This window comes from Paraburkholderia heleia NBRC 101817, assembly GCF_000739775.1.
In the GTDB taxonomy this organism is placed as follows: domain Bacteria; phylum Pseudomonadota; class Gammaproteobacteria; order Burkholderiales; family Burkholderiaceae; genus Paraburkholderia; species Paraburkholderia heleia.
In genome coordinates, this window is record NZ_BBJH01000008.1 from 225,085 (window position 1) to 272,631 (window position 47,547).

Here is a 47,547-nt window from a genome sequence, read left to right on the forward strand (position 1 = left end):
TCGCATCGACGAGAGACGGCTTGCCGGTGAGCTGCACCATCTCGCCCATGAAATGCCCGTCATGATGCTCGGTCACTAGCGTGGCGCACCCCTGCGCGTCGCGCGAACAGATGCGCACGCGGCCGCTCAGCAGGATATGCAGCCCTTCGGCCACGCGGCCGGTTTCGAAGATCAACGCCCCGGCCTTGAACGCCTTGCGGCCGGCAAAGCGGCTCGCGCTGCGGATCTGCGCTGGGGAAAGGCAGGGAAACATCTGGTGCTGCCGATGCTCCAGCGAAGAGAACGGGTGGTCGGATTCGGGAGAGTTCGTGCTCACGGCGGTGTTCGCGGTCATATCGTCTGCGTCGATCAAATGCCGCCTTGAGGGAATGCATACAAGCGCCGGCATGGTGTTCGCTCATCGTGTCACCCTTCGCCGCGGTGCGCATTAACCAGGACTGAAACGTTCTGAACTCACGTTTGATTTTGGAGCGTGCGACGCGGATCCCGCGAAGCACGCCGTGCCTTAACCGGCTTCCTGCCCCACCCGCGCCTCGAGGAATTGCAGCAAGGCGCGCACCTTGGTCGAATGACGCCGGTTGGGCAGATACGCGGCATAAGCGACGGCGTCGCCGTTGTGCGGTGTCACGCTCCAGTCGGCGAGGCAGTGCATCAACCGGCCCGCGCGGACATGCTCGTTGACGAGCCACGCGGGCAGGAGCGCCAGCCCCTGGCCGGCCAGCGCCGCTGCCACCAGCATGTCGAGGTTGTTGGAAATGAGCCGCCCGCGCACATTCGCCTTTTCCTCCAGATCGCCGCGCGCGAACGTCCAGACCTGGTGCGCGCGGTAACTGCCGCCATACGCGATGCGCAGGCATTCGTGTTCCACGATTTCGCCGGGATGCCGGGGCATGCCCGCGCGTTCGAGATACCCGTGGCTCGCGACGACAATACGCGGGTTCCCGGCCAACTTCCTCACGATGAGATTGGGATCTGCCGACGGCAACCCGATTCTCACCGCGACGTCGATGCGCTCGACAGCAAGGTCTACGAAATGATCGGCAACCACCACGTCGAGCGCGACGCGAGGATACTCGCGCAGATACGCCGTGAGATGCGGCGCGAGCACGACGCGATTGTAAACGGATGGCACGGTGATACGCAGCGCGCCAGCCGGCGCGGCGCCGCTGTCGATCACGCTCTCGTCGGCTTCGGCGAGGTCGTCGAGGATCCTCGAGATCTGCTCCACATATGCCGTGCCCGCTTCGGTCAGACTCACGCGGCGGGTCGTACGCGTGAGCAGCGCCGTGCCGAGCGCGGCTTCGAGGGCGTCCATCAGGCGCGTGACCGACGACGTCGCCACGCCAAGACGTTGGGCGGCCCTGGCGAAGCCGCCCGCATCGGCGACTTCGAGCAGGGTGTTCAGTGCGAGTAGCTTGTCCATGACGGCGATTATGCCAGCGTGATGCGGCTGCAGTCGGTGAATGGCGCCGGCACGCCTCTCTTTTTGCCGTCCGATCATTTCTCGCGACTTTCAACGCGGATTCACGGGGGGCACGCAACAATTAACAGCCCGATTCAAGACTTTTCAGGCGCGTCGTGACACGCTTGCAGCGTCACATAGACACGCGGAGCCGCCGCGGGAGCGACTGCGGCGCGCCTGGAACCTGGGGCCTTGCGTTGCGCACGGCGCAATGGGCGGTTGCGCCGCGGGTGTATTCCGATGCCGTCGCCGAATGCCTAATCTCGACGCAACCGACATCGCCCCTTCCGTTCCGGTGTCGCGACGACGGGGACCCGCTGCGCTCGAGTATCGAATCGCCCCCGCCACAGTGACTTCATCGTTCAAGGAACCATCATGCCCACGCCCTCGAGCACGCTTGGCCACAAGACGCAGGCAATCAAGCTCACCCAGGGACTCATTGCGTTGTTCGCATTCAGTTGCGGTGCGATCGTCGCCAACCTGTACTACGCGCAGCCGATCACCGAACTGATCGGCCCGTCGCTGCACATGTCGGCCGGTTCGGCGAGCCTGATCGTGTCGCTCACGCAGATCGGCTATGCACTCGGCCTGTTCTTCATCGTGCCACTCGGCGATCTGCTCGAAAACCGCAAGCTCATGATCACAACGGCCCTCGTGTCGATTGCGAGCCTCGCGGCGGCCTCGCTCGCGCACTCTCCCGGCGGGTTCCTCGCCCTCTCGCTGCTGATCGGCTTCAGCTCCGTCGCCGTGCAGATCCTCATTCCGCTCGCGGCACACCTTGCGCCCGATCACGCGCGCGGCCGCATTGTCGGAACGATCATGAGCGGCCTGCTGCTCGGCATCCTGCTCGCGCGCCCGCTCGCAAGCGTCGTCGCCGATCATTTCGGCTGGCGCTTCGTGTTCGCCGCCGCGGCAGTGCTCATGGCGCTCGTCACGGCCATCCTCGCGCTGACCATTCCACGCCGCCAGCCCGAGCATCAGGCGTCCTATTTCGCGCTCATCGGGTCGCTGCTGGACCTCGTGCGCACCATGCCGGTGCTGCGCCACCGCGCCTTCTATCAAGGGCTGATGTTCGCCTCGTTCAGCCTGTTCTGGACCGCCGTGCCCATCGAACTCACTCGCCACTATGGCCTCTCGCAGTCCGCGATCGCAGTCTTCGCGCTGGTCGGCGCCATCGGCGCGACGTCCGCGCCGGTCGCCGGCCGCCTCGCCGATGCGGGCCACTCCGTGCGGGCCACGTTCATCGCCTTGATCGCTGCCGCGCTGGCCTGCACGCCCGCGCTGATTCATCCCGCGTTCGGCGTATACGGTCTCGTCGTCACGGGCATCGTGCTGGACTTCGCCGTACAGATGAACATGGTCCTCGGGCAGCGGGAAATCTACGCGCTTCACGCGCCGAGCCGCGGCCGTCTCAACGCGCTCTACATGACGAGCATCTTCGTCGGTGGCGCGATCGGCTCGGCGCTGGCGAGCACGCTGTATGAACACGGCGGCTGGGCGCTCGTCGCGGGCGTCGCGCTGGCTTTCCCGCTCGTCTCGTTCGTCCATTTTCTGCTCGTGGGCCGCCCGCATGCGCGCGCGAACGCGAGCACGCCTTGACCGGTCTGCCGCGCCCCTGACCCGGTGCGCGGCACGTTGCTGACCGATGCCCGGCCGTCTCATCCGCTTCAGGAATCCTGACCATGTCCTACTTGCTGAGCCACGCCGAGACATCCAGCTTCGCGCCCATGCGGCGCGCGCGAGCGGGCGCGACGACCCGGGCCGCGCATGCGGTCGCGCAGCGGGAGCCTTCATGAACCGCAGAGGACTCTGGATCGGTGCGGCGGCAATCATCGTCGCGGGCCTCGCGGCCGCCGCGGCAATCATGTACAGACCGCCCGTCGCGCCCATTACACCGCCGTCGCCGGACAGCTTCGACGCGCCGCTCAAGCGCGAGGGCGCACGCGTGGTCGCGCTCGGCGACTGTATCGTCTGCCACACGGCGAAAGGCGGCCGTCCCTTCGCGGGCGGCCTGCCGCTCGCCACGCCGTTCGGCACGATCTACGCGACCAACATCACGCCGGATCCGCAAACCGGCATCGGCACGTGGTCCGAGGCCGCCTTTGCGCGCGCCGTGCGGCATGGGATCTCGCGGGACGGGCATCTGCTCTATCCCGCGTTTCCGTACGTGCATTTCACCCGCATGTCCGACCACGACATTGCCGCCGCCTACGCCTACCTGATGAGCCGCGAACCGGTTCAGGCGAGTACGCCGGCCAACGAGCTGGTCTTCCCGCTGAATTTCAGGCCGCCGGTGGCGTTCTGGAACCTGCTGTTTCTGCGCACAGGTGCGCGCGAAGCGGACGCTTCGCAGGACGCGCAGTGGAACCGCGGCAAGCTGCTCGTCGATGGTCTCGGCCACTGTGCCTCGTGCCACTCGCCGCTGAACGCGATCGGCGGCGAGAAGGCCGGCCGCGCTTTCGACGGCGGCGTGGTGGACGGCTGGGAAGCGCCCCCGCTCAATGCGCTGGACAGCGCGGCGAAGCCGTGGACGAAGACGCAGCTCGTCGCCTACCTGCGCACCGGACGCGCCTCGGAGCACGGCGCCGCCGCAGGCCCGATGCTGCCGGTCACGCGCGATCTCGCGACCGTGCCGGTGGAAGACGTCGAGGCGATCGCCACCTACGTCCTCTCGCTCCAGAAGGGCGCGCCGGGCGAAGCCACGCCTGCCGTGCGCGTCGCGGCACGCGAAGCCACGCCCGCCGAACAGCGCGGCGCCGTCATCTTCAACGCCTCGTGCGCGCAGTGCCACGGTCCCGGCTCACCCATGCAGACGATCGGCGAGCGTCCGACGCTCGCGTTCAGCACGGCGGTCAACTCGGGCACGCCGCGCAACGCCGTGCAGATGATCCTGAACGGCATCGACTGGAACGGCGCAGACGTGATGAACTACATGCCCGCGTTCATGGGCGTCTACAACGACCAGCAAATCGCCGACCTCGTCGCCTACCTCCGCGGCGCCTACTCGACACGACCCGCGTGGCCCGACGCCGAACCCCTCGTCGCCCAGCTCAGAAAGGAGGACAGTGCGCGATGATTTCACTGAACGTAAACGGCGCGCAGCACGCGCTCGACATCGATCCATCCACGCCGCTGCTGTACGTGCTGCGCAACGATCTCAAGCTGCATGGCGCGAAGTTCGGCTGCGGACTCGGTCAATGCGGCGCGTGCACCGTCATCGTGGACGGCGAAGCGACCTTCTCCTGCCTCGTGCCAGTCAGCGCGATCGGCACGAAGCCGGTTCGCACGCTTGAAAGCCTCGGCAGCGCGGCGCACCCGGGCGCGTTGCAGCAGTCGTTCATCAAGCATCAGGCGGCGCAGTGCGGCTACTGCATCGCGGGCATGATCATGCGCGCGCAGGCGCTGCTGGATCGCAACCCGCATCCCACGGAGCAGGAGGTGCGCGTGCACATGGAGCCGAACCTGTGCCGTTGCGGCACGCACATGCGCATTCTCGCCGCCATCCGCGACGTCGCGGGCCTGAGCGCACCACAGGCGAGCCCCCCGGCCACGCATCCCATCACTGCAGCGAAGACGGCATCATGAGCCACCACGACGACGATTCCATCGACGCACCCATTGACGAACGCCGCCGGCACTTCATGATTTCTGGCGCGCTCTTCGTCGCGTTCAGCATGGTCAAGGGCGCGGACATACTCGCCCAGGAGGTCATCGCCGACGAAGGCGCGGCCGTGCACGTCGCGAAGGAGACCCAGGCGCTTGCCGGCAGCCTGAAAACCAATCCGCTGCTCGATGCGTGGATCAAGATCACGCCCGCAGGCAAGGTCACAGTCTTTACGGGCAAGGTCGAACTCGGCACGGGCGTGCGCACGGCGCTGCTTCAGGTCGCCGCCGAAGAGCTGGACATGGCGCCCTCGCTCATCAGGTTCCTCACCGCCGACACGGGCGCCTCGCCCGACGAGGGCCTCACGGCAGGCAGCCACACCATGGCGGACAGCGGCAGTGCGCTGCTCAATGCCGCGGCGCAAGTGCGCGGGCTGCTCGTCGGCGCCGCCGCGAAGCACTTCGGCGTCGATCCCGGCACGCTCAGCGCGAGCGATGCCATCATTCGCACACAGGACGGCCGCACGATGCACTACGGCGAAGCCGTCGGCCTCGTGGACCTGCATCGCAACGCAACGCCCAATTCGCCGCTCAAGGACCCGAAGACGTTCCGCGTGATCGGCACACCGTTGCCGCGGCTCGATATACCGTCGAAGGTCACGGGCGGCGCGAGCTATGTCCAGGACATGCAGCTGCCGGGCATGCTGCACGCACGCGTCGTCATGCCGCCCGTGTACGACGCGAAACTCCTCGCATTCGACGAAGCCGCCATCATGAGGATGCCCGGCGTCGTGAGGATCGTGCGCGACGGCAGCATGCTGGCCGTGGTGGCGCAAGGCGAATGGCAAGCGGTAACGGCGCAACGCGCCCTTGCGGCCAGCTGCCAATGGTCGCCGGGGCGTGCCCTGCCCGATCCGGCAACCGTGCATCGCGACCTCAAGCCGCTCTGCACGCAGCAGATCAAGATCGCGGACCATCATGTTCCCTCCGCGCCCGCCGTGAAAACGCTGGAAGCGCGCTTCATCAAGCGGTATTTGCTGCACGGCTCGATCGGGCCTTCGTGCGCCGTCGCGCATCTCGAGGGGGGCCAGCTCACCGTCTGGACCCATTCACAAGGCGTCTATCCGCTGCGCGACGCGCTGGCCGAAATGCTCTCCATGCCAAAGGAAAGCGTGCGCTGCGTCCACACCGAAGGCTCCGGCTGCTATGGCCACAACGGCGCCGACGATGCCGCCGCGCATGCCGCGCTGATCGCCGTGGCCATGCCGGGGCATCCGGTGCGCGTGCAGTGGATGCGCGAACAGGAACACACGTGGGACCACTTCACGCCGGCCATGGTGACGGAGGTAAAGGCGTCGATCGATGCGGGCGGGCGCATCGTGGACTGGCAATACGCGCTCTGGAGCAGCTCGCACAACGAGCGCATCGTCAACGCCGGGCGGCTGCTGCCCGCGCGCATGCTGGAAAAGCCCTTTGTTTCCGCGCCTTCGACGCCGATGCTGCAACCGGAAGGCGGCGGCGACCGCAACGGCATCCCGCTCTACACGCTGCCCAACATCGAGGTGGTGAACAACTTCTCGCCGACCATGCCGCTGCAGACTTCGGCGATGCGCTCGCTCGGCGCGCATACCAACGTGTTCTCCATCGAGAGCACCATGGACGATCTCGCGCACATGGCCGGCATCGATCCCGTCGAATTCCGCTTGCGCCACATGGACGACCCACGCGCGCGCGACGTGATCCAGCTTGCGGCGAAGCAGTTCGGCTGGCCGCGGCCGCCGCGCGCGCGCAATCGCGGTGTGGGTTTCGCGTTCGCGAAATACAAGAATCTGATGGCGTATGTCGCAATCGCCGTGGAAATCTCCGTCGAGCCCGAGACGGGTCTCGTGAGGCTGGAAGCGGCGCAGGCCGCCGTGGATTGCGGCCAGGTCGTGAATCCTGACGGTGCGCGCAACCAGATCGAAGGTGGCATCGTGCAATCGGCCAGCTGGACCCTGCACGAGAAACTGCGCTACGACACGAGCCGCATTCGCAGCTTCGACTGGGGAACGTACCCGATCCTGCGCTTCGACTCGGCGCCAAAGCGCATCGACGTGCACCTGATCGACCGTCCCGGCGCACCGTTCCTCGGTACGGCAGAGGCCTCGATGGGGCCTGCGGCGGGCGCACTCGCCAATGCGCTCTTCGACGCGACCGGCAAGCGGGTGCGCGAAATGCCGTTGGCGGGCGACACGCTGAGAAAACTCATCGAACTATAGGAGCCGCATGGCGGCCCACTTGCCGCCGGCCACGCCAACGCAACGCCGCAAGCCGGCGTAACGCCGGCTGATGGCCGCCTAGTTGCCGGGCGTGCGCACTGTCAGCCGGTTGACGACCTGACTCACGCCTTCCACGTCTTGCGCATGCTGCTGCGCGGCCGCGATCTGGGTGGCCTCGGGAACCGTTCCGGTGAGCGTGACCACGCCCGATTTTGCGAGCACGACGACGTTTGCCATCCGCACATCGCCCTCCTTCGTCACCGCCTTGCGCACGGTTGCCGCCAGTTTGCGGTCGGCGGCTTTCGCGGCGTGGCGAGCCGCTTTGCGCGCCGCTTTCTCCTGTGCCGCGACCGGCGCGGCGTTCGGCGCGTGCGTCACGACAGGCGGCGAATAAGACGTTGCCGCATCGGCGGCCAAGGCGTGAACGCTCGTCAATGCGAGTGCGGCCAGCAGTGGAATGAAATGGTGCTTCATGGTTTTTGTCTTCTTGAGTGGGAAAGAAAGTCCCTGTCCGGCCGAGTCCAGCGCGAGCCCAGAATGAGCCCGCAAAAATTCAGCCGGCAGTAGTCGGGATCGATGCGGGCAAGAATGTCCGCGCTCCACGTGCCGCTCGTCGTGTGCGGGCGATGGGCGACGCCTCTGCCGATCGCCCGGATCACGTCTTCGGAGAACGTGGCTTCGCGCGGATAGGCCGCGAGAATGGCCCCGCGCTCGGCGCACGTATACGCGTCGTAGTGCTCGCCGACAAGATCGGTCCACGCCGCTTGCGCCAGCAGGCGCGCAAGCGGCGAGACATGCTCCGGAATGCCCGGCGTGGTGTGCAACGCGATCGCCCGCCACACGTCTTCGGCCACGTGGGGGGAGACACCCGCAAGCAGCGCGCGCGCCGCATCGGCGCTGTCCACCTCGTAGCGCAGGTTCGAGTGCGCATAGGCTGGGCTCAGGCCCATGTTTGCGTACATCGCGCTCACGTAGAGTGTTTCCGTGTCACATGCTTGTCTCCCGCGACGGGCGTCGAGCGCAGCGAACACGAATACACGACGCGCGTGTCCGACCAGAACGGGATCGAGCGCCGCGCACGCGTTCTCGACGGCGAGAGCCGCGAGCGCGGTGCGCGGAATAATCACGCCCGCCACTTCGTCCGGTGTTGCCGCAAGTTCAGGCTTCATGACGCGCTCCGTGCTCACGCCTGTCACGCCGCGCGAGCGAAAGCCGGCAACCGGCCTTAGCCCTTCAGGAACGCCAGCAGATCCGCGTTCACCTCGGCAACATGCGTGCTGCACATACCGTGCGGTGCGCCGGGATAGACCTTGAGCGTCGCGTGCTTGACGAGCTTCGCCGACAGGCGCGCCGAATCGTCGATCGGCACGATCTGATCGTCGTCGCCGTGCAGAATGAGTGTCGGCATGTCCATCTTCTTCAGGTCCTCCGTGTAGTCGACCTCGGAGAACTGCTTGATGCACTCGTACTGGCCTTTGATCGAGCCCTGCATGCCCTGCCGCCAGAAGTCCTGCACGAGACCCTGCGAGACCTTCGCGTTCGGACGGTTAAAGCCATAGAACGGCGTAGCGAGGTCGAGGTAGAACTGCGAGCGGTTGGCTGCCACGCCGTCGCGAATGCCGTCGAACACGGACATCGGCAGGCCGCCGGGATTGGCCGCCGACTTGACCATCTGCGGCGGCACAGCGCCGATCAGCACCGCCTTTGCTACCCGCTTCGAGCCGTGCCTGCCGATGTAATGCGCCACCTCGCCGCCGCCCGTCGAGTGGCCGACGAGCATCGCGTTGCGCACATCGAGCGCATCGAGCACAGCTGCCAGATCGTCTGCGTAGGTGTCCATATCGTTTCCGGCGGACGGCTGGCCCGAGCGCCCGTGTCCCCGACGGTCGTGCGCGATCACGCGATAGCCCTGATTCACCAGAAAGAGCATTTGCGGATCCCACGCGTCCGCCGATAGCGGCCAGCCGTGCGAGAAGACCACCGGAGTGCCCGTGCCCCAGTCCTTGAAGTAGATCTCGGTGCCATCCCTGGTCTTCACATAGCTGCCGTTGCGCTGATGCTCGCTGGCGCTGTGCGCGGCCGTGCCGCCGGCAGCCGACGCCACGGCGGGCAGACCCGACATTGCGATCGCACCGGCCACCCCTGCGCTGGCCGAAAGCATTCTGCGTCGCGTCGGCGACGGCGCGTTCGCGTTTTCTTGCAAGTTCATCGTTGTTCTCCGTCGTTGCCTACCCATACGCGGGGTGGCGCGTGATGGGTCTGCGTGTGCTGTTGTCCACGATGCAAACAGGCCATGCCCCGCATCGGGAACAAAGTTTAGAGACGCAGCAATAAAAGGTCCTTTTCCGGCACTTAAATATGCTTAATGGCACATTCAGATACCGGAAAGGTGCGGTTCGACGCTAAACAACAAGACGATTCGATGTCCCGAGGCAGCGCCCCCGGTTACCGTCCAAACGGCCAGCGCGCGTTTCCTTTCTGCGCCATAATTACGAATTATTACAGGGCATTACCAATGCGTACGGATCCCACCGATGATTTCACCCCCGTCCATGCCGAATACATCAACCGGCTCGAAAGACTCACTCGGGTGCGTTTCCACCAATCTGCGCCGGAACGTGCAAGTCGAGACCGGCGACATCACGTTCTTTCGCAAGTGCATGGACAAGCCGGAGCTGGAACGCATCGCGATGCCCGGATGCGAGCGCGGCTTTCTCGTGGGCGTCTCGCTGCGAAACGGTCACCGACGCAAGATCTTCCGCGGTGCGCAAACAATCGATCGCCGCTTTGGTGACAACTCGATCTATATCCGCGACTTCTCCGAGCATTACCGGGCGGATCTATATGGCAATTTCGACTTTCTGCTGGTCGAGTTGTCTCACGCTTTCCTGAATCACCTGACCGACGAGCACAACGTGCCTGCTGTGCAGGGGCTGACCTGCGCGCACGAACAGGAAGATGCCGTGCTCGGCCATCTCGCGCGTGCGCTTGCCGCCAGCCTCGAGACATCCGGCCCGGTCAACACGCTGCTCATCGAGCAGATCGGCGTGGCGATCGGCACGCATCTCGCGCGGCAATACGGCAACCTGCGCGCCGCCGAAGAACGCGTCAAGGGGGCGCTGTCGCGCGCCTGTGCGGCCCGTGCGAAAGAGATGCTGCTCGACTGTTCCCGCAACGGCCTCTCGATTGCCGATGTCGCGCGCGAATGCAACCTGTCACGCGGCTATTTCATCCGCGCATTCGCGAAGGAAACCGGGCAAACGCCGTATCAATGGGTCCTGGAAAAGCGCACGGAGCAAGCGCGCGCGCTCATGGACGCCACGGACATGACGCTTTCGGAGATCGCGGCATCCTGCGGCTTTGCGGATCAGAGCCACTTGAGCCGCGTCTTCCTCAGGGTCGTCGGCGTCCCCCCGGGCGCATGGCGCCGCCGGGCGTGATGCCGCTTCAGGCGCGCATCATGGCGCCGGACGCAGCCGCGTCTCGCCGCCCACCGTCATAGCGGCGCGCCGCCGGTCCGATAGCTTGCGTCCGGCGCAAAACTGCTTAGCACATGAGACGGATTCTCCGTGGTCCCCATCGTCGATAACGTTGCAGACATCCCACTCCCTTTCTCATGCACGGAGATTCCCATGTCTGACGTTCTCTTTCAACCGATTCGCCTCGGCCGCCATACACTCGCCCATCGCATCGCCATGGCGCCGCTCACGCGTTCGCGCGCGGGCCAGCCGGGCAATGTGCCGACGCCCATGAACGTCGAGTATTACCGGCAACGCTCAGGCGCGGCGCTGATCGTCACCGAGGCCACGCAAATATCGCAACAGGGGCAGGGCTATGCCTGGACGCCCGGTATCCATAGCCCCGCGCAAATCGAGGGATGGCGCGCCGTGAGCGAGGCCGTCCATGCCGAAGGCGGCAAGATCTTCCTGCAGCTCTGGCACGTGGGGCGCGTCTCGCACCCGGTCTTCCAGCCCGGCGCAGGCCTGCCTGTCGCCCCAACGGCGATGCCCGTGCCGGGCAAGACGTTCATCGTCGACAGCACGGGCAACGGCGCCTGGGCCGATGTGCCGGTGCCCCAGGCATTGACGCTCGAGGGTATCGCACAGATCGTGCAGGACTTCCGCGTCGCTGCGCGCCATGCCATGCAAGCCGGTATGGACGGGGTCGAGATTCATGCCGGCAACGGCTACCTTATTGATCAGTTCATCAATAGCAACAGCAATCGCCGCACCGATGCCTATGGCGGCAGCATCGAGAACCGCACACGCCTGCTCCTCGAAGTCGTGGATGCGGTCGGCGCCGAAGTGGGAGCAGTGAACGTCGGCGTGCGGCTCACGCCGATGGGCCGCTTCATGGGCATGGGCGACGACACGCCCGAGGCCACCTTCGGGCATATCGCCGAGCACCTCGACGGGCGGAATCTGGCGTATCTGCACCTCGTCGAGCCCGCTATCGTCGGCACGGTGAAAGACGAAAAGTATGATCCCCGCTGGGACGCCATCATCAAGCTCATGCGGCGGCGATTCAACGGCGTATTGATGCTGGCAGGCGGCTACACGCTGGAAACCGCGATACAGGCGATCGAAAGCGGCCGCGCGGATCTCATCGCGTTCGGCCGTCCGTTCATTGCCAACCCGGACCTGCCCGCTCGTCTGCGCGCGGCACTCCCCCTCAACGAGGCCGACCCGGGCACGTTCTTCGGCGGCGACGCGCGGGGCTATATTGATTATCCGGCCTTCGCGTCCGCATCGGACTGAGCGCATGCAGGCGGTGGCGCCAGGCGGCCGCCTGCATGCGCAAACCGGATTCCGCCGACCTTCCTGACCTGCATGCCATACCTTCGGGATTTCAGGAGTTTTCATCCCCCGGCTCAGGACCTTTTAGCTGCCACGACTCACAATGGAGTCTCCCGCGCAGCCTGGATGCGATGTCCTTCCGCGCGACGCCCTGCAACGGTGACGTGTCCACGCGAGCGGGCCAGGGCCCGATCGCATGCATACGAAATGGAGCTGCCCAATGGAACCCTATGCAAACGACGAACCATGGAAACAGACCATCCTCTCGCTCGAACGCGCTTCGCGCTCGAGCGCGGACGTCGAGGCGGCGGAACAGGAAGGCGTGAAGCGCAAGGCAAATCGCGCATGTTCGCCGCAGAGGACGTCGCGATCGGCATCCCATACGCCATTTTCAGGCCGCATCCGCGTACTCGAGCGTCTTTCCAGCACGGTCGTCTCGCTCTGCTGGCATGACGCCACCTGCGGCCATTACGCAGATCAGATCTGGAAGCGCACCCACTCGCGCCGCAAAACGGTCTGCACCGTGACGGGCAGGACCGTGAACCGTGGCGATGCCGTCTACCGCCCTTATCGGCGGGGCACGTGGCCAGCCAATGCAGACCACTCGATTCTCGCTTGCGTACTGGAGGCTTCCGAAGCACTCGATCTTCACATGGCCGCGGGCCGCCGGCAAGGGCACTAAACGCCATTTCCCGCGCAGGGCTGGACGCCGCTCACGGCTTCACTCCCCAGCGCATCAAACCTCGCGCTTTTCCTATGGCGCCGACCGGCAGGTCTGGGCCTTCTGCAAGGATGGCTTGCAATCCGAAGTTGTGGTCACCGGAAGACTCAAGTCCAACAACTCGGACATCCTTCGCGAAGCGGCGCCGAGCGGAGCCGGTGTCGCGTTGCTGCCGGGCTGGCTCGTGGCCACGGACGTGCAAAGCGAACGCCTGACCCGCCTGTTCGAAGGCTACGAGGTCAATCCGAACAACGCCCAATGCGTAACCAGCAATTTGGCTCGCGTAACCTGACAAGGTTCGGATTTCGACGTGACATTCGTACATGCCACTCGATGAACGCCATGGCGGCACGAATAGCGTCCCAATGGACATTAGCCGCGCTCGCAGGCGTTTAAAGACATCTTTTTGTCCAGGCGCCGAGCATTTTTGTTCAAGACGCCCCTCTCTCCTTTGTTTACACTTCGCATTGCGCAAAATTGCCGTATTGAACGTTATCCGGCTGCGCTCGACCGCGTTCCAGCAAGCCCGGAACGCCCAACCGGCTTGGGAATGATGGCCTCACATCGTTTTATCGCCAACGCTCGATCAGATGCGCGCCGTCGGGATATTCACGATCCCGTCGGCCGGAGACGACCATGATTCAAATAGGATCGTTGCAGGTCAGTTTCGATCAGCGAAACATTCAGCAGAATGGCCTTCCGCAGCGAATCGGCGCGCGCGCTTTCGATATTCTCGAAGCGCTCTATCGTGCCAATGGCGCCATTCTGTCGAAAGACGACATTATGGATGCGGTCTGGCCGGGCCAGATCGTGGAAGAGAATCGCCTTCAGGTGCATATCGCGGCGTTGCGCAAGCTGCTCGGCGCCGATCGCGATCTGATCAAGACCGTGCCTGGCCGGGGCTATCTGCTGGTTGCGAGAGCCCTCCAGGCGGCCGGGTCGCGCTCCCGTGCCGAGCCCGCGCATGAACTCCCCGCGCTCCCCCCACTCGTCTCGCCGCTGATCGGGCGCGACGCCGAGATCGAGCAACTGCTCGACCAGGTCGATCGCGGACCGGTCACGACCGTCGTCGGCGCGGGCGGCATCGGCAAGACTGCGCTCGCACTCCACGCTGCGAACGCAATGCATTGCCGCAGCGGTCGATCGGTATGCTTCGTGGAGCTTGCCCGAGCCGCCTCGGGCGAGGCAGTGCTCGATATCCTCGCCGAAGCGTTCAGGTTTCCCATGGAAGACGGGCAGCGCCGGACCGACGCGCTGTATGACGCTCTCGCCCATTCCGGGTGCCTTCTCGTGCTCGACAACGCCGAGCATGTGATCGACGTGACCGCGCGGCTCGTGGAGGCGCTGGCCGTGCGCAGCTCATTGGTGCGCGTGCTCGTGACGAGCCGGGAAGCTCTGCACATCCGTGCCGAATCCGTGCTGCGCCTGGAGCCGCTCGCCGTGCCCGAGGCCGGGCTGCCAACCGAGGCGCTGCTCGCCTCGCCGGCGGTCGAGCTGTTTCTGTGCCGCGCGCGCTCGCTCGCAACGGACTGCGTCACCGACAGGCGGAGCATTGCCCTCGCCGCCGACATCTGCAGGCGCCTCGACGGCCTGCCGCTCGCCATCGAACTCGCCGCGGCGCGGGTGGCCACGCTCGGCGTGGAAGGCGTGGCTTCGCGGCTCGACCGCCAGCTCGACCTGCTCACGGGCGGCTTGCGTTCGGCATTGCCGCGCCACCAGACCTTGCGCGCGACGTTCGAGTGGAGCTACGCGTTGCTCGACACGCCGTCGCGCATTCTCTTTCGCCGCATCGGCTGCTTTACGGGCCCCTTCACGTTCGATGCGGTCTGCGCAGTCGCCACCGAGCCCGGCATGTCGATCGCAGTGGTCGTCGCGAGTCTCGGCGAACTCGCGACGAAGTCGCTCCTGAACGTGGAATTCGATGGTCCGATCACCACATATCGGCTGACCAGGAGCACGCGCGCCTATGCGCTGGAAAAACAGCGCGACGAAGGCGAACTGCACGCCATCGCGTCGCGGCACATGCGCTACATGAAAAAGCGCATCGAAGAAAGCGGCGTTGCCCACGCGGAAGGCAGCCGGCACGGCACAGACCTCAACACGCGACTTTCTCTCGACGACGCGCGCAGCGCCTACGATTGGGCGTTCTCCGAGAACGGCGATCCGGCCCAGGGCGTCGCGCTCGCGGGGGCGCTCGTCGGCACGCTGCTCGAAGCCTCGCTCGTGCACGAATGCTGCGAACGGGCACGGCATGCGCTGGAAGTGCTCGACACGTTGCCCCACGGCTCGGTCGATGTTGTCTGCGAAATGCGGCTGTGCGCCGCCTACGCCTCCACGCTCATCTCCGTGGGCGACGACGTCGAGGTCGCCATATCGATGTGGCAACGCGTCTTGCAGCTCGCACAGGCGGCGGGCGACCATGCGTTCGTGACGCGCGCCCTCTGGGGCCTCTGGAACGCCACGCTGACAATCGCCGACGTTCAGGCCTCGATCCGCTACGCCACCCGCCTCCAGCAAGCCGCGGAGCATGGCGGGTCGCGCGGCGTCGTGCTGGCCGGAGCCATGCTCGCCGTTTCGCTCCACTGCTTCGGCGAGCACGAGCAGGCCCGCGAGCGCCTCGAATCCGCCGTTGCCGCGCTCAGTGAACGGGACCCGGCGGACGCGTCCTGCGGCACGCCGGGTGTGGACCCGCTCATTTTCTGCAATGGCACGCTCGCACGCATTGCCTGGTTTCAGGGCAAGCCTGAGCAGGCGATGCAACGGGTACAAATGTCGCTGAATCCGGTACGCCGGGACAAGCTGGAGCCTTCGCTAAGCCACGTGCTCGCCACCGTGGCGGTGCCGGTCGCGCTTCAATGTGGCGACGTGCAAGCCGCGGCGCGCTATCTCGCCCTGTTGCGATCGCAGGTGGCGACGCATCGCTTCGCCGTCTGGGAAGATTTCGCGGAATGCCTCTCCGTCCAGCTAGATCTGCAGTCGGGCGACGAAGCATCGGCGCTCGCAAGGCTAGAGCCCGCGCTTCAGCGCCTCCTTGCGCGCGGGTTCCGGCGTGTCATCGCGCCGTTTATCGTGTCGAGTGCCGAGGCGCTTGCAGGCGCTCACCGTTTCGCAGAGGCCGCAGCGAGGCTCGACGACGCGATCAAGCGCAGCGAGACCCACGGCGAGCATTACTTCCTGCCCGAACTGCTGCGGGCCAGGGGCTGCGTGGCGCTTCGGCAAGCGCACGCGCTCGATGGCGCAGCGCGTGAGGCGCGCACACAGTGCGAAACACAGGCACGGCACTTCCTGAATGCCGCCATGACGCTCGCGAGCGAACACGGCGCAGTGATCTGGAAATTGCGCGCCGCGCTCGACCTCGCCACGCATCATTTCGAAAGAGACGACGCCGCTCGCGCCGTGGCGCTGTTAGCGCAATTCGACAGCCTCTTCGATATGGACTCGCCTGCGCCCGATATCCGGCGCCTTGCCCAACTCCGCGGCAAGCTGAGCGCGGCGAGTCACTGCGGCTGCCGCCATGCCCCTGGCGGCACGCCGGTCATGCGCGAAAACGTGCGCGTGAAATGGCTTTGATCCGAAAAGCCGCACCGCAACGCGATCTCCGCGATCGGCCTGTCCGTCTTCTCCAGCATCTCCTGCGCCTTTTCCATACGACGACGCATGAGCCATTGATGAGGCGCGATGCCGATCGTCATTCGAAAAGCCCGGCAGAAGTACCACGGTGAGAGTTCGCACGCCGCGGCGAGTTGCGGCATGGACAGGTTTTCGTCGAGATGAGCATCGATCATCGCTTTCACCCTGGCCACCTGCCAGGGTGCGAGGCGCCCCGGACCATGAGGTTCGCGCACGCGAGCGCCCGTGTAGCGAGCCGCCAGATGATGATGCAGGGCGACAACGAGGCCATCCACGAAGAGCCGTGGCGCACGCGCCTCGGACAGCGCCGGCAGCAACAGCTTGCCGATCGATTCGACGAACGGGTCGTGCGCCCCATGAGGCACGGCCAGTTCGCGAATGGGCGCGCGGTCTTCGGCCGCCGCCAACTGCTCGAGTGTCGCCTGCGGCAAGTAGAACTGGATACAGTCGAATGCGGTAGGAAGAAAGGCCGTGGGGCGCGCCGCGAGATCAACGACGGAGATCGCGCCGCGCCCATAGGGCGCCACCGGTTCGTGTTCGCCGTCGAGCCACAATTCGTGTCTGGGTAACGGCTGGAGTTGCAGCGACAAGACGAATGCGTTCGCGGGCGGGATCGGCTCAGTGAGGTTGACCGTGTTCTTCGTGGCCGTTAGCCGCGTGATCGTGATGTCCGCGTTGTGTAGCGACGTACTCCGCAGAATGCGCGCTTCAGGAAGATGAAAATAAGCGGCTGCATTGCCAGCGTATTCCGCATTCATGGCGTTCTCGTCCGGTGTCTGGCGAACGTGGGCCAAACATAAATCGTCTACGGCTCGTCAAGATAGCCTGTTTCCGCGGGAAGCCGCATTAAATAAATTTAATACCGGGGGACGGCGTATCGCGCGCCGAGTCTTTGGGACGGCAATCCGTTCGTGTAAAACACGACAAAAAGATGCAAGACCGTCTCGCGTACGCCTGCCTAGAATGGTCCGCACGAAATTGCGTGTGGCGCTCCATTGGCATGATCAGAATTGCAGAATACGAAATCGATCTCGACATGCGCGAGTTGCGCAGAAACGGCGCGCCGCAGCCGCTCGGGGCGCGCGCGTTCGACGTTCTCGCCACGCTGGTTCGAGCCGGTGGTGAGATCGTCACCAAGGAAGCATTGAAGCGCGGCGTGTGGCCCGCCAGGGTCGTCGAGGAAAACAACATACACGTTCAGTTATCGTCATTGCGCAAGGCGTTGGGCGACGCGCGCGCGTGTATCGTCACCGTCGACGGCCGTGGCTATCGGTTCGCCCATCCAGAGGCCGTGCGCCCCCGCCCGCCTTCGCCCCCCGCTGCCCAGGCGCGGAACGCCACGGCCCTTTGCCCTTCGTGCGAGACGCCGCTGATCGGCCGACATGCCGAGATCGACGCTGCGCTCGCCACTCTCGATGCTGCACAGACGCTCACGATCACGGGACCGGCGGGTATCGGCAAAACGGCGTTGGCGCTGGCTATCGCCCATCGGCTTGGCACCGTGGCGGCATTCGATACCTGCTTCGTCGAACTTTCGATGTTGCAGAGCCAGCAGGAACGGCTCGCTGCGATCGCAGACCGATGCGGTGCGGGAACTGACGACGGCACAGCGCCACTCGAACGCATACGCCGCGCGCTAGCCCAACGGCGCAGCCTGGTCGTGCTCGACACGGCGGACCACCTGATCGACGAGGTCGGCTCCCTCGTCGCGCGCATCGTCTCCGACAACCCGAGGCTGCGTGTGCTCGTGACGAGCCGGGAGCGGCTTTACGGCACACACGAGCGTGTGATGCGGCTCGCCCCGCTCGCGGTGCCGTCGTCCGCGGCGTCTTTTGCCGAGGCGCTCGACACGGCCGCCGTCCAGCTCTTTCTCGCGCGGGCGCCGTCCGCCGACAAGGCGATCCGCATCGAGAACAACCTGATCCACCATGTCGCCGAAATCTGCCGACGGCTGGACGGCAATCCGCTCGAAATCGAACTGGCCGCGGCGCGCGCACCGCTCTTCGGCGTGGTGGAGTTGAACCGGCGGCTCGACGAACGCATGGACCTGCTCACCTCGGGCTATCGCACGGCGTTGCCGCGCCATCGGACACTGCGGGCGAACCTCGACTGGAGTTACCGCCTGCTCAGCGCGCCGACGCGCAGGCTGTTTCGCCGCCTGGCTGTATTCAACCATGCGTTCACGCTCGACGCCGTGCGCGCGGTTGCCTGCGACAAGACGCTGAAAGACACATGCGCGATGGAAGGCATATGCGAACTCGCCGCGAAATCGATGATCACGGTTGAGTGCGAGAGCCCGCTCGTGACCTATCGCCTGGGCCAAACGCTGCGCACCTACGCGCTCGAACGCTTGCGATGCGACGACGATGCCACCCCTCTCGCGCAACGCCACGCCCGCTATCTCGCTGCGCTCGCACATGGCCCGGCGGATTCACGATCTGGATGAGCCGCGCCGACGCGCCGTAACCGGCACACCGCGCCACTTGCGCCAGCATTGTGGAGTCATGCCCGTGATATCCCGGAAGGCGCGCGAAAAATGCGCATGGCTGCTGAAACCACAGATCCGGGCAATATCGCTCAATGTCAGGTCGGGATCGGTCAGCATGTTCCTCGCGCGTTTGATTCGAATGCGAAGCAGCCATCGTTTGGGCGTCTCGCCCGTTTCGCCGTTTATCGCCCGCGCGAGGTTCTGACGCGAAATGCCCAGCGCCTGGGCGAGCCCGGAAGGCGTAAGGCCTTGCGCGGGCGAACCGGCGATCCAGCCAAGCGTACTCAGCCGCTGCGCTGTGCTGAGCCCAGGGCCGCGACGATCGAGCAGCAATGCGAGACGATCTGCACCGTCAATGCATGCGGCGCTCGCCATCAACAGGCCGTGCAGGACTCCTCGTGTGCCCGCATGCGTCGCCGCGAGCGCGTCGCGCATCAGCGCGCCGAGGCTCACGCGTTGCGGACTGCCTTGCAAGAGGTGATCGATCAGCGTATCGAAGTCACGTAGCAAGGCGTCTTCGGGCAGCCATTCGCCGCGCTCGCCGCCAACGCGCTCGAGCAACGCCAGAATGAGCCGCGCCTCATGCGATAGATTCGCGTTGTCCTTTAAGTTCTCTGGCGATCGACGAATACGGGATGACGGCACGATTTTTCCAGGCGGATTCCTGTTGATTGCGATTTCGCACTATAGGCAGCGACGTCATCAGGCGCAAGCGTGAATGGCGCGCAAAAGCAGCGACGATGCGGCATCAACGGCGTACGCGCGCTCCATTCTGGAGCAAACAGGTTGCCACAAACTTCGTTAAAAGTCCTGAATGGAGCGCTGAATTGCGGTACGTTTTTCGGCTTGCCGCGACGTCGTGCCGACCGCCGGGATCAGCATGCCAGGGCCAGCTTTACGATCAGACCCGGCGTGTTGTCCTCGAGCCGCAGCGTGCCGCCGTGCAAGGCCGCCACCCCTTTGACGAGCGCGAGTCCGAGACCGACTCCGGGCGTCCCGCGGCTCGCGTCGCCGCGATAGAACCGTTCGGTTACCCTGACTTTCTCGCCATCCGGAATACCGGGACCATCGTCAGCCACCGCAACTTCAATCGAGCCGCCGGCACGGCTCAGGCGAACATCCACGTGCGTGCCCGCAAACTTCAGCGCATTGTCGATGAGATTGCCGATAGCCTGGGCGAGCAACAGAGGATCGACCAGCGCGGGCAAGCTGTCCGGGCCACTCGGGGTGAGCACGAGGCCGCGCAGCTCCGCCAGCGGCTGATAGAATTCCACCGCCTCGCCGACGATGTGAGCGACATCGCTTTGCACGAATCCCGACTTGCGTACGCCCGCATCGATTTCCGCGAGCCGCAGCAGCGCGTTGAAAATACCGATGACGCGGTCGATGTCGCCCAACGCGCCTTCCAGCCGTTCGAGCGTATCGCCGTCGACCTTCTTCTTGAGGTCGAGGATCATCGACTCCATCCTGAAGCGGAGTTCGGTCAGCGGGGTGCGTAGATCGTGAGCGATGGCATTCGATGTATTGCGCACGCTGTTGATCATTTCGATCAATGCCTCCTGCGCGGCCTCGCGGCAGCGCACCTCTTCCTGAAGCCGTGCGTTCTGCTCTATCAAGGCTTTCTGCAGGCGTCCCAGCTTAAGATGCGTCTTGACCCGCGCGAGCAGCTCCTCCATTTGCAGCGGCTTGGTCACGTAGTCGACCGCCCCGACGTGGAAGCCGGCCGTTTTGTCTTCCGTCTGCGAAAGCGAGGTCATGAAAATGACGGGGACCGCGCGGGTGCGCGGATTCTCCTTGAGCCTGCGGCACACCTCGAAACCGTCCAGCCCAGGCATCATCACGTCGAGCAGTATCAGGTCAGGCCGCACGAGATCCGCGCGACTGAGCGCTTCTTCGCCGTCGCGGGCAATCGACACACGCAGATCATTGCCTTCGAGAAAGTCGACCACCAGGCCCAGATTCGACGCCGTATCGTCGACAACCAGAACAAGCGGCGCAATGCTGTCGAGTTTCTCTGTCATGCCGGTTCTCTTCCATTCCAATGCCGCTCGATGAACGCGAGCAGTTCTCTCGATTCGAAATTTTCGGCGAGCCGACGTACCCGTAGCACGAATGCCTGGTAACGCCCGTCGCTTTCCAGTAGCGCATTGGCGTGACGCATGACATCGCGCATCTGCCCCCGCAACGCCAGACGATGCAAAATTTCCATGTCCTCGTGCAAGGGAACGGCCAGCGGCGCGCCCGTGCCGAGGCCCACTGGAACGGACGGCAAAGGCATGGAAGTGCCAGCCGCCGGCTCGTGCGCCGCAGTGTCGATGTCCTGACTCCCCGTGCCATCCGCGCCGCACGCTGCACATACCGAATCGCCCGGTACCTGCACCGCGAGATCGAACCAGAAGCGGCTCCCTCGGCCAAGTTCGCTCTCCACATGAATCTCGCTGCCCATGAGCCATACAAGCTGTTGACTGATGGACAGGCCAAGACCCACGCCCGCGCTGCGCCGCTCGGTATCGCCCGCCTGCTCGAACGGCCTGAACACGCGCTCCAGCTGGTCGCGCGTAATGCCCACGCCGGTGTCCGATACCTCGAACCGCAGGAGGCCGGGGCTGATCTGTCTTACCGCGAATGTGACCTCGCCTTCGTCCGTGAATTTCACGGCATTCGAAAGCAGGTTGAGCAACACCTGGCGCAGGCGCTTTTCGTCGACCCGAATCACGGCCGGCAGGCAACGCGCGATCACGCGGGTCTGCGTCAGGCCTTTCTCCCTCGCCCGCACAGCGACCATGTCCGCAAGCATTTCCAGAAACGGCGCGAGCAGCACATCGGCCAGTTGCAGTTCGGTCTGGCCCGCGCCGATACGCGCAAACTCCAGCAAGTCGTTTATCAGCGTCAACAGATGTGTTCCGCTTTGCTCGATGACTGCGACGTGCGACCTGTGGCGGGGTACGAGCGTGTCGTCGTGGCGCAGGACCTGTGCATAGCCGAGGATGCCGTTCAGCGGAGTGCGCAGCTCGTGGCTGATATTGGCGAGGAATTCATCTTTGGCTTTATTTGCGGCCTCCGCCTCGTCTCGCGCCACGCGCAGCGCCTGTTCAGCGCGCTTGAGAGCGGTAATGTCGATCAACGTGCCGCTCAGGCAGACAGCCGCCCCATCGGCATGCCTGCGCGGCGCGCCGCGCGTGAGAACCCATCGGTATGAGCCGTCGCGGTGCAACAGGCGGTGCTCGATCGCCAACGCTCCGCCGCTTTCGGCCTGGTTCCTGAACGCCTCGCCAAAGCGGTTGAGGTCGTCGGGATGGACGAGTTCCATGAACCGCTCGAAGCTGGGAGCGCCGGCATGCTCGCCATAGCCAAGCCACTCGTGCGCGTTCCAGCAGCGCAGCACCCAATGGCGCTCGTCTTCGCCATCGAGTTCGAGATCCCATACGCCGACGTTGGACCCCTGCATGGCAGCGTCCAGTCGCGCGTTGGTTGCGCGCAGTATCTCCGCTTGCGCCGCGCGCCGTGTTTGCGTCACGTCGCGGATGGCGAGCACCGCGCCGACGACCTGCCCCACATCATCGACTATCGGCGTGCCTCGGGCTTCGACCGGAGCTTCGCGTCCATGCCTGCCGACCAGCCTGGTCCTGAGCGGCAAGTCGACCGGGGCCTGCCTGCCCAGAACCGCGGTGCCCCTGTCGCCCAGCGGCACGTTCGTGTCCTCGTCGATCAGCACGAGCACCTCTGCGAGCGGCCGACCAGCGGCCTCCTCGCGCGACCATCCGGTCAACGCCTCGGCCACGGGATTGATCAGCGTGATGCGCGATTCGCAGTCGGTCGCAATCACGCCGTCGCCAATACTGGCAAGCGTGACCGCATAGCGATGCTCGCTGTCGCGCAGCCGGCGCTCCGCACCATGCTTGTACAGCGCCATCTCCACGACAGTGCGCAGTTGCTGGTCTTCGAAGGGCTTCAGCACGTAGCCGAACGGTTCGGTGACGGTCGCGCGGCGGACTGTCTCCTCGTCCGCGTAGGCGGTGAGAAATACCACGGGCAGACCATGCGCCTCGCGTAGCCGCCTCGCCGTATCGATGCCGTCCAGGTTGCCTTCCAGACGCACGTCCATGAGCACGAGGTCCAGCGGCGCCTGCGCCGCCACCGCGATCGCCTCCTCGCCGCTCGCGACACTGCCCGCGATTGCATGCCCGCAGCGCACCAACTGCTGAGCGATATCGCGTGCCACCACACGATCGTCTTCCACGATGAGTATGCGCGCGGATGCCATGATGAAGCCCGTTGAGTCCTTAAAGTGTGAAGTGAATGACAAAGCGCGTCCCCGCGCCGTTGTCCCGCCGGACCGAGGCATGCAGCTGGCGGGCCAGGTCGGAAACGAGTTGCAAGCCGAGAGAATCCGCCTCCTCGACGGAAAAATCGGCGGGCAATCCAATGCCGTCGTCGGATACGCTCAGGCTGCACCGACGCTCGCCGTCCGACATCAGCTGGACGCGCAGATTTCCACGCCGCCCCTGCGGAAAGGCATGTTTGAGCGCATTCGAGACGAGTTCGTTCACGATCATGCCGCACGCCACCGCCCGGTTCATGTCGAGTTGCACGTCGTCCACCCTCACGTCGAGGGACACGTTCAGCTGGCTCAATTCATAAACGCGGGAAAGATGCGCGCATAGATTGCGGATGTGAGACGCCATGTCGATGCGCGCGAAATTCCCCGCCCGATACAGATTCTCGTGAACCATCGCCATCGAGCGCACCCGGTTTCTGCTGTCCAGGAAGCGTTCCGCCGTCGGCCTGTCTTCGGCGCGTGCCGCCTGGAGGTTGAGAAGGCTGCTGATCAACTGCAGGTTGTTTTTGACCCGGTGGTGCACCTCGTGCAACAAGGCGTCTTTTTCCTCGAGAAGCGCCTCGACCTCTTCCAGGCTTGCGTTCTCGATCGATATCGCGGCCTGCGATGCGAGCAGCCTGAGCACCGCCAGCCGGGAGAGCGTGAAAACGCCCGGTGCAAGTTCGTTCTCGAGATACAGGGCGCCGACCACCCGGTCCTGCTTGACGAGCGGCAGGGACAGCACGGAGCGTGCGGTGCGGCTGCTGAAGTATTCGTCGGCGCCGAAGGGATTCTCCATCGAGGCATCGTCTACCAGCACCGGCTCGTGCGTGCGAAGACTGTGGTGGAGCATCGCGAGCGGCACGGCATCGGACGAAGCCGCGCGCCGGCCTACGTTGACCGTGTTGCCCTCGCGCAGCGCGCTGGCGTCCGCCTCGATCCAGAGCTGCTCCGCGTGCGGCAGGATCAATAGCGCGCGCCGGGCGCCGGCGTGCTCGAGCACGATGGTCATCAGCGTGTGCATGAGCCGCTCCAGCACGCGCTCGCTGGAGATCGCCTGCGACGCCTCGACGACCGTCTCCATCGCCAGTTGATTCGCCACCGGGCCGCCCGACCCGCTCGAGGTGTCCTCCGGCACGAGGCCCGGGTGGCGCGCGTCGAGCGCCCTGACTTTCGCCATCGCCCCCCAGTTCAGGTACGCGAGCCGCGCGTTGCGCAGGTACACGACGCTGATAGCCGCGAACCCGTTGTCCGCATAGAACCGGCCGGCGGTCTCATTGGCAAGGCCCTCGACATGCAACAGACGCTGCTCGCGTGCCTGGCCGATTGCGTGCTCGTAGTGGCGCATGGCTTCAAACTCGCGTTTTTGCACGCGCGCGAGTTCGGCCTCGACCAGCGCGGCGCGCGAGGCGAAGTTCGCGGGCGAGTGCCGGGCCCAGCCGCGCAGCTTCTCCACGTGGTCCGCCAGCGCGGCCTGGTTGTCAGCCTGGTCGGCGGCCTGTTCTGCGGGTGCAAGGCTGTCATGCCACTGCAGGCGCGCCAACGCACCGAAGAAGTGATATTCCGCGAGTTCGAAGTGGCCCGAAGTGGTCCACAACAACGGCGCTGCGCGCTTTTCCGCCTCTAGCGCGCCGCCAATGTCGCCGGCGAAAAAACGCGCCTGCAACTGCCGTATCCAGTACCAGCATGCCGCGATGGCGAGTGCGGGATTGCCTTCCAGATGCCGCTCCAGAGAAGCCTCATCCGCATGGTCCGCATGGGCAGACCCGAGCCAGGGCGCCAGCCCCCGCAGTCCGCGGATCAGCGACAACTGCGCGGTCATGATGTCGACGATCAGCCCGAACCCCGCGGCGCGGACGATACGCAAACGCTCGACGCCTTCGTCCTCGACGTCTGCAAGCGGATGGCCCGCCGCAAGCAGGCTCGTGACCAGACAGCAACTGCTGAAGCCAATGTAGGTGAGGTCGCCGCTCTGCGTTGCCGCTTCGAACGCCCGCCGCAATAGCGGTAGCCCCGCGCGCATGGGCTGTGTCCATGGCATCACGTGATAGGCGAAACACATGTACACGCGCGCCCTGAACCGCCCCAGCCCCCGCTCGTCCACGAGTGCCAGTCCGAGCCTGCCGAACTCGAAACCCGCGCGGTAGTCGCCGAAAATCGGGCCGGCCACCATGCCCAGGTAGGCGAAACCCAGCGAAGACGCATCGGTATTGCCATGCCGGATGCTCAGGTTCGCCATGCGCGACAACACCAGACACACCAGGTTCTCGTCCGTGAAGAAGGCCGGCGGCAGCACGGCGGTCAGCACATTGAGCGTGGCCTCCAGCGTGTCGTCCTGGAGCAGCGGAAGGTCGATGAGGGAGGCGATCGTTCGCTGTCCGATCCGCTCGCGCAGCGCCGCGTACTCGGCAACGGCGGCCGCGCGGTCGGGATGCGCAACCCAGTCGATGCCGACCTCGCGCAGATAGCCGAGACAGATTTCGACAGCGGCCTGCATCCGATCGAGTGCCGTGTGGAGCGTCACACGAAGAAACGCGACGGCGGCCTTGTGCGGCACGTTGCTGGCGGCGGCTGCGAGCTCGCACAGACGTTCTTCGGCCAGCGCGGCGTTGCCCGTGAGGAATTCGCATTCGGCGCGCAGCAGTTCGAACGAGAATTTTTCGTGGTAGTGCGTCCGCCACGCGTCACTGCCGAGAATATCGCTTCCGAGCGTCAGATACGCGAGCGCAGAGCCATAGGCCGCAGAGCCCCTCGCGCGCCGGCCGGCGCGCAAGTTCAGACCGGCCACGCGCGCGCGCACTCCGAAGTCCTCGACGACATGAATCGCGCGGTTGTACTGGTTGACGATCTCGAAGATATTGAGCTCGACATCCTGATCGTCGTCCTCGTTGTCCAGCATGGTCCCGATGCGCAGATGCGCAGATGCGCGATCCGCCTCGGCCATCAATGCGTACGCGGCCTCCTGAATCCGGTCGTGAACGAACGCGTAGCCATCGGCCTGCCGATACACGACGCCCTGGGCGACAGCTTCCGCGAGGGCTGCATCGATCGCTTCGCCCGACTGACCGCTCACGCGCGCGAGAACCGCAGACGAAACACGGGCGCCAAGGCACGCGAAATCCACCAGCAAGCCGCGAGTCGCATCCGACAGGCGGCCAAGCTTGTCGACCATCAGATCCACGACGCTGTCGGGAAAACTTCTACGCGCAATCCAATCCGCGTTGCACACCCATTCGCGACGCACCTTGTCAAACGTGAGAAAGCCTTCGTCCGCCAGCGCCTGCAGGAACTGCACGGCGAAAAAAGGATTCCCGCCAGTCTTGTCGAACATGACCTGCGCAAGTTGCACCGTGGCTGGCTGATCGCCGTGCATCGCATCGCGCACGAGGCGGCCCACGTCTTTCACGCCGAGCGGAGCCAGCAACAGGTCATGAACGCGAACCCGCCCCGCGCGCATCGCATCGACTACCCGCGTCAGCGGGTGCGTGGGCCCGACTTCGTTGTCGCGAAACGCGCCGATGAGCAGCAGATCGCCGATGTCCTGGCCTTTACCCAATGCCTCGAGTACCGAGATCGTGCCGGCGTCCAGCCACTGGAGATCGTCCAGAAAAAGCACCAGTGGGCGCCCGGGAAAGGCGAAGGCGCCTATGAATCGCGTGAGCGCCGCGACGAACCGTGTCTGGGCATCCTGCGGCGGGAGTTCGGTAACCTGCGGCTGCGGGCCGACCAACTGTTCGAGTGCGGGAATCAGATCGACTATCAGCTGGCCGTGAGAACCCAGCGCGTCCTGTATGCGCCGCCGCCATGTGCCGATCTCCGCTTCTTCCTCGTCGAAAATCTGCTGCACGAGCGCAGCCAGGCACTGAGCCATCGTTGCGTACGGAATATCCCGCTTGTACTGGTCGAATTTTCCTGCAGCGAACTGGCTGCCCGAACCCGACATCACCTGATGGAACGCCTCGACCAGCGACGACTTGCCGATTCCCGAGTAGCCGGACACCAGAACGCATTCCGGCGAGCCGTCCCGGGCGACACGGTCGAAGGCCGCAACCAGCGCCCCCACGTCCGCTTCCCGCCCATACAGGCGCCCGGGAATAAACAAGCGGTCGTCCGAGTCGGCAGCGCCCAATGCGAACGGCTCGATGTGCGCTCCGCGCCGGCATTGCAGGGCGCAAAGCCGCAAGTCGTGCTCCAGGCCTCTCGCGGTCTGGTATCGGTCTTCAGCGGCTTTCGCGAGCAGTCGCTCGACGATGGCGGCAACGGCATCGGGCACCTCCGGCGCGTATTCCTTGAGCGAGACAGGCTTTCTCGCCGTATGGCAGTGCAGCCACTCGGCGCCCGACTGGGCCAGAAAGGGGAATCGGCCAGTGAACATCCAGTAGATAACGACCCCTAGCGAGTAGAGGTCGGAACGCGTATCGGGCCGCCGGTTGACGAGTCCGGTGCGCTCCGGCGCGACGTATGGAAGCGCGTCCGCGAACAGGAGCGGCTGCGGGACATCCCTGCCTGCGGCGTCGGCATCGGAAGACAACCCGAACCCGGTGAGCGCAACCCCGCCGGTTTTTGCGTTGACCAGCAGGTGGGTGGGCCGGATGTCGTGATGGATGAGCCCGCGCGCATGCAATGCATCGAGCGCGGCCGCCGCGTTCGACGCTATCGCAAGCAACTGGCCGTGCGACATGAGGTGCGGCTGCATGGAAGCGAGAACGCTGCCGCCCGGATCCTCGAGAAAGAGTGTGGTGCGCCGGCTCTCCCGTAACAGCGCGTGCGGCTGGGTGAAGCGCGGACTGTCGAGCCGCGTGCGCAGCCCATAGGCGTTCTCCAGCAACGACAGGACTTCCGCAGAAGGCTGGCTTGCCGACGGCCGCGCGGCGAGCCGCGTTCGCGCCGCGCCCCGCGTTTTGACGCGTGACAGGACGAGCGCACCGTCGTCACACAACGTTTGAACGACCTGGTCTTCTCGATTCATGACGCTGCCGCATGAGTTCGCGGCTTCATAGGGGGCTCGATTTCATGTGTCGGCCGAAAGCATGTACCCGGAATTTCGCACGGTGTGCAGAAGCGAACTCTCGAATCCCGCATCGATCTTTTGCCGAAGCTTGCTGACGTGCACATCAATCACGTTGGTCTGCGGATCGAAGTGATATTCCCAGATATTCTCCAGCAGCATGGTGCGCGTCACGACCTGATTGGCATGCCGCATCATGTATTCGAGCAGCTTGAATTCGCGCGGCTTCAGACTGATCGCCTTGCCCGCCCGCGTAACTCTTCGCGAAAGCAGATCGACGCAAAGGTCGCCCACCTTGAGCGTCGTTTCGAGCGCGTCGTTCTGCGAGCGGCGTATGAGCACCTCGAGCCTCGCCAGCACCTCTGCGAACGCGAAGGGCTTGACCACGTAATCGTCGCCACCCGCCTTCAGCCCGCGAATGCGCTCGTCCACGGCATCGAGCGCGCTCAGGATCAGCACCGGCACCTTGCTGCCCGTCGCCCGCAGTGCCGCGACGATGCCGAGCCCATCCACGCCGCCCGGCAGCATGCGATCCAGAATGACCGCGTCGTACGTACCCCCCATGGCGAGAAACGTGCCGTCCCGCCCGTTGTCGGCGAAGTCGACCACGTGCCCCGCCTCCTCGAGCCCCTTCCTCAGAAAACCGGCTACCTGCTGATTGTCTTCCACTAACAAGATCTTCATTCCAGCCACTCGCGGTTCCGGGCGGCCACCATACACGGCAGCGGCGCCGCGCCGCTGCTCGTGCAAAGCCCGATCTTCCTTGCTTCTGCCACCTCGCCTCCAATTATCGGTCCAGCGCCGATATTTCGATTTCCGGCGTGTCATTAAATTTGGTTAATGTGCCGTCCAGCACCTGGCGCCGGCGCTCTGCGGCGCCGCTCCCCCAATGAGTACGGGGCTTTGCGCCGCTATTGCGGAAACGGTAGATTAACAAAAGTTAATTTATGGATAACAGTGAGGAAAAGACGTGTCGCCTATCATCCACTTCGATACGGCCCGCGCGCAATCAAGCCGCTCACGATATCGGCGTGCCATAAGCCAGGCGGGTTGCCGCGCGCCCAGTCCCTTGCCAGAGCCATACCGAGCAAAAAAGACATGAATCACGCGACAGCACTCTCTCCATCGTTCGCTGCGCACGCGCCGGTCATTCAGGTCGGCGAATGCGAGCTGGATCTCGGGTTGCGGGCGCTACGCCGCGGCGGCAAGGCGGTGGAACTTGGATCCCGTGCGTTCGATGTGCTCACCACCATCGCTCTGGCGGCAGGACGCATTGTCTCCAAGGACGAACTCATGGAGGCGGTCTGGCCCGATACGATCGTCGAAGAGAACAATATCCATGTGCAGCTTTCGGCGATCCGCAAGGCGCTGGGCGCGGACCGCAAGCTGATCCTGACGGTGCCGGGGCGCGGCTACCAACTGGCGGCGGCCCCGGACGTGCGAATCATGCCGTCGGCTCGTCATGAAGCCGGACCGGCGCGTGAGCCCAATGTACTGCGTGCGGGCGAAGCATTGCTCGGGCGGGACGCCGCAATCGCCGAAATTCGCTCGATGATGTCCTCGGCGCGCATCGTGACGCTCGTCGGCGCGGGCGGCATCGGCAAGACGAGAATCGCCCGTGAAATCGCGCACCGGCTCGCCACAGAGCAGGCGATCGACGTGCGCTTCGTCGAACTGGCCGCGCACGTCACGCGCGCGGCGGTTGCCCAGGCGTTCGCGGACGTCTGCGACGCGCCATTCAACGGGAACGAGCCCGATCCGCGCATCGTGGCGAATGCGCTGGCCGGCTGGCCCGGCCTGCTCGTCATCGACAATGCCGAACACGTCGTGGAGCACGTGGCCGAAATCGTCGACCTGACGAGCCGTGCCAATCCCCGGGTTACGATTCTCGCCACCAGCCGGTTCCGCCTGCGCGTGTCCCTCGAAACGATCTATCGTGTCGGCCCGCTCGCGCTACCGGACGCAGGCGTCAGCCGCGATGCCGTGCTCCGCTCCCCCGCGATCGGTCTCTTCCTGCGGCGGCTGCACTCGAATGGCGTGAACGCCGAGATGAGCGATGACCGGCTCCGGATGGTCGAGGAAATTTGCCGCCGCCTCGAAGGCATACCGCTCGCGCTCGAACTGGCGGCCGGACGCGCTTCCGTACTTGGACTGGAAGGTATCCGCGAAGGGCTGGACGAACCCCTGCACTATCTTGCCGGCGGTTATCGCACCGCCCAGCCCCGACATCAGTCTCTGCGCGCCGCATTCGACTGGTGCTTCGACATGCTCGAGGCCGACGAGCAAACGGTGTTCAGGCGCCTGAGTGTCTTCAACCGCGCCTTCACGATGCAGGCCGCGTCTCAGATCGCCCGCGATGCCACGCTATCCAGCGAAGCCGTGATGGACTGTATCGGCGAACTGGTCGACAAATCACTGGTCGAGATTCAATTCGAAGGTGCGGATGTGAAATACCGTCTATTAGCGCCGGCTCGCGCCTACGGACTTGAAAAACTGCTTGCCGCAGGCGAAATCTGCACGATTTTCGAGCGGCATGCGCTCTTTTCCAGCGGGCACCTTCCCGCGATTTCAAGCGAATCCGGGGCATCGAATCCGTCCCGGGCGCCCCAAATAATCGAGGCGGGACGGTGGAGATAATTCCCTCCGCATTCATCGTGTGAAAGGCTTAAAAAAACGGGCTGCACGCCGATATTTACGAGCAGAACGATGCAATCTTGAATTCCGAAACGACATCGTCGAGCAGCGCAGCCTGTTCCTTGAGCGACTGGGCCGCGGCTGCAGCCTGCTCAACGAGTGCTGCATTTTGCTGAGTAGCGGTGTCCATTTGCAGGACAGCCCCACTCACCTGTTCAATGTCCTGGCTCTGTTCCTGCGTAGCCCGGTGCAACTCAGCCATCAAGCCGCTTACCGCTGCAACTGACGACACGACCTCTGTCATGATCGTGCCCGCCCTTTGCGCGAGCAGCGAACCTTCGTCGATCTTCCCGACGGTGGCGCCGATCAAATGCTTGATCTCCTTTGCCGCCTGGGCACTTCGCTGAGCAAGACTTCGGACTTCACTCGCGACGACCGCAAAACCGCGCCCGAGTTCTCCAGCCCGTGCTGCCTCGACGGCAGCATTCAGCGCCAGAATGTTGGTCTGGAAGGCGATGCTCTCAATCAGGCCCACGATTTCGGCGACCTTGCTGGAATGCACCGATATGCCTTGCATCGTCCGGACGACCTCGTGGACTACCTCGCCGCCTGCAGATGCTGTTTGTGAAGCCACCAATGCCTGTCGACTCACGGTATTGGCTGTCTCCGCGTTTTTCTTGACGGCCCGCGTCAACTGCGCCATGTTCGCGGCTGCAAGTTCAAGCGACGCTGCCTGTTGTTCGGTTCGCCGCGAAAGATCTGCGCTTCCGGAGGCAATCTCCTGTGCGCCGACATTGATGGTTTCCGTTCCGCCGCGAACGCTGCGGACAGTTCGCACCAGCGCGTCCTGCATTGTCCTGACGTCCGCCATGAGCATTCCCATCTCGTTCCGATATTCGGCGAGCACGTCACCCTGAAGATTGCCTGAGGCAATGCGCGCGAGATGTGTCTTGATTTCAGCGACAGGGCGCACAACGATTCCGACGAGGATCAGCCTCGCGATGATGCCCACGGCAAGTGCGACTATCGCCGTTCCGGCAAGCATGGCCACCATCCAATGAAAGCGCGACTGCGCCTGCGCAAAACGTTGCCGCTGCGAGTCGACGACCGCACTCTCCCGTTCCTTCATCGCGCTTTGATAAGAGGCCACCGCATCCTGTGTTGCCTTCCCCTGGAGCGCCTTGAAACGGCCGAAATCCATTTGGCCGAGCGCTTCGGCTGCCGGCAGGACTGCCTTGTCGAGCACAGACCGGCGGCGCTCTGTCAACTGCCTCACCGCTTCTGAATCCGCCCTTGGCTGCAGTGAAAGATACTTCGAGAATTCCAGTTCGGAATCCTTTAGATCCTGTCGGGCACCCGAAAGCAAGGCCGGCTCCGGGTCGCCCAGACCATATAGCGAAAGGTAACTATCGAGCGAAACGCGTGCACGCTGAAGCAACGCATCGCTGGTCTTCAGCGCGACCAGCGAACTGGTATCCACTTCATACATGGCTCGCAGCGCGTCGTTGTTCAGCTTCAGCGCCAGAATTCCCGCGGAACTCGTCGCAGCGAGGATGACAACGAACACCGAAATGACGCAAGTCAGTCCACCTTTTATGCTGAACCTCTTGAGCATATCTCCCCCGATTCACGATGTGTCAAATCGACCTCTCACCCGGGCCGTGACGACTTTTTATTAATATGGAAAGATTCCGCCCGCGGCCCGTCAACCTCGTATGCGTCGACCGCCCCATAACGTTCTGCACCCCGGTTTTCAAGCGGGGGGATCACAGTCTATGGAGAAGTCCAATATCCTTCTAATGAAAAATTGGCCTTCCTCGATACCCATTTCGGCATTGGTATAAATACCTATCATTCCCTCCTGGCATAGTCGCGCAATTTAAACGGGCGCCGGCTCGCGATGCCTGCGAAAGCTTGGCGACCGGCGTTCTGACCGCCAATTTGCTCATGCTCGCGCCAGCCACTGGTCGAGACTGAGTCGGCCGATCCGCGCGTCGCCGAGCGGGACAAGCGATTGTTCCTCGACGCGACCGCCGTAATAGAGCGCATCGCGATCCGTCACCACCGGGCGGGCATCGCCCACCGATTTCAGATAACGCGAGACGATCTCCGCGAACGGCACGCGGTCGGGGCCGGCGATGTCGATAGTGCCGTTCAGCGGCGCGGCGAGAGCGACCTGCGCGAGAGTTGCGGCGACGTCATCTGCGGCTATCGGCTGAAACAGTCCGTCGCCAACGCGCACCGTACCGCCTTCCGTGCCGTAATCGGCGATTGCGCCGATGAATTCCATGAACTGGGTCGCGCGCACGATCGTGTATGGCACGCCCGCCGCCTCGATCGCTTCCTCCTGCGCAACCTTGGCAACGAAATACGGGTTCTCCGGTGTGCGCTCGCAGCCGACGATGGACAGCGCGACGTGATGGCGTACTCCAGCGGCCACTTCCGCTTTGCCGAGGTTGCGCGCCGAGTTGCGGAAGAAGTCGAGCACCGCCTGGGGCTCCCACGAGGGCGCATTCGCCACATCCACGACGACTTCAGCGCCCGCTAGCGCATTGCTCAGGCCCTCCCCTGTCACGGCGTTCACACCGTTACGCGGCGACGCCGCAAGCGCCTCATGACCCGCGTCGCCAAGCAGTTTCACGAGACGCGACCCGATCAGGCCGGAACCACCGATTACGACAATCTTCATGACAGATTCTCCAGATGAGAGGCAGTGAACGCGCAAAAGCGCCTGGCGGGCGTCGCATCGACTGAACGATTTCGCCGCCGTCGCATCGCGTGAGGCTATTGTGGGAAGATCATGAACTATCGAAAAGTGCCAGGAATTGACGTTTCGACCAGGCCAAGTCACTTCCGCACACCTTGCCAGCAAAACAGTCATGCCCGCGCCGCCCGCCACATTCACCATCGATGTCAATCGCCGGCAGCACTCGCCGATCTACCTGCAGATCTGCGAGCGCTTCAGAACGGCGATCGCTGCCGGCCATCTGCGTCCCGGCGATCGCGTGCCCGCGCTGCGCAGCCTCGCCACTCAGCTGAACACGGCACGCGGCACGGTTGAGCTGGCCTATACGATCCTCGTCGACGAGGGTTACCTGCAGATGCGCGGTGCAGCAGGCACCTTCGTGTCGCCCTCGCTGCCGGCGTCGGTCACGCGCCCATCGCAGATCGCGAGGGATTCGAACGGCAGGCAAACCGCGAAGGAAAAGGCCGCGCCGGAAGCACAGGGAGACTTGCCCGGCGCGCTTGGGGAGCCGCGCCAGCCTGCCATTGCCGCCGCCATGAGCGGCGAGCCGCGGCCGCTGCAGCCCGGGTTGCCGGCACTCGACGCGTTTCCCGTCAAGGTATGGAATCGTCTCGTTTCGCATCGCGCGCGCAGCGGCGAGCGAGCGATGCTCGCATACCCCGATCCGGCCGGCTACCGGCCCCTACGCGAACACATCGCCACCTACCTCGGGTTGTCGCGCGGGGTGACCTGTGTGCCGGAGCAGGTGTTCGTGACCGGCGGCTATCGGGCGACGCTCGAACTCGTGCTGCGCAGTCTCGCCCGCCCGAACGATCGCGTATGGTTCGAAGATCCGGGCTATCTGCTCGCGCGCGGTTTTCTGGCCGAGACCGGCGTCCAGCTTGTAGCGGTGCCGGCGGATGACGAGGGTATCGATGTCGAACGCGGCAAACGCCTGGATGCGCAGGCGCGCTTCGCGCTGGTCACGCCCTCGCATCAGAGCCCCCTCGGGCGCACGCTGTCTCTCGCGAGACGCATGGCGCTGCTGGACTGGGCAGAACAAGCATCGAGCTGGATCGTCGAAGACGATTACGACAGCGAGTTCCGTTATCTCGGCCGGCCTTTGCCGGCGCTGAAGAGCCTCGACCGGCACGATCATGTGATCTATTGCGGCACGTTCAGCAAGGTGATGTTTCCCGGTTTGCGGCTCGCGTATACGGTGGTGCCGGAGCGGGCCGTCGAGCGCGTCGCCCGGGTGGCGTACAGCATGAATGCCGGATCGCCGACGCTGTTGCAAGCGGCGTTGGCGGATTTCATCGAGCGGGGGCATTTTGCGCGGCATCTGAAGCGCATGCGTGCGTTGTACGCCCAACGGCGCGTGCTGATCGTGCACGCACTCGAACAGGCCTTCGGCGAACGGCTGATTGTCGAATTGCCGCCGGGGGGAATCCAGTTCGCGGCGCGGTTCAGCGAAGGCCCTGATGGTCCGGTAGACGACGTCGCTGTCGCCGCCCTCGCCCGTGAAGCAGGGCTCGCCGTGCTGCCGCTTTCGGTCTGGTACGCGAATGCCCGCACGCAGCACACGCCGCGCGGCCTTGTGATGGGGTTCGCGAACGTTGCGGATGCGGGTGAGGCCATCCGGCTTGCGCGAACGTTGCGTGGGTGTCTCGAGGGGCGGCGCAGATGACGCCGCTACAATAAAGACCTTGCTGCGCTAAATCCTGGAGGCGTAAATAACGATGCCCCGACACAATCCGGCACTGCATCGCAGCCAGAAAGCACCCATGACCAAGACGAAGCGGCGCTTCCTGATCGCCGGCGTAATCGTTCTGTTGACTGCGTTTGGCTGGATGGTGGCGATCGTCGCCGCGCCCGCGTTCCAACGCACCATCGTCATGACCAGCGGCGCGGACAACGGCATCTATCGCGGCTTTGCGGATCGCTATGCGCCCATCCTGAAGCGCGCGGGCATCAAACTCGATATCCGCAGTTCTTCAGGCTCGGTGGAAAATTATGAGCGGTTGAGAGACCCGAACAGCGCCTACGAAGTCGGTTTCATCCAGTCGGGGACCACCGGCCCGAAGGAGACCGACGGTCTGCAGACGATAGCTGCCGTGTCGTATGAGCCGATCTGGGTTTTCTATCGCGGCGACACGACGGTCGACAGGCTGTCGCAACTGCGTGGCAAGAAGATTTCGACGGGCGTGCCCGGCAGCGGCCTGCTTAACGTCGCGCAGGTGTTGCTCGGCTATAGCGGCATCACGAGCCAGAACGCCACCCTCCTGCAAATGGATGCACCGGCGGCTTACCAGGGGCTCGAAAGCGGTCAGATCGATGCGGCTTTCTTCATCGGCAGGCCCGACGCCGGGATGCAGAAGACGCTGCTGAACAGCCATCTCAAACTGATGAGTTTCGCGCAGGCAGACGCGCTGGTTCAAAAATTCCCATCGCTTTCAAAGATCGTCTTGCCGCGCGCGTCGACGAGTGTCGCAGATGATCTGCCGCGCACCGACGTCACGCTGCTCGCGGCAACGGCGCTGCTGGTATCAAAGAACACGCTGCACCCGGCGCTCGTCTATTTGCTGCTCGACGCGGCTCATGCCGTTCACGGCGGCGAAGATTACTTCACCCCGCTCGGCACGTTCCCTAACCTGAAGACGGAGGAATTCCCGATCTCCGACGAAAGCGTCCGCTACTTCAAATCCGGTCAGCCGTTCCTGTACCGCTCTCTGCCGTTCTGGCTCGCGAGTGTGATCGAACGACGGCTGTTGATCCTCGTGCCATTCGCTGCGCTCCTGATTGGCTTGCTTCAGGCGTTGCCGCGCCTGCTCGAAGCGCGGATGAAGAAGCGGCTCGTGGTTTGGTACCGCGAAATCAAGGCACTCGAAGACGAAGTGTGGAGCAACCGCGAGCCGACGCGCTCGCAGATCGCGCAATGGAGCGAAGAAATCGAAAACATCGACGCGAATGCGAGCCGGATACGCATTCCATATCGCTATTTTCAGGATGTCTACGCCCTCAAGCAGGCGATCGGCGTCGTGCGGGACCGGATAACCCATGTTGCGCAGCGAACGAAGGAATAGCGGCGCGTCGGCTTCGCAGCCGACACCCCACTATTGTGCAGCTGCAGAAGACGAATAGATCGCGGGCGCGGCTGGACCCTCGACCTTGAGCACGCCCAGCGCACCCTTATTGAAGGCGCGGAAAATCGAATGGTCGACGAGCAGGAACGTACCGGGAACCTCCGTGCGGAACTGGACGACCTTCGAGCCACCCGCCGGAATCAGCGTTGTCTGCACGCTTTCTTCGTAGTGTTGATTCGATCCGTCCCAAACCCGATCGAAAATTTCGCCGATTACGTGGAAACTCGATACCAGATTCGGACCGCCATTACCCACCAACAGCCGGACCGTTTCTTCCACTTTCGCTTTCAACGCGTTATCGCCAGTCAGTGCGCCCTCCCTTCCGTTGAACAATACGTAAGTCGGCTGTTCGTCGATCGCCTTCTCCATATCGAAGGTCTGCATGCCTTGATCGTTATATTTGCCATTCGTGTAGAAGTCGCCCTGCATCACGTAGTATTCGCGATCGACTTTCGGCAAGCCTTCGTGCACGACCGGCAAACGGGCCTTCTGAACGCCTTGCTGGTTTCTCCTGCGAAGCGCGCCGAGATCGCCGCGGGCAAGATAGCCGCGGGCGCGACGCTTGCCTGGATACAAAGCGCACGCCTGCTGCCGTTCTCCCCTACAGTCGGAATCGGGCTCACGGCACCGCGCCTCGCACTCCTCATCCTCGCCATGGCGCTTGCCGCCTTCGCATTTTCCGCACTCGGTCTCGCGCCGGACTGGATCCTGCTTGCCGCCGTATTCGATCCCGCCGCCTATGGTGTCGACTTGATGCGCGGCGTGTTGACGAACCAGTTTGTAATCGCACCGGCGCGCTCGCTTGCCACGCTCGCGGCGTGTCTGTTCGTTGCGGGCTGGCTAGTCATGCGCCATATCAGCCGGCGCGACACGTAGCAACCTTGATGAATTGAAGAGAATATCCCATGGGTGAATTCAGCACTCGATCAGGATGCCGAACTGATATCAGCCACCATTGTCGATGTCAACGCAACGGAGAAAGCATGTCACACGCAGGCGCAACGATGAAACGCACCGCAAAGTGGCGGGAACGCCTCTGGCACCCTCGAGAGCGGGCAGCATGAGCCCCGTACGCGGACGCTTTCACGTACCGTGCATTTGGGAAACGCACCACGTGACGCCTCTGGTTCATCTGAGGAAGCTCAATCAGAAACCGTTGTCGTGCGGCCCGATCTCGACGCGAGGCAGCTACTACCACCTCGAAGCGATGCCGCGCACCGGCGGCAGCGCCTTCACGCCCGTTTCCGAGCGTCATTGTGCGGAAAAGCTGCTGCGGCGCCTGGGAAGAGATCCGCTGCCCGTTTTCGACCCAATCGCGCAATCGCTTGCGAGTGCCGGTGCGACTCCTGTCTCGCGATTGCGCATGACCGCACTCAACGCAGATCTGTTCGACGCGATTCACATGCTCTGCATCGTGAGAGGTGCGGTGCCGCGAAACGGCGTAATGCGCACATTGGCGGCGCCGCGATGCAACCTGGATGCACTCGTACAACGCCACGAAATCGTCCGCTTCGCGCACGCACTGGAAAACGGGGGCCACTCGCTCACGCAGGCCGTCGAGCTGCTACGCAAGTCCAATCCGCGTCTGCGGGAATTCACGTTCGAATTTCTGCGCGAGCGGATGATGCGGGAAGGGTTGCCGATCTACCCTTGATTCTGTCACGGTCTGGCCCTCCTGGAAAAATCACCCAAACAGGCGTACATCGCCGTTCGCACCCCCTAAGAAACCATGCAACTACACTAAATCACAGGATTGAAAGGTATTTATCCGTCAATCCCCTTTTTCGCGTGCCTCCCAACGCAGGCATAATTCGAAAGGAGCAGCGCAATTAAAAGGGTCGTTTTCGTATTCCTGACTATCCATGGACTACGCAAGGCGAGACGTTCGAGCGCCTCCAGTCCCACGATAGATTTTCCGGCGTCGGCATAGCGGCGTCGGGCAGGAATGGATTCATGAAACCGGCAAGGAATTCGCGGTGGTCACGCTTTGGCCGATACGTGGCGTCGGGTGTTTGCGCGGCCGCACTCGCGGCGACGGCTGGTTTTCTTTACTGGCGACATGAAGCGAATCTTGCGCGGTCCCAGCCGGCAGCGCTTACCGGTGTCGCCAGCGAAATGCGGCATGACGCGTCGCCATGGACGAAGCGCGAGAAAGATGCCTCGGAATTGCTGCGCGATATTCACGACCGCGATGTCGCCGCGATCGGCGTGAGCCGCGAAGCGATTCTCGTCTCGACGATCAAGGGCGAAAGGTACTATGTGGCCGATCACAATGGCGCGTTCGCGAACGCCCTGCTGCTCGGCGACCTGAGGCCGGGCGCGGCGCCTTCCTGGCAACTCGTCTGGTTGCCTCACGCCGATGTGCACATCGGCGCCGAGCGTTGGACAGAAGCCCTCGACCGCGTGCGCGACGCGCTTAGTCTGGTGCTGCCTGTGCTGATGCTAGGGGGCTTGCTGTGGTTCATGCGCCGGGAAATGGGGGGCGGCGCGCAATTGCTAGGCGAATCGCCGACTTTGCGCTTCGACGACGTGATCGGCGCAGGCGAAGCAAAAGCCGCGCTCGCCGACGTGCGTGCGTGGCTCACCGAGCCGGCGCAGTTCACCGGCATGGGTGTGCGAGCGCCATGCGGCGTGCTGATGACGGGCGGCCCAGGCGTGGGCAAGACGCGCCTCGCGCAGGCGCTCGCAGGCGAATGCGGCGCGAATTTCATCGCCATCACGGGCGGCTATTTCAGCGCAAAGTATTACGGCGTGGGTATTCAGAAGGTCAAGCGCCTGTTCGAACTCGCGCGCAAAAACGCGCCCACGGTCATTTTCATCGACGAGGCGGACGGTCTCGGCAAGCGCACCGATACAGGCGGTGGCCCGGTTGAAGCGGAAAGCAACCGCATCATCAACCAGCTGCTCGCGGAGATGGACGGGTTCGGCTCGAACGAAGGTGTGATCATCGTCGCCGCGACGAATCATCCGGACAATCTCGACGAAGCGCTGCGCCGCCCAGGCCGTTTCGACCGCACGGTGCAGGTGCGTTTGCCCGACCTGGAAGATCGCGCGGAAATTCTGCGGTTTTACGCCGGCAATCTGAAGACGAAAGCCGACGACCTCGATTTCAACCAGCTTGCGCGGCTGACCACGGGCCTTTCACCGGCCACGCTCTCGATGATCGTGAATCAGGCGGGTCTCGTCGCGCGCAAGGCCGGTAAGCAGGAAGTGGCCGCTGTGCATTTTCTCGAGGCGATCAAGATTGCGCGCATTGGCGACGTCAACGGCGCGGAGCGCGCGCTTTCTGACGACGAACGCACGCGCATCGCGATCCATGAAGCGGGGCATGGTCTCGTCGCCGCCCTCCTCGGCACCGGCATGCTCGAAGAAGTGACGATTTTGCCGCGCGGCGGGGCATTGGGCGTGGCGCTGATCACGAAAATGCAGGACAAGTACCTGTATCGCGAGACCGAAATGCGCAACGAGATCCAGGTGCTGCTCGGCGGGCGCAACGCGGAACTGCTCATGTTTCACGAAGCATCGAGCGGCGCAGCGCAGGATTTGCAGGAAGCCTCGCGCATCAGCCTCGACATGGTGTCGAAGCACGGCTTCAACGCGGACGGCAATCTGTTCAGCCTCGCGGCGCTGCCGCAGCAGGTCGCGGGCCTGCAGTTGAAGACCGCGATCGAGCACGCGAACGGGCTGCTGCACGAACTCAACGACGCATGTTTCGCGTTGCTGCGTGCGAACGAGCCGGTGCTGCGCGCGATCGCCGACCAGTTGCTCGAATCGGAGACAGTGCCCGGCGAGACGGTCTATCGTCTGATTCGCGAACATGCGGCGGCCGTGGCGAGCACGCAGGCGGTGACCGAAGCGGCCACCGCGTGAGCCGCCTGCACCGCCGTCATCGCTCAGCGCTTCAAGCCCGTTCGAGCGCCGCCATCGCCCTCGCAATCACGAGCAGCACGGAAAGACTCACGCCGCTCGAAGCACGCAGTTCCGTCAGCAACTGTCCATAACGCTCCAGCGCAGCCTCGTGCTGAGCGCACCATGCGTCCACGAGCGTTTGCGCGTCGGCGGCATCGGCGCCTTGTGCGAGCACGCTCGTGGTGAGCGCGCGCTTGAGGTGCGCCACCTCGGCGAGCGCCGCCGCGCGCGCCATGGTGTCCCAATGCGTCGGCGTCGGCAGCGTTGCCGCACGCTCGCCAATCCAGCTGTAGTTGAGCCGCGTTCCCAGGGCGAAGTATGCCGCCGCAACGCGCTCCAGCGGGCGGTCGCACGCCGCCGCCACATCGGCGATGTCGAGCAGCGCTACCGAAATGTCTCCGCTCGCCACGCGCAGCGCAAGCGCGTTTTCGACCCCCGCCTTCACGAGCTCGCCCTGGCGTGCCGAAAGCGCTTCGAGATCCGCTTCGGGCAACAGCGTCGGCAATTGCGGCGCGAGGCGTTGAGCGGCGTCTCGGCAACGTGCGAGCAGCGTGCTCATGCCATCGTTATCCACCACACCTGCCTGCAGATGCCGCAGGAACCAAAGCGCCGCGCGTTCGAGCAGCCGCGCGATGTCGACGAACATGCGCGCCTGCACGTCGTCGGGCACGCGGTTGTCGAGCGCGTCGATGGCGCGCCAGATATCGTTGAGGCCGAATACGTCGCGCGCCATGATGCACGCGCGCACGATTTCGCCGGGCTGTGCGTCGGTTTCCTCCATCAAACGATGCACGAATGCGCAGCCCACGCGGTTCACGAGCGCGTTCGTCAAATGGGTCGCGAGAATTTCGCGCCGCAGCGGATGCCGCTGCATGGGTTGGCTAAAGCGCTGCTGCAGCGGCTGCGGGAAGTAGTCGATCAGCAAATCCGCAACGAGCGGGTCTTCCGGCACGGATGAGTCGAGCAACGCATCGTAGAGCCACATCTTGCTGTAAGCGAGCAGCACGGCGCGCTCTGGCGACGTGAGCCCGAGTTTCGCGGCCTGGCGTTCGGCGATTTCGTCGTCGGTCGGCAGGAATTCGATATGGCGGCTCAGACGCCCTGCGCGCTCGAGCCAGTGCATGAGGCGTGATTCGGCATCGAGCAGTTCCACAGCGTAGCGGCCCGCAATCGAAAGCGCCTGCGTCTGGTAGTAGTTGTCTCTCAGCACCAGCAGTCCGACTTCGTCGGTCATCTCCGCGAGCAAGCCATTGCGCTGTTTCGTCGTCATCTCGCCGTCGGCCACCACGAGGCCGAGCAGGATCTTGATGTTCACTTCGTGATCCGAACAATCTACACCTGCTGAGTTATCGATCGCATCGGTATTGATATGGCCGCCGTGCTGCGCGAATTCGATACGCCCGAGCTGTGTGACACCGAGATTGCCGCCCTCGCCCACGACCTTGCAGCGCAGTTCGGAGCCGTTCACGCGCACCGCGTCGTTGGCTTTGTCGCCGACTTGTGCGTTGGTCTCGCGCGCGGCTTTCACATACGTGCCAATGCCGCCGTTATAGAGCAAATCGACGTTCGCAAGCAGGATCGCACGAATCAATTCGGTCGGCGAGAGCGCTGCCGCCTCGATGCCAAGCGCTGTTCGCACCGCGGCCGAAAGCGGGATCGTCTTCATGGTGCGCGCGAACACGCCACCACCTGCCGAAATCGCAGCGGGATCGTAGTCGGCCCAGCTCGAGCGTTCGAGCGCGAAGAGCCGCGTGCGTTCCGCGAGGCTCACGGCCGTATCGGGATTGGGGTCGAGGAAAATATGGCGGTGATCGAAGGCTGCGACGAGCCTGATATGTGGCGAGAGCAGCATGCCGTTGCCGAACACGTCGCCCGACATGTCGCCAATGCCGACCACGGTGAAATCGGTGCCTTGCGTATCCACGCCTATTTCGCGGAAATGCCGCTTGACCGACTCCCATGCGCCGCGCGCCGTGATCGCCATCTTCTTGTGGTCGTAGCCCACGGAGCCGCCCGAGGCGAAAGCGTCGTCGAGCCAGAAGCTGTATTCGGCGGATATCGCGTTCGCGTAGTCGGAGAACGTGGCCGTGCCCTTGTCGGCGGCCACGACGAGATACGGGTCGTCGGAGTCGTGGCGCACGACATCGGGCGGCGGCACGATCGCGTTGTTCACGAGATTGTCGGTGAGATCGAGCAGGCCGCGCAGGAAAGTCTGATAACACGCGACGCCCTCGCGCATCCATGCTTCGCGATCGCTCGCCGGCGGCGGGTTCTTCACGACAAAGCCGCCCTTCGACCCCACCGGCACGATCACGACGTTCTTCACCATCTGGGCTTTCATGAGGCCGAGCACTTCGGTGCGGAAGTCTTCGCGGCGATCCGACCAGCGCAGACCGCCGCGCGCGACGCGCCCGCCGCGCAAATGCACGCCCTCCACGCGCGGCGAATAGACCCAGATCTCAAACATCGGCTTGGGTTCGGGGAGGCCCGGCACTTTCGACGGATTGAATTTGAACGAGAGCGAGGGCCGTTCTGCGCCGTTGGCATCGCGGCGGAAATAGTTCGTGCGCACCGTCGCATTGATCACGCCGAGGAACTGCCGCAGGATACGGTCTTCGTCGAGATTGGGCACCTGGTCGAGTGCGCTTTCAATGGCCTCGAGCATGAGCGCCGTGCGCTCTTCCCGTGCCTGTGAGTCGCGCGGATCGAACCGGAGTACGAACAGTTCGACGAGTTGCCGGGCGATCGCGGGATTGCCGGTTAGCGCACGCTCGATATAGGCGTCGCTAAATGTCGAGCCCACCTGGCGAAGATACTTTGCATAGGCGCGCAGGATCGTGACTTCGCGCGCGCTCAGATAGGCCCGCAGCACGAGCCGGTTGAAATCGTCGTTTTCGATGCGGGCGTTCCAGACGCTTTCGAACGCGTCTTCGAATAGCCCCTTCACGCGTTCGATGTCGAATTCGGCGTCGTCCGCAAGTTCGAGGCCGAAATCGTGGACCCATGCAGGCGCGCAGGACGGCGCTTCGATCACATAGGGCCGCTCTTCATCCACGCGCACGCCGAGATGTTCCAGCATCGGCAGGCTGCGCGAGAGCGCGATCGCTTCGCCCGTGCAATAGACCTTGAAGCGAAACGTACGCGGCCCCGCCTCGATCGGGCGGTACAGATTCATCGCGATGTGCTGCGTCCCCTGCACCCGCTCGATCAGTTCAATGTCGCGTACCGCCGTGCGCGCCGGATAGTCGTCGCGATAACCGGGCGGAAACGAATCGGCGTAGCGATGCAACAGGCGCGTGCCCTGCTCTTCGCCGAATGCATCTAGCAGCGCGTCGGCCAGATCGTCCTGCCAGCGGCGCGTGACCTGCACGAGCCGCGCTTCCAGTTCGTTCGTGTCGACTTCGGGCATCGAGCCGGGCTCGGCGTGCACGACGAAATGGATCCGCGCGATCGCCGACTCCGAAAGCAGCGGCGTGAACTCCACGGAAATGCCGTTGAAGGCCTCCACAAGCAGGTTTGCAATCCGCCGCCGTAAGTCGGTGTTGTACTTGTCGCGCGAAACGTACACGAGGCAGGAAACGAAGCGGTTGAAGCGGTCGCGCCGCACGAATAGCCGCGTGCGCTGGTGTTCCTGCAAGCGCAGCACACCGAGCGCGATATCGAAAAGCTCGTCTTCGCTCGCCTGCAGCAGTTCATCGCGCGGATAGGTTTCCAGCACCGTCACCAGCGATTTACCGAGATGGCCTTTCGGCAGAAACCCCGCGCGCTGCACGATATTCGCGCATTTGCGCCGCACGATCGGGATTTCGGCGGTGGAAACCATATAGGCGGTCGAGGTGTAGAGGCCCACGAAGCGGCGTTCGCCGCACACTTTGCCGTCCGCGCCGACGAGTTTCACCCCAACGTAGTCGAGATAGCCGGGCCGGTGCACGGTGGCGCGCGAGTTCGCTTTTGTCAGGAAAATGGGCCACGCGCCGCTGATGATGTCTACGGCGGCGGGAGGCAACGGCGTGATGTCGGGCGCGCCCGGCGCGCGCAGCGATTCGCGCAGAATGCCGAGGCCCGAGCCTTCCACGCCGCGCAGGGCGTACCCGCCGTCATGCGAAACCAGCGCGTAATCGCGTTGGCCGAGGAAGGTGAAATGGTCAGCCACCATCCATTCGAGAAACGCGCGAGCTTCGATATCCTCTGCGCTCGTTTCGCGCGCTTTCATCGTCTTGATGGTGGTGCGCGCAGCCTCGAGCAGGTTCGGCCAATCTTCTACCGACGCCCGCACGTCGCCGAGCATCTTGGCGATGTCGCTGCGCAATTCGTCGAGCTTTGCTGCATCGCCGCAGCGGTCCACCTCGAAATGGATGAACGAGGCGAGTTGCGATTGGCCATCGCCGGCGCTGGCGCCGGCTTCATCCACCCGCTCGATTGTGCCGTCCTTGCCGCGCCAGATCCGGAATACGGGGTGCAGCGCTGAATGCAGCGCGAGCCCCAGACGGTTGACGGCCATGGAAACCGAATCGACGAGAAATGGCATGTCGTCGTTCACGATTTCGATGACTGTATGGTCCGAATGCCAACCGTGCTGCTCGACGATCGGGTTGTAGACCTGCATGCGTTCGCTGCCCGGCACGAAGCGCTGCGCAGTTCGCCAGTGCGCCATGGCGGCGCCGTAGAGGTCGGCGATGCTGCGGCTGCGCAGATCCTCGGCGTCGGCGAAATCGTAGTAGTGCCGCAGGAAAGGCTCGACGATCTGGAACGTCGGCTCGGGCAAGCGCGCCCGAGCAAATTCCATGACGTCGGAGAGCAGATGGGCGACGAATTCTTCGTTCCTCGCTAGCATGATGAACTCCTTGGCGGATAGTCATCGACTGCATCGGCGGTTCGGTCATTATGCACCGGGAAGGTGATCGAACGATGAATGCGTGCGCACGGACTGCCTCACGGTAAGGCGCTGCACTGCAATGCGGATGGTGGCGCAGAATTTGCTGCCTGCGGATGCGCGCTTCAACGCGCTTTATGGCGCCGTTTTCGATGCGGATTTGAATTGGGCGAGCAGCCAGGTGCGCAGCTTCTGGCTCGTTTCCCACCGGACGCTGGCCTGCGGAAGGACAATGTAATAGCCCAGTGACAGGGGCAACGAAAAATCGAACAGGCGTTGCAGTCTTCCAGCCGCGATATCGCGCTCGACGAGATGCTCGCTCGTGAGCGCAATGCCTTGCCCCGCAATGGCGGCATCGATGGCGAGCGACGATTGGCTGAAGTGCGGGCCTTTCAGCACGCCCAGTTCATGTGTGCAGCCCAGTGCGTTGAAAAACTCCGGCCACAGATCATGAGAATCGTGGAGCAGCACATAGTTTTCCAGGTCCGAGACCGTTCGCACCGGGCAATGGGATTTGAGCAGCTGCGGGCTGGCTACGGCGAACACCTGCAGCGGAAATAGCAGGTCGCTGACGAGACCTTTCGCGAACGGCGGCTTGCTGAGCCGAACCGCGATATCTACGCCGTCGGACCTGAAGTTGCACAGCGCAGCATCAGCAATGATCCGGACGTCGATGTCCGGGTGTTGCTCTCCAAACGCTGCAAGCCTGGGTATCAGCCATTTCGAAGCGAAGGACGGCGTGGTGCTGATTGTGAGGGACGTTGAACGCCGGTTCAGCTCCGCGGTCGCGTCGGCGACGATCGTGAGCGCCCGTTGAACGGCAGCGAAGTAAGTCTGCCCCTGCGTCGTGAGAGCGAGACCTCGCGGCCCCCTCACGAAAAGGGGCAAATTCAGGGCCTCCTCCAGCACCCGAACCTGTTGCGCCACGGCGCCTTGCGTGACGCCGAGCTCCTCGGACGCGAGGCGGAAATTGAGGTGCCGGGCGGATGCGTCGAACGCACGAAGCGCATTTAGCGGCGGCAGATGGCGTGGCTTCAATGAATGTTTCAACGGGTCTATTGGCTAGTGGAAAGCCGATAATCAGCCCGCAGTGATCCACCAACGAGCCAGTAGATATTTTATTGTCAGACTATAAGAAACATCATTCGACAATCCAATCGTAACGCCATACAGTTTCTGGACGGTTCCCATATGGCGCAGCTTTGATGCGCTGAATCCCATTCAAGGAGAGAGCACGATGGCAGTAGAAAAAGTAGCACTCGTCACGGCGGCCGGCAAGGGTATGGGCGCGGCGATTGCGCGCGAACTGGCAACCGGCGGCTACCGCCTGGCCTTGATGTCGCCCTCCGGCAGCGCGGCCGAGCTGGCAAGGGAGCTTGGCGGGTTCGGCTTTACGGGCTCGGTAACCGAGCCGGACTGTATCGACCGATTCGTCGGCGAAACGCTCGAAAAGTATGGGCGCATCGACGCTGTGGTGAACAACACGGGGCATCCGCCGAAGGGCGATCTGCTTTCCGTCGCAGACGAACAGTGGCACCTCGGACTCGATCTCATCTTGCTCAACGTCGCTCGCGTGCTGCGTCGCGTGACACCCGCGTTTCTCGAGCAAGGCGGCGGCGCGGTGGTGAATATTTCGAGCTTTGCCGCTGGTGCGCCTGAGCAGGCCATGCCTGTTTCTTCTGCGCTGCGCGCCGCGTTGAGTTCGTTCACGCGCCTTTATGCCGATCGCTACGCAAAGGACAATATTCGAATCAACTCCGTGCTACCGGGATTTATCGACAGCTGGCCCGAAACGCCCGAGATCGTCGCCCGCATTCCGGTTGGCCGCTTCGGGAAAACACAGGAAATCGCACAAACGGTGGCGTTCCTGTTGTCGGATGCTGCGGGGTACATCACGGGGCAAAACATCCGTGTGGATGGTGGCATCGTGCGCGGTCTATAACGCTGCAAATACGCCGCAAATATGAATCAGAGCGTCG

General features: G+C 63.9%; 31 protein-coding genes and 2 pseudogenes (1 of these 33 only partly in view). 17 read left to right on the plus strand and 16 right to left on the minus strand.

Features of this window, described 5'->3' with window-relative positions; translation table 11 throughout:
• Together BHE01S_RS09810 and BHE01S_RS09815 are read right to left on the minus strand one after the other, a co-directional pair.
• A protein-coding gene (locus tag BHE01S_RS09810) for an FAD-dependent oxidoreductase (RefSeq protein ID WP_042263201.1) crosses the window boundary here: on the minus strand, positions 1–334 show its 5' end (the start). 1,388 nt of this gene lie to the left of the window's left edge; 334 of the gene's 1,722 nt are visible here — the first part of the coding sequence; it begins with the start codon at positions 332–334; the stop codon falls past the left edge of the window.
• 171 nt (positions 335–505) lie between these two features.
• Entirely contained in the window at positions 506–1,423 is a 918-nt protein-coding gene (locus tag BHE01S_RS09815) for a LysR family transcriptional regulator (RefSeq protein ID WP_042263202.1), read from the minus strand.
• A 414-nt stretch (positions 1,424–1,837) separates the two neighbouring features.
• Between BHE01S_RS09815 and BHE01S_RS09820 the strand changes: the two genes are divergently transcribed.
• The 4 genes from BHE01S_RS09820 (at position 1,838) to BHE01S_RS09835 (ending at position 7,323) form a co-directional block, all read left to right on the plus strand.
• Complete coding sequence (locus BHE01S_RS09820) at positions 1,838–3,061, plus strand: MFS transporter (RefSeq protein WP_042263203.1); 1,224 nt, start codon at positions 1,838–1,840, stop codon at positions 3,059–3,061.
• A gap of 193 nt (positions 3,062–3,254) precedes the next feature.
• Positions 3,255–4,538 (plus strand): c-type cytochrome, encoded by a 1,284-nt coding sequence (locus tag BHE01S_RS09825; protein WP_042263205.1) that lies wholly within the window; start codon positions 3,255–3,257, stop codon positions 4,536–4,538.
• Positions 4,535–5,047: a (2Fe-2S)-binding protein gene (locus tag BHE01S_RS09830; RefSeq protein ID WP_042263206.1), complete on the plus strand. Its 513-nt coding sequence runs from the start codon at positions 4,535–4,537 to the stop codon at positions 5,045–5,047. Before BHE01S_RS09825 ends, BHE01S_RS09830 begins: the two co-directional genes overlap by 4 nt.
• Positions 5,044–7,323, plus strand: coding sequence for a xanthine dehydrogenase family protein molybdopterin-binding subunit (locus tag BHE01S_RS09835; protein ID WP_042263208.1), 2,280 nt, complete (start codon positions 5,044–5,046; stop codon positions 7,321–7,323). Before BHE01S_RS09830 ends, BHE01S_RS09835 begins: the two co-directional genes overlap by 4 nt.
• Before the next feature lie 78 nt (positions 7,324–7,401).
• Here the strand turns inward: BHE01S_RS09835 and BHE01S_RS09840 are convergent, their stop codons facing one another.
• From BHE01S_RS09840 to BHE01S_RS09850, 3 genes are read right to left on the minus strand one after another with little or no spacing between them, the layout of a single operon-like run.
• Positions 7,402–7,797 carry a BON domain-containing protein gene (locus BHE01S_RS09840; RefSeq protein WP_042263210.1) on the minus strand — a complete coding sequence of 132 codons (396 nt, stop codon included), beginning with the start codon at positions 7,795–7,797 and terminating at the stop codon, positions 7,402–7,404.
• A complete protein-coding gene (locus tag BHE01S_RS09845; protein ID WP_042263322.1) occupies positions 7,794–8,492 on the minus strand; it encodes an HD domain-containing protein in 699 nt (232 codons plus the stop codon). The genes BHE01S_RS09840 and BHE01S_RS09845 overlap by 4 nt, the downstream gene beginning before the upstream one ends.
• 56 nt (positions 8,493–8,548) lie before the next feature.
• Positions 8,549–9,532: an alpha/beta fold hydrolase gene (locus BHE01S_RS09850; RefSeq protein ID WP_042263213.1), complete on the minus strand. Its 984-nt coding sequence runs from the start codon at positions 9,530–9,532 to the stop codon at positions 8,549–8,551.
• A 325-nt stretch (positions 9,533–9,857) separates the two neighbouring features.
• Here BHE01S_RS09850 and BHE01S_RS09855 point away from each other — a divergent pair, with 325 nt between their 5' ends.
• From BHE01S_RS09855 to BHE01S_RS09875, 5 genes are all read left to right on the plus strand, one after another.
• A complete protein-coding gene (locus BHE01S_RS09855; RefSeq protein ID WP_042263214.1) occupies positions 9,858–10,763 on the plus strand; it encodes a helix-turn-helix domain-containing protein in 906 nt (301 codons plus the stop codon).
• Positions 10,764–10,955: 192 nt separating this feature from the next.
• Entirely contained in the window at positions 10,956–12,080 is a 1,125-nt protein-coding gene (locus BHE01S_RS09860) for an alkene reductase (RefSeq protein ID WP_042263216.1), read from the plus strand.
• Positions 12,081–12,339: 259 nt separating this feature from the next.
• The gene (locus BHE01S_RS38990) at positions 12,340–12,801 is read left to right on the plus strand and encodes a DUF3331 domain-containing protein (protein ID WP_052405801.1); all 462 of its coding nucleotides are present in this window, start codon (positions 12,340–12,342) and stop codon (positions 12,799–12,801) included.
• Between the two features lie 115 nt (positions 12,802–12,916).
• Positions 12,917–13,132: a LysR substrate-binding domain-containing protein gene (locus BHE01S_RS38995; RefSeq protein ID WP_245639688.1), complete on the plus strand. Its 216-nt coding sequence runs from the start codon at positions 12,917–12,919 to the stop codon at positions 13,130–13,132.
• A 344-nt stretch (positions 13,133–13,476) separates the two neighbouring features.
• Entirely contained in the window at positions 13,477–16,410 is a 2,934-nt protein-coding gene (locus BHE01S_RS09875; RefSeq protein ID WP_063769080.1) for a winged helix-turn-helix domain-containing protein, read from the plus strand.
• Here BHE01S_RS09875 and BHE01S_RS09880 read toward each other — a convergent pair.
• Positions 16,338–17,228: a helix-turn-helix transcriptional regulator gene (locus BHE01S_RS09880; RefSeq protein ID WP_052405803.1), complete on the minus strand. Its 891-nt coding sequence runs from the start codon at positions 17,226–17,228 to the stop codon at positions 16,338–16,340. The genes BHE01S_RS09875 and BHE01S_RS09880 overlap by 73 nt on opposite strands.
• Before the next feature lie 242 nt (positions 17,229–17,470).
• Between BHE01S_RS09880 and BHE01S_RS09885 the strand changes: the two genes are divergently transcribed.
• On the plus strand, positions 17,471–18,916 hold the full coding sequence (locus BHE01S_RS09885; protein ID WP_052405805.1) for an ATP-binding protein: 1,446 nt from the start codon (positions 17,471–17,473) through the stop codon (positions 18,914–18,916).
• On the opposite strand, the gene BHE01S_RS35970 is transcribed toward BHE01S_RS09885, so the two are convergent.
• The 5 genes from BHE01S_RS35970 to BHE01S_RS09910 form a co-directional block, all read right to left on the minus strand.
• Positions 18,902–19,411 carry a helix-turn-helix domain-containing protein gene (locus tag BHE01S_RS35970; protein WP_157025259.1) on the minus strand — a complete coding sequence of 170 codons (510 nt, stop codon included), beginning with the start codon at positions 19,409–19,411 and terminating at the stop codon, positions 18,902–18,904. The two genes, BHE01S_RS09885 and BHE01S_RS35970, sit on opposite strands and share 15 nt — an antisense overlap.
• A gap of 422 nt (positions 19,412–19,833) precedes the next feature.
• Complete coding sequence (locus BHE01S_RS09895; RefSeq protein ID WP_042263219.1) at positions 19,834–20,979, minus strand: hybrid sensor histidine kinase/response regulator; 1,146 nt, start codon at positions 20,977–20,979, stop codon at positions 19,834–19,836.
• A complete protein-coding gene (locus BHE01S_RS09900) occupies positions 20,976–23,222 on the minus strand; it encodes a hybrid sensor histidine kinase/response regulator (RefSeq protein ID WP_052405809.1) in 2,247 nt (748 codons plus the stop codon). The genes BHE01S_RS09895 and BHE01S_RS09900 overlap by 4 nt, the downstream gene beginning before the upstream one ends.
• A gap of 19 nt (positions 23,223–23,241) precedes the next feature.
• Positions 23,242–28,245: an AAA family ATPase gene (locus BHE01S_RS09905; protein WP_084068719.1), complete on the minus strand. Its 5,004-nt coding sequence runs from the start codon at positions 28,243–28,245 to the stop codon at positions 23,242–23,244.
• A gap of 42 nt (positions 28,246–28,287) precedes the next feature.
• Entirely contained in the window at positions 28,288–28,968 is a 681-nt protein-coding gene (locus BHE01S_RS09910; RefSeq protein ID WP_042263221.1) for a response regulator transcription factor, read from the minus strand.
• A gap of 414 nt (positions 28,969–29,382) precedes the next feature.
• On the opposite strand from BHE01S_RS09910, the gene BHE01S_RS09915 reads away from it, so the two are divergent.
• Positions 29,383–30,921: an ATP-binding protein gene (locus BHE01S_RS09915; RefSeq protein WP_052405812.1), complete on the plus strand. Its 1,539-nt coding sequence runs from the start codon at positions 29,383–29,385 to the stop codon at positions 30,919–30,921.
• Between the two features lie 55 nt (positions 30,922–30,976).
• Here BHE01S_RS09915 and BHE01S_RS09920 read toward each other — a convergent pair whose 3' ends face one another.
• Positions 30,977–32,533 (minus strand): methyl-accepting chemotaxis protein, encoded by a 1,557-nt coding sequence (locus BHE01S_RS09920; RefSeq protein ID WP_042263224.1) that lies wholly within the window; start codon positions 32,531–32,533, stop codon positions 30,977–30,979.
• A gap of 330 nt (positions 32,534–32,863) precedes the next feature.
• Positions 32,864–33,607: an SDR family oxidoreductase gene (locus BHE01S_RS09925; RefSeq protein WP_042263225.1), complete on the minus strand. Its 744-nt coding sequence runs from the start codon at positions 33,605–33,607 to the stop codon at positions 32,864–32,866.
• A gap of 190 nt (positions 33,608–33,797) precedes the next feature.
• On the opposite strand from BHE01S_RS09925, the gene pdxR reads away from it, so the two are divergent.
• Together pdxR and BHE01S_RS09935 are read left to right on the plus strand one after the other, a co-directional pair.
• Positions 33,798–35,330 carry a MocR-like pyridoxine biosynthesis transcription factor PdxR gene (gene pdxR, locus BHE01S_RS09930; protein WP_042263227.1) on the plus strand — a complete coding sequence of 511 codons (1,533 nt, stop codon included), beginning with the start codon at positions 33,798–33,800 and terminating at the stop codon, positions 35,328–35,330.
• 97 nt (positions 35,331–35,427) lie between these two features.
• Positions 35,428–36,726, plus strand: coding sequence for a TAXI family TRAP transporter solute-binding subunit (locus BHE01S_RS09935; protein ID WP_042263228.1), 1,299 nt, complete (start codon positions 35,428–35,430; stop codon positions 36,724–36,726).
• 51 nt (positions 36,727–36,777) lie between these two features.
• Here BHE01S_RS09935 and BHE01S_RS39000 read toward each other — a convergent pair.
• A pseudogene (locus BHE01S_RS39000) lies at positions 36,778–37,251 on the minus strand (copper-containing nitrite reductase); the annotation flags it as partial.
• On the opposite strand from BHE01S_RS39000, the pseudogene BHE01S_RS39005 reads away from it, so the two are divergent.
• From BHE01S_RS39005 to BHE01S_RS09955, 3 genes and pseudogenes are all read left to right on the plus strand, one after another.
• Positions 37,204–37,662, plus strand: a pseudogene (locus tag BHE01S_RS39005) (ABC transporter permease); the annotation flags it as partial. The pseudogenes BHE01S_RS39000 and BHE01S_RS39005 sit on opposite strands and share 48 nt — an antisense overlap.
• 184 nt (positions 37,663–37,846) lie before the next feature.
• Positions 37,847–38,440 carry a hypothetical protein gene (locus tag BHE01S_RS09950; RefSeq protein WP_157025264.1) on the plus strand — a complete coding sequence of 198 codons (594 nt, stop codon included), beginning with the start codon at positions 37,847–37,849 and terminating at the stop codon, positions 38,438–38,440.
• A gap of 299 nt (positions 38,441–38,739) precedes the next feature.
• The gene (locus BHE01S_RS09955) at positions 38,740–40,656 is read left to right on the plus strand and encodes an AAA family ATPase (RefSeq protein WP_042263236.1); all 1,917 of its coding nucleotides are present in this window, start codon (positions 38,740–38,742) and stop codon (positions 40,654–40,656) included.
• Positions 40,657–40,687: 31 nt separating this feature from the next.
• On the opposite strand, the gene BHE01S_RS09960 is transcribed toward BHE01S_RS09955, so the two are convergent.
• Both BHE01S_RS09960 and gcvA read right to left on the minus strand, forming a co-directional pair.
• Positions 40,688–45,529 carry an NAD-glutamate dehydrogenase gene (locus tag BHE01S_RS09960; RefSeq protein ID WP_042263237.1) on the minus strand — a complete coding sequence of 1,614 codons (4,842 nt, stop codon included), beginning with the start codon at positions 45,527–45,529 and terminating at the stop codon, positions 40,688–40,690.
• Between the two features lie 174 nt (positions 45,530–45,703).
• Positions 45,704–46,618, minus strand: coding sequence for a transcriptional regulator GcvA (gcvA, locus tag BHE01S_RS09965; RefSeq protein ID WP_042263239.1), 915 nt, complete (start codon positions 46,616–46,618; stop codon positions 45,704–45,706).
• A gap of 187 nt (positions 46,619–46,805) precedes the next feature.
• On the opposite strand from gcvA, the gene BHE01S_RS09970 reads away from it, so the two are divergent.
• Positions 46,806–47,510 (plus strand): SDR family oxidoreductase, encoded by a 705-nt coding sequence (locus tag BHE01S_RS09970; RefSeq protein ID WP_042263241.1) that lies wholly within the window; start codon positions 46,806–46,808, stop codon positions 47,508–47,510.
• Positions 47,511–47,547 lie beyond the last annotated feature (37 nt).

What these genes read in the sequence shown, in the direction of transcription:
- BHE01S_RS09815 (WP_042263202.1), bottom strand. Translation starts at nt 1,423, where the DNA reads ATGGACAAGCTACTCGCACTGAACACCCTGCTCGAAGTCGCCGATGCG.
- BHE01S_RS09820 (WP_042263203.1), top strand. Translation starts at nt 1,838, where the DNA reads ATGCCCACGCCCTCGAGCACGCTTGGCCACAAGACGCAGGCAATCAAG.
- BHE01S_RS09825 (WP_042263205.1), top strand. Translation starts at nt 3,255, where the DNA reads ATGAACCGCAGAGGACTCTGGATCGGTGCGGCGGCAATCATCGTCGCG.
- BHE01S_RS09830 (WP_042263206.1), top strand. Translation starts at nt 4,535, where the DNA reads ATGATTTCACTGAACGTAAACGGCGCGCAGCACGCGCTCGACATCGAT.
- BHE01S_RS09835 (WP_042263208.1), top strand. Translation starts at nt 5,044, where the DNA reads ATGAGCCACCACGACGACGATTCCATCGACGCACCCATTGACGAACGC.
- BHE01S_RS09840 (WP_042263210.1), bottom strand. Translation starts at nt 7,797, where the DNA reads ATGAAGCACCATTTCATTCCACTGCTGGCCGCACTCGCATTGACGAGC.
- BHE01S_RS09845 (WP_042263322.1), bottom strand. Translation starts at nt 8,492, where the DNA reads ATGAAGCCTGAACTTGCGGCAACACCGGACGAAGTGGCGGGCGTGATT.
- BHE01S_RS09850 (WP_042263213.1), bottom strand. Translation starts at nt 9,532, where the DNA reads ATGAACTTGCAAGAAAACGCGAACGCGCCGTCGCCGACGCGACGCAGA.
- BHE01S_RS09855 (WP_042263214.1), top strand. Translation starts at nt 9,858, where the DNA reads ATGATTTCACCCCCGTCCATGCCGAATACATCAACCGGCTCGAAAGAC.
- BHE01S_RS09860 (WP_042263216.1), top strand. Translation starts at nt 10,956, where the DNA reads ATGTCTGACGTTCTCTTTCAACCGATTCGCCTCGGCCGCCATACACTC.
- BHE01S_RS38990 (WP_052405801.1), top strand. Translation starts at nt 12,340, where the DNA reads ATGGAACCCTATGCAAACGACGAACCATGGAAACAGACCATCCTCTCG.
- BHE01S_RS09875 (WP_063769080.1), top strand. Translation starts at nt 13,477, where the DNA reads ATGATTCAAATAGGATCGTTGCAGGTCAGTTTCGATCAGCGAAACATT.
- BHE01S_RS09880 (WP_052405803.1), bottom strand. Translation starts at nt 17,228, where the DNA reads ATGAATGCGGAATACGCTGGCAATGCAGCCGCTTATTTTCATCTTCCT.
- BHE01S_RS09885 (WP_052405805.1), top strand. Translation starts at nt 17,471, where the DNA reads ATGATCAGAATTGCAGAATACGAAATCGATCTCGACATGCGCGAGTTG.
- BHE01S_RS09895 (WP_042263219.1), bottom strand. Translation starts at nt 20,979, where the DNA reads ATGACAGAGAAACTCGACAGCATTGCGCCGCTTGTTCTGGTTGTCGAC.
- BHE01S_RS09900 (WP_052405809.1), bottom strand. Translation starts at nt 23,222, where the DNA reads ATGGCATCCGCGCGCATACTCATCGTGGAAGACGATCGTGTGGTGGCA.
- BHE01S_RS09905 (WP_084068719.1), bottom strand. Translation starts at nt 28,245, where the DNA reads ATGAATCGAGAAGACCAGGTCGTTCAAACGTTGTGTGACGACGGTGCG.
- BHE01S_RS09910 (WP_042263221.1), bottom strand. Translation starts at nt 28,968, where the DNA reads ATGAAGATCTTGTTAGTGGAAGACAATCAGCAGGTAGCCGGTTTTCTG.
- BHE01S_RS09915 (WP_052405812.1), top strand. Translation starts at nt 29,383, where the DNA reads ATGAATCACGCGACAGCACTCTCTCCATCGTTCGCTGCGCACGCGCCG.
- BHE01S_RS09920 (WP_042263224.1), bottom strand. Translation starts at nt 32,533, where the DNA reads ATGCTCAAGAGGTTCAGCATAAAAGGTGGACTGACTTGCGTCATTTCG.
- BHE01S_RS09925 (WP_042263225.1), bottom strand. Translation starts at nt 33,607, where the DNA reads ATGAAGATTGTCGTAATCGGTGGTTCCGGCCTGATCGGGTCGCGTCTC.
- pdxR (WP_042263227.1), top strand. Translation starts at nt 33,798, where the DNA reads ATGCCCGCGCCGCCCGCCACATTCACCATCGATGTCAATCGCCGGCAG.
- BHE01S_RS09935 (WP_042263228.1), top strand. Translation starts at nt 35,428, where the DNA reads ATGACCAAGACGAAGCGGCGCTTCCTGATCGCCGGCGTAATCGTTCTG.
- BHE01S_RS09950 (WP_157025264.1), top strand. Translation starts at nt 37,847, where the DNA reads ATGAGCCCCGTACGCGGACGCTTTCACGTACCGTGCATTTGGGAAACG.
- BHE01S_RS09955 (WP_042263236.1), top strand. Translation starts at nt 38,740, where the DNA reads ATGAAACCGGCAAGGAATTCGCGGTGGTCACGCTTTGGCCGATACGTG.
- BHE01S_RS09960 (WP_042263237.1), bottom strand. Translation starts at nt 45,529, where the DNA reads ATGCTAGCGAGGAACGAAGAATTCGTCGCCCATCTGCTCTCCGACGTC.
- BHE01S_RS09970 (WP_042263241.1), top strand. Translation starts at nt 46,806, where the DNA reads ATGGCAGTAGAAAAAGTAGCACTCGTCACGGCGGCCGGCAAGGGTATG.